This window comes from Bacillus sp. FJAT-29937 (assembly GCF_001509555.1).
In the GTDB taxonomy this organism is placed as follows: domain Bacteria; phylum Bacillota; class Bacilli; order Bacillales; family Cytobacillaceae; genus Cytobacillus.
In genome coordinates this window covers 90,642-148,312 of record NZ_LMAS01000001.1, presented here as the reverse complement: position 1 = coordinate 148,312, position 57,671 = coordinate 90,642, and the positions used below count along the sequence as shown (strand labels likewise).

The window sequence follows — 57,671 nt, the reverse complement described above, 5'->3', positions numbered from 1 at the left end:
TTTCATGTAGACTTGAAAGGATATTATATAATAAGTTTTGGTTTTCGTTCATAACATCTCTAATCATGCTTGCACCACCTCATTATGTATCACTCGCATATTAGTATATGGGTTCATCATTAAATGGTGTGATAAGATTTTTGAAATAAATAAAGCTGTCAACATGGGTTGACAGCTCCTTCGGATTTAAGCATTTTGAAAGTAGTCTTTATAATAACCACCGACATTGCCGGTATTATCAATGATAAAATAAAATTCATCTGTTTCATTTTTTACTTCATATTCTTTTCCAGCAGTTAATGCCCGATTGACAATATATTTTGCCGCATTTGTGTGGACACACTTTACTTTTTTTAATGTTGCCCGCTCATTCCAATTAAGATGAATCAATGTTGCCACTTCCTTTATTTTTAATCTTAGTATAATGAATATTAGCTGTTAGCTGCAACATGATTCTTGTTTTTTGTTGAACTTTGGGGATATCGGTAGAATTTTTTTCGTATGCTTTTAATTAAATGTTGTTCAAAAGTAAAGATCTCCGTTGTGATAACATTTTTCAACGTTATATAGCCAACCTCACAAATGTGATCTATTCTGATAAATTCAAGATGCTCATATAATGTATCTTCGTAAATCAATTCAAGTAAACGATAATCTGAGTAAGATTTCATTTGATGACCTTCTTTCTAAGAAGATGGCATTAGTTATTTACCACTTTCTTAGCCTGTTTAAAACATTACAGAAGGTCCTAATTATTAATAAAAATATTTCTACTGATATTATGTGCATTGGCAATGTGGGAGCTGATTAATGACCGGAAGTCTGCACAGCTTTTTCTTCATTCTGCTTTTTCTTTTTTCATATACATAATACGGAACTTTCTTATATTCCTCGGCTTTATATTGTTCCAGCTTTTCAATCACATAAATTTGCTCATACATATAAATTCCCCTCTCTGTTCTTCTTTCATTTTCATGATATCTAATTATTGGTAAATCCTCATTGACCATGAGAATGAATACTTATACAGCTTTAGACTGAGAGAGATAAATATAGAAAAACGCGTTGACATATGACAACGCGCACGAATTATTATTGATATTGTGAACCAAACAATGAAGTCGGCTGATTCAAAATTCTAGGCTCTAGCTTAATTAAAAATGGGCGTTCCCCCCGTGATTTTAACGTTTCATAGACAATTCCTTTTTCATCTAATGGTTCACAGAAGATAATTTCGGTTGGTCCGCAGTGAATCGTTGTTTTTTTCGTAAAGGAATCTGCATCGGATTCTATGTGTGTAATAGGAAAATCAAAAAGTTGTGACCATTCCTTAGCAGACTGCTCCCCATTATTACAGGCAATACTAATGGACTGAATGCGATGTTTTTCTAATTTCTGATCTATCATCCCAAGTTTTTTAAGTTCATTGAAACGATCCTCATCCTGCTGTTCCCATTCAATGAAAAAAGGCAATGGCAAGGTTGACTCTTGATTTATGAAGAGCATTTTCCATTTGATTGTCGTTCCATCCTTCCTTTTTCTGCTACCTGGAAAAATCGGAAACGTTTTGCACCCTTTATTTTCAAGCTCGTTCTTCACCGATAAAATATCTGTTGTACGGAAACAGATTTGACCAATCCCTTCTTCTCTTTGTAAATCTGTTACTAATTGTCCAATGAGAGGGTTGTCTGAGTTTTGTGCGATTTCTTCGTTTTCAATGGCAAGGAATTCGATATAGGAGGTGCTATTATAAATCAAGCTATTAAATGTTCCCCACTTTTCATGACTTCCACCCATGACTGCTTGAAAGCCAAGCTTTTCCCATTCCTCAATAGCCTTATTAGGATTTCCGTTAATAAAATGAACAATATGGTCAAGTTGCAGTTCCATATTAAACCACCTTCTCTATAATTAATTTGTTATTTAATCATACAAGCTCTAAATGGTTTATTTCAAATAATACTACTTACATACTCTTTTCATTTTTTTTGAAAATAGGGTTTTCAAATCGGACGGAAACGTTTAAAATGGAGTGAATAGAAAGAATATTCAATCCACTTACTTAGGAGGTAATGCTAATGAAGATTATGAGCAATGAACAGTTGGTCGTCTCTTATCGTGATGCATTAAAGTCTGGTTCAGAGAAAGAATGGGTTTGGATATTGAAAAAGGAAATTATTAAGCGTGGATTAAAGCCAATTAAGAAGTAGATTTTGATTTAGACCTGGGGCGGGAATTATTCTCGCCTCTTTTTATATGCAAAAAAGCAGAGTGGGTCTTCCACTCTGCCAAACATATTTTACGCTTCAAAAAGAAGTGATTCAGGGTCTTCAATTAATTCTTTCACACGTTTTAAGAACGTAACGGCTTCTTTTCCATCAACGATTCGATGATCATATGATAAAGCAATATACATCATCGGACGGTTTTCCATTCTCTCAGCATCAATAGCAACTGGACGAAGGTTGATCGCATGCATTCCTAAAATACCGACTTGTGGCCCATTTAGAATCGGAGTAGAAAGCAGGGAACCGAAAGTACCGCCGTTTGTAATTGTAAATGTACCGCCTTGAAGATCTTGTAAACCGAGCTTGTTATTTCTTGCTTTCGTTGCAAGATCCATAATGTCTTTTTCGATTTCAGCGAAGTTCTTACGGTCTGCATCACGGACAACAGGAACGACTAAACCTTCTTCCGTAGACACAGCAACACCGATGTCATAAAACTTCTTCAAGACAATTTCATCACCTTGAATTTCAGCATTTAAGAATGGGTTTTTCTTAAGTGCCGCAACTACAGCCTTTGTAAAGAAAGACATAAATCCAAGTTTTACATCATGTTCTTCAAAGAATTTATCTTTACGTTTTTTACGAAGGTTCATCACATTTGTCATATCTACTTCATTAAAGGTCGTAAGCATAGCTGCTGTTTGCTGTACTTCAACAAGTCGATTCGCAATCGTTTGGCGGCGGCGTGTCATTCGGATGCGCTCAACTCTTTTTTCTCCATCTTGCTTAATCGGTGCAGGTGCAGCCGCTTTTGGTGCTTGTGCCGGAACGCTGCTTGCCTGAGCTTGAGGGTTAAAGGTTGAAACATCTTGAGCGCGAACTCTTCCTAATGGATCAGCTGTAGGAACCTGACTTAAATCAATGCCCTTTTCACGTGCCATTTTTCTAGCCGCTGGTGAAGCAATTGGACGCTGTTGGTTTTCGTTAGCAGGAGCTTCCGCAGGAGCACTTGGCGCTGCAGGTTCGGCAGCCGCTTGTTCTTCTTGAACAGGTGCAGCAGGCTGTGCTGCTTCAGCTCCAGCTTGACCGCTTTCATCAATAATCGCAATGGTTTCACCAACATTTACATTATCGCCTTCCTGGGCTTTTAATTCTTTTAAGACTCCAGTAAAGTCAGAAATAATTTCCACATTTACTTTATCTGTTTCTAACTCAACTACGTAATCCCCTTTATTAACGAAATCGCCTGGCTTCTTTAGCCATCCCGCAATCGTTCCCTCTGTAATTGATTCAGCTAGTTCTGGTACTCTGATTTCGGCCACCTTAATTTCCTCCTTCATGCTTTTGCGTTAATGCTTCTTCAATAATGCGTGCCTGTTCAAGCTTGTGAATAATAGGGTCCCCTTCTGATGGGCTAGAACGGCGGCGTCTGCCAACATATACTACCTCTTCACCAAGGTCTGCAAGCATTTTCAATCGAGGCTCAACAAAAGTCCATGCCCCCATATTCTTCGGCTCCTCTTGAACCCAGAGAATTTCTTTAAGGTTTGGATAACGATTCATAATTTCCTTTATCCCTTCCTTAGGGAACGGATAGATCTCTTCCACACGTACAATATGGAACCAGTCTTGGCTCGCTATATTTTTAAGACTTTCAGCTAAATCAATGGCCATTTTGCCTGAAGCTAGTACTAAACGAGTCACTTTATCTGTTTCCTTGCCAAGTCCAGTCTGTTCAAGAACAGGCTTGAATTCACCTTCACTTAAGTCTTTCGCACTTGATGTGACAAGCTGGTGACGGAGCAGACTTTTTGGAGACATAATCACAAGCGGACGAACTTCTTCGCGATTTAAAATAGCTGCTTGTCTCCGCAAAATATGGAAATATTGAGCCGATGATGATAAATTTGCCACAGTCCAGTTATTTTCAGCAGCTAAAGTAAGAAATCTTTCCAGACGAGCACTAGAGTGCTCCGGCCCTTGGCCCTCATAGCCATGAGGAAGAAGCATTACAAGACCCGATTTCTGTCCCCATTTAGCACGGCCAGCTGCAATAAATTGATCAAACATCACTTGAGCAGAGTTAGCGAAATCACCAAATTGCGCTTCCCATAATACGAGTGTTTCAGGTGCAAACACGTTGTAACCATATTCAAATCCTAGTACCGCCATTTCAGATAACGGGCTATTATGAACAGCAAACGATGCTTTGGCTTTTGACATTAAATGTAGCGGAGAATACGATTTTCCGGTTTCGCTATCATATAAAACGATATTACGGTGAGCAAACGTTCCACGCTCAGAATCCTGACCTGTCAGCCGGATTGGAGTACCATCATTGATGATTGAGGCAAATGCTAATGTTTCCGCATGCCCCCAATCGACTTTTGCTTCGCCTTCTAATGCATCCAATCTTCTCTTTAAAATCTTGTCGAGTTTATTAAAAACAAGGAAGTTTTCTGGAAAGCCTAAAAGTTCCTTATTCATTTGCTTTAATGCTTCGATTGGGACAGCCGTATCAATTTTTGGCAAGCCCTTTTCAACCATTTCAGGCGGTTCCATATCTTCTATTTCAATCTTCTTATTTGGAACCTTTTCATAGGCGGATTTTAATTTATCGATGATGGCTTCTTCCATTTTCGAAGCTTCATCCCTCGTAATAGCTGCTTGGCTAATAAGCTTTTCCGCATATAAATCCTTTACCGTTAGTTCCTGATGGATGATTTTATACATTAATGGATTCGTTGTCATTGGTTCGTCCATTTCATTATGGCCAAACCTGCGATAACCAATTAAATCAATTAAGAAGTCTTTTTGGAATTTCTCTCTGTATTCACATGCTAATCTTGCTGCAGCCACACATGCTTCCGGGTCATTAGCATTCACATGAAGAATTGGAATTTCATAGCCCTTTGCTAAATCACTGGAATACCTTGTTGAACGGGAATCAGCAGATTCAGTTGTAAATCCAATCGTATTGTTCGCAATAATATGTATAGATCCACCAGTGTCATAGCCTTTCAGCTGTCCAAGGTTTAATGTTTCTGCAACAATTCCCTGACCTGGGAAGGCTGCATCACCATGAATAATAATGGAGAGCGCTGAACGGAAATCTACTTCAGGATATCCTTTTGCAGTGCGATCATCCTGTGCTGCGCGCGTATATCCTTCCACAACTGCCCCGACAAATTCTAAATGGCTTGGGTTATTAGCCAGTGTCAACCTCGCAATGGTTGTATTTTCATCTTTAATTTGCTTATCCAGACCAAGGTGATATTTTACATCCCCTGTCCATCCATAGCTAATGCCAATGGAGCCTTCAGATGGAACAAGTTCTTTATTAGGAGCGTGCTGGAATTCCGCAAAAATCATTTCATATGGCTTTCCTAGAACATGCGCAAGAACATTAAGGCGTCCACGGTGTGCCATCCCAATATTTATCGTTTTCGTTCCATTTGAAACGGATTCAGAAACGATTTCATCAAGTAAAGGAACCATTGAGTCAAGCCCTTCAATGGAAAACCTTTTTTGTCCTACAAAAGTTCGATGCAAATACTTTTCAAATTCCTCTACTTCAGTAAGTCTTCTGAGGATTTTCGTTTTTTCTTCAGCCTTTAAGTTCAAGTTTAATTTATTCGATTCTACCTTTTTTCTTAACCATTCTTTCTCATTCTCATCATCTACGTGATGAAATTCGAAAGCAATTGTGCCCATATAAACCGATTTCAAATATTCAATAGCATCGAGCCCGTTTCTAAGTGGAATCTTTGCTTCTGTACAAATAAGATTAGCAGGGATTGCATTTAAGTCTTCTTCCGTTAATCCATATCGAGAAAGTTCGAAAAGGTTCTTCTCTCGTTCTTGATTTTTTAATGGATAAATATCAGCTGCACGGTGGCCGTAGAATCTAATATTATCCGCAAGACGAATAGCCGCTAATGTTTTCTCTAACTGATTAGATGATGTGACTGCTGGCATTGTCTCTGATTTTGGGAAATGACTATTCTCAGCAACAGGTGAACCTGCTTCATCGAAATAAGCTCTCATTTCCGGATCAATGGAGTTAGGATCTTGTAAATAGTTTTCGTACAACTCAATGACATAGCCAAGGTTAGGACCATAAAACCCTTGATTAATTGGCCGCTCACCATTCAATGGCTTTTTCATGAAAAAAACCTCCACCACTATATTTGAAAAGTTTTATATCCATTATTCTTTCCCTAAAAAATGTTTCAATGAGAAAAACCGGATAAATGTATATTTAAATTAACATTTAAAAGAATAATAATATTTTTAGGGTTTAAATAATTTCCAAAGTCATTTTAACACGTTAAAGTTAGATATTCAAAGGTTTTACACATGGATATAGTAGAAAATAATCTCAATTAAAAATCTTATTTCACTAAAACAATTCCCAGTATTTTCTGAAACAGCTAGATTGCTTGATCTAATAGGAAAGACAGCGTTTTCATTATTTCTTGGCTTTCTGGCAAATGAAGCAAATCAAAAATTATTAATAAAAGAGGATTGACTTTTCTGAAAGTTAAAGTGTAAACTTATAGAAAATTAAAAATGATTTCTTATCAAGAGAGGTCGAGGGTAAGGCCCAACGACGCCTCAGCAACCATCAATCGCGAATTTGATTGAAAAGGTGCTAATTCCTGCAAGTTTTTTGTTATTAAAAACTTGAAAGATAAGAAGAGTGACTATGTAAACAATGAAAAGTCTTCTTCTTAAGAAGGCTTTTTTATTTGTTTTAAGACAAAAGGAGTGCTGACAATGTATAAAACGGACACGATTCTTGCGCAAATTGGTAATCGCAGTGAAACAGTCACTGGAACTGTAAATCCCCCTGTTTATTTCTCGACAGCTTATCGACACGAAGGGATTGGACAGTCCACTGGCTTTGATTATATCCGAACAGGAAATCCAACAAGATCCATATTGGAAAAGACAATTGCCGAGCTTGAAGAAGGAGATCAAGGTTATGCGTGCAGTTCAGGAATGGCTGCGATTATGACGGTCCTCTCCATTTTCCAATCAGGCGATGAATTAATAGTTTCAAAGGATCTATATGGCGGGACATATCGTTTATTCGAACAAGGATATAAAAAATGGGGATTAAGTTGTAGATACATCAAGGACTTTTCAGCAGAGAATCTGGAAAAGGAAATGACAGAAAAGACAAAGGCTATTTTCATTGAAACTCCTACAAACCCTTTAATGGAGGAAACAGATATTACAGAAGTGGCTGAATTTGCTAAAAAGCATCAGCTGTTGCTAATAGTCGATAACACATTCTATACCCCTATTTTACAGCAGCCAATTAAGCTCGGGGCAGACATTGTCATCCATAGTGCAACGAAGTATTTAGGCGGACATAATGATGTGCTAGCTGGATTAATTGTTGCAAAAGGAAAAGAGTTATGCGAGTCATTAGCTATGCACCATAATGCTGCAGGCGGGGTATTAAGCCCATTTGATTCATGGCTGCTTATTCGCGGAATGAAAACTCTCTCACTTCGGATGGAACGACATGAAAAGAATGCTCAAAAACTAGTTCAGTACTTATCCGACCATGAAGCTGTAATTGATGTCCTCTATCCTGGCCGCGGAGGAATGATTTCATTTCGCATTAAGGACGAATCGTTTGTGAATCCGTTTTTACAAAGTCTTTCCCTCATTTCATTTGCGGAAAGCCTTGGGGGTGCAGAAAGCTTTATCACCTACCCTGCTACCCAAACACATGCCGATATTCCTGAACATATTCGAATTGAAACCGGAGTTTGTAATCGATTATTGCGTTTTTCTGTAGGCATCGAGGATGCTGACGATATCATTCAAGATTTAGAATTGGCTTTCGCTAAAGTTTTGGAGGGGGTTACACTATGAGTAATGAAGTGAGCTATCAGTTTGAAACGAAGCTATTGCATAATAATCATAAGTACGATCCAGTCACTGGTGCTGTAAGTGTGCCGATTAACCATGCCTCCACCTTTCATCAAACAGATTTTGATTCATTTGGGAAATATGATTACGGCAGAAGTCTGAATCCGACACGTGAAGCTCTTGAAACAGTTATTGCTGAGCTGGAGGAAGGGACACATGGTTTTGCATTTGCTTCGGGAATGGCAGCGATCTCAACCGCCTTTCTTCTATTATCAAAAGATGATCACGTTTTAATAACAGAGGATGTTTATGGCGGCACCTACCGATTTGTCACCCAAGTATTAACCCGTTTTGGAATTGCACATTCGTTTGTTGATATGACGGACCTAGATGCCGTTCAAAAGGCGATATTGCCTAATACAAAGTTGTTTTACGTGGAAACCCCATCGAATCCGCTCTTAAAAGTGACCGATATTAAAGCAATTGCTGACTTGGCAAAAAAGCATGGGGCCTTAACATTCGTTGATAATACATTTTTAACACCGGCCTTACAAAAACCGCTTTCTTTAGGTGCGGATGTTGTTTTACATAGTGCCACGAAATTTTTATCCGGACATAGCGATGTCGTTGCTGGCCTTGCTGTCGTAAAGGATGCTGAGCTGGCTAAAAAACTAGGATTCTTGCAAAATTCTTTTGGTGCTGTCTTAGGTGTTCAAGATGCTTGGCTTGTTATAAGAGGGATTAAAACCTTACATGTCAGACTCGAACACTCAACGAATTCGGCTAGAAAAATTGCTTCATTTTTAAAGGAGCATCCTGCCATAAAAAATGTATATTACCCAGGATTTGAAGACCATCCGCAATATCAAATCCAATCTAAGCAGGCAAATGGGCCAGGAGCTGTTCTGTCATTTGAACTTGAAAATGAACAGGCAGTTAGAGAGTTTGTTTCTAAAGTGAAAATCCCTGTTTTTGCGGTTAGTTTAGGAGCTGTTGAGTCAATCCTCTCCTACCCTGCTAAAATGTCCCATGCTGCCATGCCTGAGGCTGAACGTGAATTTAGAGGAATTAAAAGCGGTCTTCTAAGGCTTTCAGTAGGATTAGAAAATCCAGATGATCTTATAAAAGATATCACTTTAGCTTTAGCTGAATCCGGTAAACTTGTAGAAATCAATTAGCACTAAGGAGGATGACAATGAGCTTCCTAGAGAAATTGAAAAATGAGATCGTGATTGCTGATGGCGCGATGGGAACGCTTCTTTATTCGTATGGAACGGATAGCTGCTTTGAGAATTTAAATCTTACTCATGCTGAGCAGATCCAGCAGATACATGAAGCATATATCCATGCAGGAGCAGATCTGATTCAAACGAATTCATATGCTGCCAATTATTTGAAGCTGCAAAGGTATGGGCTTGAGGATAGTGTAAAAGAACTTAATACGTTTGCAGTCAGAAATGCGCGGAAAGCAGCGAAAAAGGATACTTATGTAGCTGGAACAATTGGCGGGATTAGAGGAATTAAGCCCAATATGGTCGCTCTGGATGAAATAAAAAGGAGTTTTAGAGAACAGCTCTATTGCCTCCTGATTGAAGGCGTAGATAGTATATTACTAGAAACCTATTATGACCTTGAGGAGCTTGAAAATGTGCTGGCCATTGCTCGAAAAGAAACTGATTTACCGATCATAGCCCAAGTTTCGCATCATGAGGCTGGTATTTTGCAAGACCAAACACCTGTTTCTGAAGCCCTTTCAAGATTAGAATATTTAGGTGCAGATGTCGTCGGGTTAAATTGCCGGGTAGGCCCTTATCATATGCTTCAGACATTGGAAAATGTTCCACTGCCAAAGCATGCATTTCTATCTGCCTATCCAAATGCCAGCATTCCTGCTTATACAGATGGAAAATTTCATTATGAAGGGGATTCAGAATACTTTAGACAATCAGCACGTAATTTTCGAGACCAAGGTATTAGACTATTGGGAGGCTGCTGCGGCACGACTCCTGATCATATTCGCGCATTTGCATCAGAACTAAAAGGATTGCCGCCTATTAAGGAAAAAACCATTAAAAAACGCAGTGAAATAAAAATAACAAATTCTCCTACTGCTATTCGAGAAAACCCTCCTTTACATGATATAGTCAAGGAGAGGTCTTCTATTATCGTGGAGCTTGACCCGCCTAAAAAATTAAATACAAACAAATTTTTCGAAGGTGCACAAGCTTTGAAGGATGTTGGCATTGATGCGATTACGTTAGCGGATAATTCACTTGCTTCTCCAAGGGTATGTAATTCTGCCCTCGGCTATCGTGTTAAAAAGGAAATTGGAGTAAGACCATTGGTGCATATTACATGCAGAGACCGAAATATCATTGGCCTGCAGTCCCACTTAATGGGGCTTCATACACTTGGTTTGCATGATGTATTAGCTGTAACAGGTGATCCGGCGAGAGTTGGAGATTTCCCAGGGGCATCCTCCGTTTATGATTTATCATCATTTGAATTAATTCAGATGATTAAGCAGATGAATGAAGGCTTATCGAGTTTAGGAAAGGATTTAGGTGAAAAATCTGCCTTTTCCATTGGTGCCGCCTTTAATCCTAATGTCAGAGCAGTCGATAAGGCGGTACAGCGACTTGAGAAGAAAATTGAATTTGGGGCTGATTACTTTATAAGCCAGCCTGTTTTTTCAGAGGAAAAATTAATTGAGGTCCATCAAGAAGTAAAACATTTAAAAAACCCGATATATATTGGCCTAATGCCATTAATCAGCCATAAAAATGCAGAGTTCCTGCATAATGAGGTTCCGGGAATCAAAATATCCGATTCCATTCGGAAAATTATGGCTGATTACAAGGATGATCCAGTTCGCGCGGCACTTGAAGGGATTGCAATAACTAAATCTCTCATTGATGCTGCTGCTGAATTATTTAACGGAATTTATTTAATTACTCCGTTTATGCGATATGAATTAACTGTTGAATTATCAGCATATGCCCACGAAGCAAGTGCCAAGATTGCAAGGAGGAAACAGCATGCAGAAGTCACAATTAATTGAACAGCTAAAGAGTAAAATTCTCATTATGGATGGCGCTATGGGAACAATGCTACAGAACGCCAATTTAACTGCCGATGATTTCGGAGGCGAGGAATATGATGGCTGTAATGAAAATTTAAATATTACTGCCCCTTCTGTCATTGAAAAAATCCATCTGGAATATTTGCAAGCAGGAGCAGATATTGTTGAAACAAATACGTTTGGTGCAACAAGTATTGTCCTTGATGAATACAATTTAGGGCATAAAGCCTATGAAATTAATAAAAAAGCTGCCCTTCTTGCACGTAAGGCTGTCGATCAGATTTCAACCGCAAAATGGCCGCGATTTGTAGCAGGTGCTATGGGACCAACAACTAAGACACTTAGTGTAACCGGCGGAACTACTTTTGAGGCGTTGACACAATCATATGAAGAACAGGCTATCGGATTAATTGATGGTCAAGCTGATCTGCTTCTTCTTGAAACGAGTCAGGATATGCTGAATGTGAAAGCTGGTTTTATCGGCATTCAAAACGCATTCAAGAAAACAGGCAAAAAGCTGCCTTTAATCGTCTCAGGAACGATTGAACCGATGGGAACCACATTGGCCGGACAGTCAATCGAAGCATTCTATATTTCATTAGAACATATGAAACCGTTAGCGGTTGGTCTAAACTGTGCAACTGGGCCAGAGTTTATGCAGGACCATATCCGCTCCCTTTCAGGTCTTGCTTCATCAGCAGTCAGCTGCTATCCAAACGCTGGGCTTCCTGATGAAGAAGGAAATTATCATGAAACACCAGAATCACTTGCTTTGAAATTAGGCGGATTTGCGTCTGAAGGCTGGCTGAATATTGTTGGGGGCTGCTGTGGAACAACTCCTGCCCATATTAAAGCCATTGCTGATGAAATGGAGAAATATCAGCCAAGAAGCTATGAAAAAAGCACAACCCATAAAGTATCCGGAATCGAACCATTTATCTATGATGATCCAACTCTTCGACCTATCATGGTTGGCGAAAGGACGAATGTCATTGGGTCACGAAAGTTTAAGCGATTAATTAAGGAAGGAAAATTTGAAGAGGCTGCTGAAGTTGCCAGAGCACAAATTAAAGGCGGAGCTCACGTCATCGATGTTTGTCTTGCTGATCCAGACCGTGAAGAAATTCAAGATATGGAAAATTTCATCAAAGAATTGGTCAAGAAAGTAAAGGCCCCCCTTGTGATTGATTCAACAGATGACGCTGTTATCGAAAAGGCTCTTACGTATTCACAAGGAAAAGCGATTATTAATTCTATTAATCTTGAAGATGGCGAGGAAAGATTTGCAGCTATCGCTCCTCTTATTCATAAATATGGATCAGCTGTTGTCGTCGGGACAATTGATGAAAAAGGCATGGGTGTGACAGCTGAGAAAAAGCTGGAAATCGCCAAGCGTTCCTATGACTTACTCGTCGGCAAATACGGCATCCAGCCAGAAGATATTATTTTTGATCCGCTTGTCTTCCCTGTCGGTACAGGTGATGAACAATATATTGGAAGTGCAAAAGCAACGGTTGAAGGCATTCGTTTAATTAAAGAAGCAATGCCAGAAGTCCAAACTGTACTAGGTATAAGCAATGTTTCCTTTGGCCTCCCTCCTGTCGGGCGTGAAATTCTAAATTCTGTATTTCTTTATCATTGCACACAGGCGGGTCTCGATTATGCCATTGTGAATACAGAAAAACTTGAGAGATTCGCTTCTATTCCGAAAGAAGAGGTTAAATTAGCTGAGAAACTATTATTTGAAACAATGGACGAAACGCTAGCCGCTTTTACAGAGTTTTACCGAGATAAGAAAAAAGAACAAAAAAGCATTATGCCGGATATGACTTTAGAAGAACGCCTCGCCTATTATATCGTGGAAGGAACAAAGGAAGGCCTACTTCCAGATCTGGAAGTTGCTCTACGCACCTACCCTGCCCCACTTGATATCATTAATGGGCCATTAATGGATGGGATGAAGGAAGTTGGCCGTCTATTTAATGATAACCAGCTGATCGTTGCTGAAGTTCTGCAAAGTGCGGAGGTCATGAAGGCATCTGTTTCTTTCCTTGAGCCTCATATGGAAAAGGATGATACGAGTGCGAATAAAGGAAAAATTGTTTTGGCAACGGTTAAGGGAGATGTCCATGATATCGGAAAGAACTTAGTCGACATCATCCTAAGTAATAATGGATTTGAAGTCGTAGATCTTGGAATTAAAGTCCCTCCTTCTGAACTTGTAGAAACAATCAAGAAGGAAAAGCCAGATATGGTTGGCCTATCAGGGTTGCTTGTGAAATCTGCACAGCAAATGGTCCTTACTGCGCATGATTTAAAACAGGCTGGCATTGATATTCCCATACTTGTTGGCGGGGCTGCTCTGTCTCGTAAATTCACAGATACGAAAATCGCTAAGGAATATGATGGTCTTGTTCTCTATGCGAAGGATGCGATGAATGGCCTCTCGATTGCCAATCAGCTGCAAGATCCGGTTGAATTTGAGAAATTAAAAAGCGAACAATTAGAAAAGCAGGAAGCGGCTCAAAACGCGGTTCCGTTTGATAGAAGTTCGATTGCTGTCGCTACTGCAGTGAAAGTTAGACCAGCATTAAATACAAATGTACCTGTTTTTACACCACAGGATCTAAAAAGAAAAATATTAAATTCCATTACGATTTCACATATCGAGCCTTATATAAATAAGCAAATGTTAATTGGTCATCATCTTGGCTTAAAGGGTAAATTGGAAAAGCTTTTAGCAGAAGGTGATGAAAAGGCAGTTAAAATGAACGAAATGGTAAACGGGTTAATTGAGGATTCAAAGACGAATGGCTGGATTACGCCTGCTGCTGTCTATCAATTTTTCCCTGCACAATCAGATGGAGATAAGGTTCTCATATACAATGAAGAACAAACTGAAATCATTGAAACCTTTGAATTCCCAAGACAAGAGGCTGAGCCTTATTTATGCTTGGCTGATTTCTTAAAACCAAAGATAAGCGGACAGATGGATTATGTTGCCTTCTTTACCGTTACGGCGGGAAGAGGGATCAGGCAAGTGGCCGATCAATTAAAAGAGCAAGGACGGTTCCTTGAATGTCATGCCCTGCAATCATTAGCTTTAGAATCAGCTGAAGGGTTTGCAGAGCTCGTTCACAGGCAAATTCGAGATCGCTGGGGCTTCCCTGATCCAGTTGATATGACAATGAAAGACCGCTTTGCCGCTAAATACCAAGGTCAAAGGTTCTCATTTGGGTACCCAGCTTGTCCGAATTTAGAGGATCAGCAAAAGCTTTTTAAATTAATCACTCCAGAGGACATTGGAGTAAATCTGACAGAAGGTTTTATGATGGAGCCTGAAGCATCAGTATCAGCCATTGTTTTTGCTCATCCTGAGGCTAGGTATTTTAATGTTGCGAAGGCCTAACCCTTTTTCATGACAAAAAGCCAAAAACGTTGAAACTTTATTCAACCGTTTTTGGCTTTTTTTATTCTGTCATTCTTTAATGCTTCCAAAAGCAGTGATGAATGTAAATTATTTAGTTGGATAAAATAGGTTAGAAATGGGCTAAATTGGTAAATGAGGTTTTTATTCAATTTAAGTTTATTTTCTTATTCATAACATTCAAAAACTAACAATTGTCCCGGAGGTTTTTATAGATGATGAACGATAATATTTGGACTTCCATCGGTAAACCTGAGGAAAGATTCGATAGTGTAGAAAAAGCGGCTGGCAGCGTTAAATATATCGGTGATTTTGTAACACCTAATCTTTTACATGCGAAACTATCAACAAGTACATATTCACATGCCAGGATAATCTCGGTTGATACGACTGAAGCGTGGAAGGTTCCTGGCGTTCGCGCGATTGTGACAGGTGATATGTTCCCCTATCACATTGGGCCGATTTTGGCTGACCGTCCTCCTTTAGCTTTTGAAAAAGTGCGTTATTATGGTGAACCGATTGCTATTGTTGTGGCGGATGAAGAATATCGGGCGAAAGAAGCCGCTAATAAAATTATCGTGGAGTATGAGCCGCTGCCAGTCGTTAATTCGGTTCAGCAGGCTTTTCAAACGAATGCCCCATTAGTTCATGAAAACTCCGGACAGTATATGAAAATTATAAGTAACGTATATCCTAAGCAAGGAACGAATATTGGCAGCCATATAAAAATTCGCAAGGGAGATTTTATCTCTGCCTGGGAGAATTGCGCTGAACAAATTACAGCAAAATATTCCTTTAATTTATCAGACCATGTTGCATTGGAAACAAGAAGTGCAAGGGTTGAAATTAATCCTGCAGGTCAGGTCATTGTTCATTCCTGCAGTCAATCTCCTTTTACAATCAAAAAAGTTCTGAATCAATTTTTCAATCTTGAATTGGGGAAAATTGTCGTCCATGTACCTATGATTGGAGGTGCATTTGGCGGAAAAGGAACGGTCCAATTAGAACCCCTCGCCTACCTCGCTTCAAAAGCTGTGGGTGGAAAAATGGTTGTGTTGGATTATGAGCGCGAGGAAGATTTGATTACAGCCCCTGGCCATATTGGATTTGATGCTACGATAAAGCTTGGGGTAAGTAAAGATGGTAAAATCATCGCGGGTCAATATACATTTTTAATTGATTCCGGCGCCTATACGGATCAAGCAGCAGGTATTACAAGAGCCGCAGCACTTGATTGTACAGGTCCATACAATATTCCAAATGTTTGGTGTGATTCTTACTGTATGTATACGAATCATCCATACGCAACCTCCTTTAGAGGGTACGCCCATCCGGAGCTCACATTTGCTGTTGAAAGAACAATGGATATGCTGGCAAAGAAATTAAATATGGACCCAATTGAATTTCGCCTGTTAAATACAATCAAGCCTGGTGATACCTCCCCTACCCAGACGGTACTCAATGCAAGCAATATCGGAGATGCAGATAAGTGCATTCGGCGTGCTAAAGAACTTATTCAATGGGACGATGGCCAAGTGGTCGATATGGGCGGCAACAAGGTAAGGTCGAAAGGAATTAGCTTGTTTTGGAAGACATCTACGACCACAACGAACGCACAATCTGGCGTTATTATAACCTTTGAGGCCGACGGAAGTGTCAATTTAAATTGTGCAGCCATTGAGCTTGGCCAAGGAACAAAAACAATTCTGGCACAAATTTTGGCCGAAAAGCTGAAAATGGATATCAATAAAATTCACGTAAAGATGGAAGTAAATACACAATTCGATCCGCATCAATGGCGGACGGTAGCGAGCAGTACAACCTTTTTGGCTGGAAGAGCAGTGCTTGCCGCTGCTGAAGATGCGATTAATCAATTAAAAAGAACCGCATCCATCGTATTACAATGCTCCACCGAGGATTTAGAAGTAGGCGGAGGCCGTGTCTTTTTGAAGCCAAGCCCAGAATATGGCGTGCAAATTAAAGATATTGCCATTGGGTATAAATTCCCAAATGGGCACGCGATTGAAGGACAGGTTGTTGGCCACGGAAAATATATTCAAAGGCATTTAACACCGATGGATAAAGAGACTGGATTCGGAAAGCCAGGTCCATGGTGGTCCCTTGGTGCACAAGCAGTCGAAGTGGAATGGAATCAAAGAGATTTCACCTATAAAATTTTAAAAGCCGTAACTGTCTTAGACGGCGGTACGATTATAAATCCAGCTACCGCCATTCAGCAAATGCGAGGCGGCATGTACTTGGGGCTCAGCTTTTCCAGTCATGAATCGTTTATTTTTGACGAAAATGGGATTGTGCAAAATCCTCAATTGAGGTCCTATCAAATTATGAGATTTGGCGAACAGCCAGAATACTATGTTGATTTTATCGAATCGCCGACTATAGATGGACCATATGGTGCACGCGGAATAGGAGAATATGGTGTGATTGGAATGCCTGCCGCGCTTGCGAACGGATTATCAGCTGCGGCAAAAACAGATTTAAACCATCTTCCGCTTATTCCTGAACTCATTTGGAAGGCTAAAAAGGAGAACAACCAATGATACCTTTCAACTTTGAATATTATCGGCCCTCGACGATTGAAGAGGCTGTTCAAACTTTTCAAACACTTGCTGATCAAGAAAAAAACGTGATCTATTTTTCAGGTGGAACTGAATTTATTACGATGGCTAGAGTGAATCAGATGAAAGCTGACGCTGTCATTGATATTAAAGAGATCCCGGATTGCCAGGAGCTCGGCATTGATGGTAATCAAGTTGTACTTGGCGCCGCTGTTTCTTTAAATAAAATTTCCGAGACAAATATATTTCCTTTATTAGGAGAGAAAGCAAAGCAAATAGCGGATCATACGTCAAGAAACAAAATTACACTCGGTGGGAATCTTCACAGCAAGCTCATTTATCGGGAAAGCGTTTTACCGCTTTTACTTACAGACGCAAAAGTAAAAATAGCCGGTAAAGAAGGTGTGGAAACACTCCCTCTTGCCGATGTATTTGATAAGCAAATGAATATGAAGCATGGTTATTTTCTAACACAGGTTTTGGTAGATCGTCCCTATATAGAGCTGCCGTTTTTTAGCGTAAAAAAAACAAAGATGTCAAAGGTCGGCTATCCAATTGTATCACTGGCAGCATTCGTAAACGATCGTAAAATTCATGCTGCATTCAGCGGGGTCTGTGAATTCCCTTTTCGGTCAAAGGACATGGAGAGCATATTAAATGACACTTCGATTTCTCAAATGGAAAGAATTGATGAAGCAACCAAACTGCTCCCCGCCTCCATAGTCGATGATATTTGGGCAACAGCCGAATATCGTGAATTCGTTTTTAAAAACGCATTGCAGGAAACACTTGAAAGATTGGAAGTGGAAATATCATGATCTCAAACAGTACGTCAAAAACTGTCATCAATCTCCATATAAATGGCGATACGCGGGAGATACTAATTCGGTCGGCTGATACCCTTCTCCATTCATTGCGAAATGAGCTGGGACTAACCGGAGCGAAACGGGCTTGTGAAAACGGTGATTGTGGAGCATGTACAGTGCTAGTGAATGATGAGCCTATGCATTCCTGCCTCTGTTTAACAATCGAAATGAAAGATCAGCTTATTACAACGATTGAAGGTCTGGCAGATTCCCCGATTCAAAAAACATTTGTAGATAAATGGGCTGTTCAGTGCGGGTACTGTACTCCTGGATTCATACTAAATTGCCATGCTTTAAAATCGAATCACCCGAAGGCTGACGATGATGTGATTGAAGAGTGGATGCAATCGAATCTATGCAGATGCACAGGATATCAAGAAATCAAAGAGGCGATCAAAGCCGTATTACAGGAAGCGAACGAATCAGAAAATACCCCAAGCTAGGGGTATTTTTTCATATTAACTGCTATTTAGCCTTTTTTAAAACTTTTATTCCCGCTTTCTAAAGATTGAATAAGCTGAAGGGTTTGGGCTGCTTGCTCGATTTGCTGCTGTACTTGTTCTAATTGTTGCTGTTCTGCTGTCGTGGACTGCGTAACGGCAAGCCCTTGCATATGCGTTAGTTGCCCGGTTGCTTGCTGGAGCTGCTGCTGTGCTTGCTGAAGCGCTTGTAAATCCATTGAAGAGGCATGTTGTTGAATCGTTTGTTCCGCCTTGTGCATAGCATTTAATGCCTGTTGCTTCTGCATGTGAAATTGCTGTTCTAATTGTCCTTGATTTAACTGTGCCTCTTGTTGTTTTTGTTGCATTTGCTGTTCTTGAAAGCTTTGTTCTTGTTGTTTGTTTTGGTTCAACATTATTCCCTCTTTTCCGTTATGTGGATGATTTTTTTACACTAATACGAATTACCTTATCGTTTTTTGGATTAAATTCAATTTCAATAAACAAGCCGAATTCCTTGCCGCCTTCCCGCAGCCAAAGCTTAAATTTTTCAATTGAAGAATGGTCCTTGTTCTCCCTGCCGATATGCAAATAGTCGACAATATCTGCTTGCGGATATTTTTCCTTTGCTGTTTTTACAGCTAATTGCCCCCACTTTGCATATGGCGGTGCATCTGGCTGAGCATAGGAGAGTTGACTTGAGGATAACAACAAGACCGTAACAATGATGAACATTCTTCTTAATTTAATGTTCATAAAGTTTCTTTCCTTATATCTCGCATTTCTTCTCGTATCCGTTCTTCCTCCTCTTGGACAGAAATAAAGGCGCTTTGTACGGCGAAATAATGATGGAGCAGATCTTTTTCATCCGTGCATTTTATACTTTCATCCTTTAACATTTCGCTTCCCTCCCCTTTGTCATGCTTTCCTATAGAATTTGACATTAAGGTCTTGCTTATACAAGGCTGATGAACAAGACATACTTGAATATTATTTTTTTTTCATTGCAAGCTATTATTAGGAGGTGTGTTGGAATGAATCACGAAAAAGGGGTTCCAGATTTTACGGAAATGGATCACCAATTGAATGAGGCTGCATATACAACAGAAATGATTGTTACGAATTCAAATTTGGATTTAAACATTTCAACAGAAGAACAGAATACAGTAGAAGTAGTAAGCAAACATTTATAGAATAAAAAAGCATTGCCGTTTATTTGGCAATGCTTTCGTGATTTAAATCACAATAACTCGTTTGTTTTATGATTATAATCATACATAATAATAATAAATGAAATTTGAAAAAGGTGATGAAAATGGATTACAAAATTAATACCCTTTTTACTCAAATAGGCGGAGCGGAGACGATTGAGAACCTTGTCCAAGCATTTTATCCACGTGTATATGCGGATCCCAATCTCAGTCCATTGTTTGAAGGCGATATGGATGAAATCATGAGAAAACAGCGAATGTTTCTATCACAATTTACCGGAGGACCCGCACTTTATAGTCAGGAATTCGGGCCGCCTGCTATGCAGCACCGCCACCTTCCCTTCGAAGTGACACCGCTGCGTGCTAAGTGCTGGCTTCGCTGCATGAAAGAAGCTTTTGAGGAAATCGGACTCAATGAAAATCCTGCAGGTGAGGCGTTTTATGATCGACTAACACAAGTAGCAGGGATTATGGTAAACACTTCAGATTATGAATAAAATTTCATTGCCTAGGTTTGCTTAATTTTTCTTAATAAATTTTCCGAATGTGCAAAAATCAGAATGATAATTATTGCTGCTATAATCCATAAAAGCTCAATGGAATGATAAAGATAGGAAATAGAAAACGGAATTAGGCAAATGGCTGCAAGTCCTGCAATCGTAAAGCTTTTAGTTAAAGGATAAAATAGTAAAAATCCAATAATAATGACAAGTGCCACCAATGGCTCGAATGTAATGATTCCGCCGATAAAAGTTGAAACCCCTTTTCCGCCTTTAAATTGAAAAAGGATTGGTTTAATATGTCCGACTACAGCTAGGGTAAGGCCAGCCAGCACTTCTAGTTCCGTAAATTGCAAATGTTTTCCAATCAGGATGACAATACTTCCTTTACATGCATCACCGAGAAAGGTTATGACAAAAGCCTTTTTTCCATATAATCGTCCGATATTTCTTGCTCCTGGGTTTCCGGAACCTTGATTATGTACATTGCCTTTCCCAAGAAGCTTTAAAAAAATATAGGCAGTCAAAATATTGCCGATAAAGTAAGCGCCAATAAAATAATAAATATGGTTCATATCGATCTCCAGTCTTTTTTAGTGTTGGACTAGGAATCTAGGTGTCTAGTTCATCATTTTTGAAGATATATACTATATTATGGACAAGTATCATTGAATATTCAATTAAAATAACACCCAAAAAATGGGTGTTATTTTTTCAAGTTTAATTCCCCTTGTTGTACATACGAATTTAAGTCGTAGGACGATATTTTTGTTGGTGACAAGGCATATAGCGAGTCTCCAATATAAATAATCCGATTAATTTGATTTTCCCATTCCTCATATGGAGCTTGAGGATGTTGATGTGTTAATTTCGATTGTAAGTGAAAGCCCGTTCTTAAATCAATGTTGTAAACATATGCTCCTTGGAACTCAAATGTAGATTCATATTCACTATTTGGTTTATTTTGATGAACGGTAATTGGAAAGGCAAAAAGATTTTTCTTTTTATCGAACAACAGTGCTTTATGATCATGATTTAATGGCGAGTACGTACCTCTGCCTCCGATAATTTCTGTGAATTTCTCTTTGGGATTCGCCAAATCACTTACATCAAAAAGGGAAATTTTCACCCCATCCGTTAAAATAATTGGCTGGTTACCGGCACCTTTCCCGCCTAACTTTGTGTCATAACCAAAACCAATGAGATGATTTTCGTCATATGGGTGCAGATAATTGCTGAAACCAGGTATTTTCAATTCACCTAAAACCTTTGGATTCTTCGGGTCCTTTCCATCTATGACAAATAACGGGTCCGTTTCTCTAAAGGTCACGATGTAAATGCGATCATTCATAAACCTAGCCGAATAAATTCGCTCTCCCCTTGCGAGATCCTCTAGTTCACCTACCTGCTTTAGGTTTCCATCCAATATATAAAGATTATTCGCTGAAGGACGCTTGTCATCCCAAACTTGCCCTTTTGTTGTGGCAATGCGAAAATACCCATCATATTCATCCATGGAAAACTGATTTAATACCGTTCCCGGAACTTCACCCGAGCTATGGAAATCAACATTCATGCCATCCACTGAAAATTTATAAACAGTTGTATCAGGCTGATGAGATTTTCCGTCTATATTCGGAAACCAATAGTAGTTGCTGACGGCTAAATAGAGATTATTTTTTGACATATAAAGATTATTGCCGCTGCCTAAATAGGTCGATACGGAAATTTTTTCTGTCGGTATATCAAGATCGATTACAGCAATATTTGTAAAATTGGTTTCGCTCGATTCAGGAAAATACTGAATATGACCGAAATCAACTGGCTGCATGTCTGGTTTCACTAATGAATCAGAATACTTAGGACGTATATCCATTTCCGGATTGTCTCTCAAAATCCAAACATCCGGATATTTATTGGCAATAAGATAGACTTTTCCATTCATAAGCCTAGATGAAAGCAGTGACCCTTCGATTTCAAATTCTCTTATTTTTTTTGGTCTCTGTTTATTTTCGATATTATATATTATTGCTTTCGTTGTTTCATGTACAGGAGCAAGGGCGATCTCAGCTATTTTTTTCTGTGTCGGGTGCGGCATTTTCCCGTAACTATTACCCAAAATAATTAACTGATCCCCGTATATAAAAAGCTCGTAAGGAGAAAAGGAATGGTCAAATGAGAGCACAGACTCTAAAGTCATCTTATCGGCCGGAGCCGCTTTAATAATTTGAACCTTTCCGTCCACGACCTGATAAATATAAGAACCATCTGTTTTAACCGTATCAGCTTCATCGATTCCCTGAACCTGAACATTCGTTTCAGAATAATTAGATCCGCTTTTATCTGCTGCGGCATTTTCCTGAGCAGACTCCTTCATACTGAAAGAAATGCCCGTTTTGTATTTCTTCTCTTCATCCTTTACACGATTTAATAATAATTCATTTAAAGCAGTCTTCGATTTAATTGAAGGCAGAGTGTCTTTTACTTCGAAGGATTGACTCTTTCCAGAAAGCAGCTTTTTTCCGAAAGCAGATTTTATATCTGAACTTAGATGTAAAGTATAATATTTTGCCTCTAATGAATATCCGCCATAAGGGGGTTCTACTATAACGGAGGATCCCTCCTTGCCGACATTCACTTTCACTTTTTGATTTTGTCCCTTTTCATCCGTTACATAGACCGTTTTTTCATTTACACTTTTAGGATCCAGTTTAGAGGAAAAGTTAATTTTCCAAATTTTATTTTGCAGGACTGTGGTCTTATCATTTTTTGTATCCATGCCACTGACAACCTTTAACTGTGTTATGAGGAAAAATGAAAGTATGACTGTTATGACTGTAAAAATTCCGCCTATCGTTAACCATTTTCTCTTCATTGCTGACCCTCCTTTATAGCTTTTGACGGAATAGGACTCCCTTTAGTTACAGTCACTTCCTTTTCATCCATAGATTGACTTTAATAAAAAATATCCACTCGATTTGAGCGGATATTTGATGTTCGCATTATTCACCAGTCTTGTGTCTTTTCTAGTAATTTATCAATTTCAATTCGTCTGATTATATAGCTAAAATCACTTTCATTTGCCATTTCTTCGGTAGCGTCTAACAGTTTATCAATATCGGCATTAATTAAAATCATAATCAGAACTCCTCTAAGTGGTTTTTAATAAGTATTGGAATGTTTATTTTATTAGAGCATTCGATCTCATGAAGGATATTATGGGGGTAATCTTGAGAATTTTTTTAATAATGTACCCGAAAAAGGACTGGATGAAACCTCATTGTTTTAAAATTAAACTTTTTACAAGTCACAATTAAAATTAATCTTTAATATACTGTAAAGTGTATTCCCTGCTGAGTTCTTCATCAAATGATCATTAGAAGGTGTTCACATATGAGGCCGGAAGTAAATTCGTATGAGTTTGCAAAGGTTTTACAGTCAGCCCTAAAAAAAGGTCAAAATGAAAATCACCTGACGGTACATGAATTACTAAGTGAAATCGCTAGACAACTAGAACCCATAATAAAAAAATAAAAAAATAAAAACAAAAGAAATCGGTCTTTGCTGACGATTTCTTTTGTTTTTGCATGTAATTATTTCCGCTTGTTTATAAAATATAAAAACCAAACGGCATGATTTTGTTCATCTGATGCGGCTCGTTTGAAAGCATTTTTAATATTCACATCTGTTATCTCATCTGACACGCCAAGATAGAAATCTACAGTTTCCTGTTCATCTATAAAGGCAAAATCGATCCCTGCTTTGTATGTGTTAGGGCATTCTTCAATGATTTGGGGCTGTGGCTGCCTGCCCGTCAGATTCACATAAATTTGTGTAAATGTCTGTAAATGTTTTATTTCATCTTCTCGAATTTCAAGTATTTGCTTCCTTTCTTTTTCGCTTGGCGCCATATTAGCTATTTTCTGATAACATTGAACAGCACTATATTCTCCATTAATGGCTTTCGTTAAATCCCTAAGTAATTTATCTGTTTGTCTGTACATATTTCTGTAATCATAATAAGGATACAAACGAATCCCTCCTAAAGTTTTTCCTTATATACTATGAGATTCATATTTGGAAGTGATTATTAATCATGCCGATGTCAATTCCTCAATAGCAGATGCAAAAAAAATACGCCTCTGATTTTGCCAGAAGCGTAGTTAAGAAAATATTTAAGATACCTTTTTATCTGTAATGAGCAGTGTATTCTCTTTTCTAATAATCAATTGCGGTGCAGTAGATATTAATAGGACAACTGCGATTGAGCATAATATCCACGCTCCTAGCATAGTAGCTCCATTTGCAGCAAACGAGAAGAGGAACGGCGACATGCCCTCTGGCGCATATTCTCCAAAGAAAATCACGCCTGCAATGAAGTGCCAGAAATATCGTGCCAGGCTGCCAGCAAAAACAGCAGCGATCATCCAGCCCATTGCTTTCTTTTTCGAACCGAATCGGATTTCTTTTTGTATAAAATTATAGAATAGGCCAGCAAATCCGATACAGGCAAAGGCAATAAAATATTCTATAAAGGCTTGTGTTGGAGTGGCGATCCATGCGTCTCCCATTGCAATTTGCAGAACTCCCCAAAGCAACCCGGCTAATAGGCTGACCTTAAAACCCCAGCGAAAGGCAAGAATGAAAATTGGGACCATGGCGATTGAAATAGAAACGGATGGCATTGGTTTAATAGATGGCAGCAAATCTAGAACAATGGCAAAAGCTGCAAAAAATGAGGCTTCGATTAATGCAAGCAAACCTAATTTCTTCATAAAAAAATCTCCCCTTTAGTGTATTCCGTTACCTCAAGGGGAGAATAGAAAACAACAGAAAAAAACATTCTATTCATGCCACATTCCTGCGCTAGAATTAACTAACAGGTTCGAAGGGTCAGAACAGTCTCCTGTTCACTCTCAGCGAAAAGCTCCCCTTGTGGTTACGTTTATTTAATTATCATTCCAACATCAGTATAGTATAGTTTCCAACATTTGTGAAGGGATAACTTATGCAAAATTGGATCTATTCTTAAATGGCTGCATTTATATTTAAATTTCCACCTTTTTCATCCTTTTACATTAAAATGGCACTAGTCCTTCCTTCCTATGATCCTTATAATAATAAGGTAACAGTAAGGAGGGAAAAAGTTGAAATTACATTTTAAAAAAGCTTCAACGATTGTACCGATTATTGTTGGTTTCTTGATGATTGTGGCAGCTATTATATGGGCTGTTCAGGCTGGGAATAAAGCAGTAGCCATTCCCTTTTCCTCTGTTGAGAAGTTAATAGCCTCACAAAATGGAGAGTTGGTTACTATTAACGAGCATAAAGATGGAAAGCTTATGATTGTGACGAGTGATGGTGAATTTGAGTCCCATGTACCTCCGAATAGTCAGATGATTGATAAATTAGTAGAAAACTATCATGTTCAATATACATTTTCTTCGAGCAGTCCTTATACACCATGGATTCTTGGCGGTTTAGTGATTATTCTTGCGTCTCTTGGTATTTACTTATATAAATCTGGTAAAGGCGGACTTGGTGCCGCTAACACCATGAAGGAAAGCGTATCTAAAGCAAGGCCCCTCCCTTCTATTTCTCTTGCTGATGTCGGCGGTATTCAAGGTGAAATGAAAGAGGAGATTATGCAAACACTTTCGACTCTTAAAGATCCAGATCGTTCTTTAAAAATGGGTGTAAAACCGCCGAAAGGGATTTTATTATATGGACCTCCTGGCACAGGTAAAACCTTGCTGGCACAAGCGATTGCGAAGGAAATTGGCGCTGCCTTCTTTTCCACAAGCGGCTCAGCCTTTAATGAAATGTTTGTAGGTGTTGGTGCATCACGTGTACGTACTTTGTTTCAAAATGCGAGAAAACAGAAGCCAGCTGTCATTTTTGTCGATGAAGTTGATGCACTCGCTGGAAAAAGAAAGCAGCATGGCGGCGAGGAAAGTGAAAAAACATTAACTGAGCTTCTCGTTCAATTAGATGGCGGTCATTCGAATGATGGAATTCTTTTCATCGCCGCAACAAACCGTAAGGATATGCTCGATGATGCATTCCTGCGTCCTGGACGAATTGATTTCTCTTTTCATGTTCCACTTCCAGATACTAATGGAAGAAAAGAGATTATTGACATTCATACGAAAAATCGTGTATTAGCTGCAGATGTATTAAACTCACTTGATGAACTTGCAGAAAGCACGTCAGGATTTTCAGGTGCTGACCTCCATTCTCTTTTTGAAACTGCGAGCAGGAGAGCAGTGAGAAATGGTCAGAATGTTATAGCTAAAGAAGATTTAGATTTTGCTATAGACCGAACCATTCTTGGAAGTTCAACGAGGTCTCTGCAAGATCAGGATACAAAAAAGCGTGTGGCGATTCATGAAGCAGGCCACGCCCTTGTTGCTGCTATTACGAAACCAGGTTCTGTTCGTAAAGCAACGATTATTCCACGCGGGCAAGCGCTTGGTTATGTAGCACCGATTCCGAAAGAAATGCATTTATCAACAACAACAGACATGCTAGATCAAGTGGCTATGATCCTCGCAGGCGGTGTTGCGGAACGAACTTACCTTGGCGAACACAGCATTGGTGTAAGTGGTGACGTTCAGCAAGCGAAGCAGGTTATCGAACAAATGGTTGACACTGGCTTGCTTGAAAATGGGTTTACCCTTACTTTTAATAAGGTCGAAAAAGAAGTAAAAATGCAGGAGCTTTTCCAAAAAGCATTAGAAAAATCTGAACAGCTCATAAAAAATAATGGTCCACAATTTGAAATTTTAGTACAAGCCCTTATGAAAAAAGAAACTTTAGAAGGTACTGAAGTTCAGGAAATTGTTAATGGCGAGCAATTAAAGGATAGGGCGATTGTCTAAATTTGCCGACTCAAAACGAGTCGGTTTTTTATATTATTTACAATTTCCTGCGAAGATAAAAATAAAAAAAGAGGATACTTTGTCGAATCCTGATACTTTATGAAGAAAAATTATTATCGGAAAAACGCTGATAATTAAAGGATTAACTATGCCATTCGTTTAATTTAAAGATATACACAAAATAAGGCTAGAGGAATGGTTCTTTTGAAGGAATTTATTGCAGAATTGCTTTTTCACTTTTTTATCATGATGATCATCCCACTTGTGAATATCATTTTATCTCGTCAAAGCAGGAATAATAAAATTAATTTTATCTTTTTTCTTACTATTTGTCTTACACTTTTAATATCAGCTCTTTTTCCGGTGCGAATTACGGATGGACTAGAATTTGATTTAAAATTCATCCCAATTTTTATAGCCTTCTTTTATATCGGCCCGAGAACTGGTTTAATGGCACTTGGCATCCTTTTTGGGTTGACACTAGTTTTCGATGTGACAAAACTCCTAACTAACGTAATCAATTATTTCTTTATGACCATCTTATTTTTTATTGTTTATAAACCTTACATAAGAAAGAAATTAGTATTCAAGCTTTTAACCGGAGTCATATTTTATTTATTCATTTTTGTTACACGTGCGATCTATTTAATGCAAACTGGTGCAATGGAAGATTTTCTACACCTCATTTCATTTTCTATCGTTTCCATTATTACACTTTCCACTACCATTTATTTAATCGAGATGAATAAGCTCCAGCTTATCATGATGGAGCAGTTGAAAAAGGCAGATAAGTTAAATGCTATTAGCCAGCTTGCGGCATCCATTGCACATGAAATCAGAAATCCTATGACAACGATTCGCGGTTTTCTGCAGCTAATGAAAAATGAAAAAAATATTACTGCTAATCAAGGTATGTTTATTTCCCTATCCTTAGAGGAACTGGATCGAACGAATCAAATTATTAATGATTTTCTGTCCCTCGCACGTCCGATAAGTGAATTCACCGAAACGATTCCTTTATCAAATATAATGTTAGATATTTCTGACTTTATGAAACCATATGCTGTCATGTCCAACGTAAAAATGAACATTCAGTTGGAAGAAAATTTGTTTTTGGCGGGAAATGTGAATGAATGCAAGCAATTATTCATTAATCTTATTAAAAACGGAATAGAAGCTATGTCCGATGGAGGAAATCTAGATATAAACGTTTATCAGCAGAATGACAATGCTTTCATTGAAATAAAGGATAATGGCGTTGGTTTTTCATCCAATCAATTAGCTCAGCTCGGACAGCCTTATTATTCTACTAAAACAAAGGGTACCGGACTTGGATTAATGATTTCCTTTGACATTATTAAACGGTTAAAAGGCGATTATGAAATAGATAGTATTGAAAACAAAGGGACCATCTTTAAAATCACTTTTCCTTTGAAAAAATAAAAGTCACGACAACTTTCGCTGAAATCGGCAAATTGCGCGATATTCTGACGGCACAACTCAGGAAATGTCTGAATTTGCGCTTTCCCAAGAAATAACTTATAAAGTCAGTTGAATTATCATAATATTCTACATTTGCTGTTAGGAAATAAAAAAACAAGCCAGTTTTTTTACTAATCTGGACTTGTTTTGCATCATTTTATTTTTACATCATATACTATTGTCAAGGCCGTCCACCTCTTCTCATTTCGCTTCGTTGCGGGACTAACCAGATCGGAATGTGGGCGGTCTTTTTTTATTTGTCAGACTCTAGTACCGCTAATATTGAAAATAATCCGATTTGGAGCCTTTATCGGACACCAAAAAAATCCACAAAATATTTGGCGAAAAAATGAATCTAAAATAAAAAAACTGACCAGCCATTGAGCTAGTCAGTTTTCTATTATTTTCGATGCATTTTAAATTCTAAAAATAGATCATTATAATAGGCCAGCATTCTTTTCCCAAGGTTTTCGTATACTTCGAGCTTGGCTGTCATTTCTTCATCTGGATAAAAACGCTCATCACTGATGACTTCTTCATCCATAAATTCAAGTGCTCCTTTATTTGGTGTAGAATAACCAACATATTCTGTATTTTGGGCGGCAACCTCTGGATCAAGAATAAAGTTAATAAACTGATGTGCGGCTTCCGGATTTTTTGACGTCTTTGGAATGACCATATTATCAAACCAGAGATTGGAGCCTTCTTCTGGCACGACATATTCCACATCTTCATTTTCCCACATAATTTCTTGTGCCACACCAGACCAGACAAGGCCAATGCCAGCTTCGCCATTTTCTAACAGCATCCGAATTTCGTCCCCCACGATCGCTTTAATATTCGGCGTTAACAAATCAAGCTTTTCTTTCGCTTCGATCAGGTGCTTTTCATCTGTATCATTTAAAGAATAGCCTAAACTATTTAAGCCCATTCCCATTACCTCTCTGGCACCGTCAATAATCAATATTTGATTTTTGAACTTTGGATCCCATAAATCATCCCAGCTAGTTATTTCTAAATCACCAAGCATCTCTTTATTATACGCGATTCCGACTGTTCCCCAGAAGTAAGGGATTGAATATTCATTTCCTGGATCGAAAGGCAAATCCATAAACCGTGAATCGATATATTGAAGGTTCGGCACTTTTGAATGATCAATCGGGATGAGTAAATTTTCTTGCCTCATTTTATCAATAGCATATTCAGACGGAACGGCTATGTCATAAGAAGTTCCGCCCTGCTCAATTTTCGTCAGCATCGCTTCATTTGAATCAAATGTTTCGTAGATGACCTTAATTCCGGTTTCTTTTTCAAATCGTTTAACAAGTTCCTGGTCGATATAATCTCCCCAGTTAAAAATGGTCAGTGTATTTCCACTGGAATATCCTTGAGCAGAATTTAGTTTATTGACAAAAAGAATTAAACCAATCGAAACAATAAGTACAACTGCTAAGGCACGGACAAGCTGTTTCATTTCTTACCCCCCATTCCGGCCGGACGATTATTACGCTTCGTAATAAAGTAATAACCGACTACTAGCAGCATCGTGAAAATAAACAATAAGGTAGATAGGGCATTAATGTTTAATGAAACTCCACGTCTTGCAAGTGAGTAGATTTCTACAGATAATGTTGTGAACCCGTTCCCTGTTACAAAAAACGTAACGGCAAAATCATCTAGTGAATACGTTAAAGCCATGAAAAAACCTGCGAATATTCCAGGCGTGATAAATGGCAGAATGACCTTAGTTAGAACATCCCATCTGCTTGCTCCTAGGTCAAGAGCTGCATAGATCATGGATATATTCATTTCTTCTATTTTTGGCAATACCATGATAACGACAATTGGAACACTAAAGGCAATGTGGGCAAATAAAACTGAAACAAACCCTAATTTAATTCCAATAATTGTAAATAATATTAAGAACGACGCTCCGATGATGACATCAGGACTGACAATTAGAACATTATTAAGTGAAAGAAGGGTATTTTTTACTCTTCTTTTTCTGGCAAAATAAATCGCTAATGCACCTGCAATACCAAGGATGGTAGAGATCGCCGCTGATAAAAGGGCAATAATCGCTGTATTTAACACAATAATTAAAAGTCTAGTATCCCCGAACAGCTCGCGATACCAATCAAGGGTGAATCCTTCGAACTGATACATCGTTCCGCCGCTATTAAATGAGTAAAACATTAAGTAAAAAATAGGGGCATACAAAATTAGAAATACAATAATCAAATAGATTGCCGAAAGCTTTGTTTTCTTCCTCATAGGATCCCCCTCTTTCTTCTGCCAGTGAGTACCATAATGAGTACCATGGCAATAATTAGGAAGACAGCGATCGTTGAACCCATTCCCCAGTCTTGAGTGACGAGGAAATGCTGCTCAATGGCTGTTCCGAGGGTGATAACACGGTTACCGGCAATAAGTCTTGTCAGCATGAACAATGATAGGGCAGGAATGAACACGACTTGGCATCCTGACTTAACTCCATCCAATGTTAATGGGAAAATAACACGGGTAAATGTTGTCCATGGTGAAGCACCCAAATCATTAGATGCATCAATGAGTGATGGGTTTAATTCATCTAACGCATTAAAAATTGGCAAGATCATAAATGGCAGAAAGATATATACAGAAACAAAGATAAAGCTGAAATCTGTAAATAGCAGCTGTTTGCTGCCAACACCCATTACTTCAAGGAAGCTGTTCGCAGCACCATATGTGCCAAAAATACCAATAAACGCATAAGCTTTTAACAATAAATTAATCCATGAAGGCAGAATAATTAATAATAGCCATAGCTGCTTATGCTTCGTTTTTGTCAGTAAATAGGCTGTTGGATATGCAATAATAAAGGAAAAAAATGTAATTAAAAACGCATACCAAAATGAACTAAATGTCATCTTTAGATAGACTGGCGTAAAGAACTTTTTGTAATTATCAAAAGTAAATTGCCCTTCAATATCGAAAAACGAATAGTATACGACGAGAAGAATGGGTGTAACGACAAACAGCAGAATCCAAATCACATAAGGGATTAAATATAGATTACGGGAGTTAGTTCTCATAGCTTCCCTCTTCATATGCTTCTAGACGTTTGTCGAATTCTTCCTCGGTTTCTCCATGCCTCATGACATGTATGGCTTCAGGATCAAAGTGCAGCCCTATTTCTTCCCCTACATTTGCCTTTTTCGTCGAATGAACTAGCCATTCATTTCCATCCTGGTCGTAGCAGCTAATTTCATAATGAACGCCGCGGAAAAGCTGAGTATCCACTTTAACCCGTAGTTTTCCTGATTCTGGCTTAGTAATTTCCAAATCCTCAGGACGGATTACAATATCTACAACTTCATTTGGGTTTAAGCCACCATCCACGCAATCAAAGATTTTTCCAGTAAACTGGACAGAAAAGTCTTTAATCATCGTTCCTGGTACAATATTCGATTCCCCAATGAAATCAGCAACGAAGCGATTAATCGGTTCATCATAAATATCAGTTGGCGTTCCGCTCTGTTCGATTTTTCCGTTATTCAGAACAAAAATTTCGTCAGACATCGCAAGGGCCTCCTCTTGATCATGGGTTACAAAGATAAACGTAATACCCAATCTTCGCTGGAGCTCACGAAGTTCATACTGCATTTCTGTACGAAGTTTTAAATCTAGAGCTGATAAAGGCTCGTCAAGCAGGATAACTTCCGGTTCGTTGACAATCGCTCTTGCAATGGCCACACGCTGACGCTGACCGCCTGACATTTCTCTTATTTCGCGATTTTCATAGCCTTCAAGATTCACAAATCGAAGGGCTTCCTTTACTCTTCGATCTACTTCATTATTTTTTATTTTTTTAATTCTAAGTCCAAATGCTACATTTTCAAATACATTTAAATGCGGAAATAATGCATAGTCCTGAAATACTGTGTTGACTTGGCGTTTATTAGCGGGCACTTCATTGACTATTTTTTCATTTATAAATACCTTTCCTGCTGAAGGCTCAATAAATCCTGCAATCAGCCGTAAAATGGTTGTTTTTCCGCAGCCGGATGGACCGAGAAGCGTATAGAACTTCCCTCTCTCAATTTCAAAACTAACTTCTTTCAAAACGGGCGGATCATCATCAAATTGTTTTGTTACATGCTCAAAACGGATAATAGTGTTATTTGTCATTTTATCTCCTTCTATCAATAAAAATTTCAAATTATGAAACTCAGTTTTTATCGAAAATAATCGAATAATAGAATTTTGACATTCAAACGTTATAATACCATATTCCTACACATTGATGGGAGATGTTTTTTGAAAATATTGTCTAGTAAATACCTATTGTAAAGGAGAAAGGCTTCCTGAACATAGGTGAACTATGTGCAAGGGATGTGTTATCTATTGACTATTTTGGATAAACCATTGTATTTCAAGATGTGTATGCTTCATCTCTCTTACAATCAGTTCATCCTCTTCAACTAATGGAATGATCTGTCCATTAATGATCTTGAACACTGGTTTTACCATTGAATGACTGCCCATAACAAGCCATTTTCCATTGATCTTGATTAATTCGAGGTCAATGATGCCAAGATGATTTCCCCAATAGCCTGCTTGTACAGCTGGGACCCCATTAATCGTTCCAGTTTCTTCATTTATCCCGGTTCCATTGTATTCTTCCGTCGCTGGGAAAATTAAATGGCTATGACCATATAGAATGGCATTGATCCCTTTTACTTTACTTAAATCGAATACGGAATTTCCCTCTTTCTCCTTTAATCCTTTGTCAGGATCAAATCCAACATGCGCAAGAGCAATGATGATGTCTGCACCCATCTTTTTCATGATCGGCACAAAATGCTCAGCCGTTTCCTGGATATTTTTTATCTTTAATTTACCTTGAAAATACACCTTGTCCCATTCGGCTGCAATAGGGGTAAGGAAACCAATAACACCAATCTTTAATTTTTGCTTTTTTCCGTTAGTATCAATAAAGTTTCTATCTAAAATCAAAAACGGATTGAAATAATTAAGATCATCGCCATCGTATTGATTTTGATCATCTATATAAATATTGGCATTGACGTATGGGAAGTTGGCTCCTCGCAAGCTTTTATGCAAAAAGTCTAATCCGTGGTTGAATTCGTGATTTCCTAGTGTTGCCGCATCAAATTGGAGTCCATTCATCGCTTTAAATACAGGATGAAAGTAATGATAGTCCAAATAGTTGCTTCTATATACATATTCACCTAATGCACTTCCCACAAGTACATCACCTACATCAAATAGCAGTGAATTCATTTGCTCTTCCCGAGCTTGTTTGATGAGTGTTGAAGTTCTTGCTAACCCATATTCTAGATTTGGTCGATTTTTTTTATAATTAAAACCTAACATATGTGCATGCAAATCAGTTGTTTCTAAAATTCGAAGCCGCAAGTTAGATTCTATGATCCCATTGGCGTCTGTCCGATTTAAGGCAATGAGCAAAATACTGATGATCAGTATGAATTGAATGATCACTTTGATTCGTTTCATCCAAACACCCCTTACATATATTTTCTTATTTTCTCTAAATTAGGGAATATTAACCGGATTTCAGCAAAATGGTTAGTATTTCCTAGATTGTTAACAAAAGGTGCAGATCATTTCACGCATTAAAAAAGATGATAGAACATGCTCTATCATCTTGAAACGGTTATTTATTTAAGATTTTCAGAAAGGCTTTTTCCCAAAATGTCCATTTGAGCATATTTTTCAGAAATACGCTCCATTTTACTCCTTTGCCAATGGGATATCTTAGCTGAGGATTATGTTCCATAGCAATATTAGCAATCTTCATAGCTACCTCTCTGGGTTCACCGAATGATTCTGACCCATTGTAAATATATTGTTGAATCTGATTCATATATTGATAATAAGGAGAGCCTGCATGCAATGACCTTTCCGTCACATGCTTCCCGCTTGACCAAATATTTGTCTTATATGATCCAGCTTCGACCAGAACAACTTTGACGCCAAAAGGCATCATTTCAAGCCTGAGACATTCGCTCCATCCTTCTAGTGCATGTTTAGAAGAGACATAGGGAGACATCCCGGGGAATCCCATTCTCCCGCTGATGCTGCTCATATTGATAATTGTACCCTTTCCCTGGCTGCGCATTAGTGGTAAAAAGCTTTGAGTTACAGCAATTGCTCCGAAGAAATTTGTCTCAAATTGCTTTCTGAATTCCTCAATAGGAATTTCTTCTACAAAGCCTGCACTTGCATAGCCGGCATTATTGAACAGCAAATCAATACGGCCAATTTCTTCAACATATTCCTTCAATTTTTCAATGGATGGTTGAGAGGTAACGTCCAGTTCAGCTACTGTAATATTTTCTTCAACTCTATTTAACCTTGCCTCCGATAAAAGCGATTCGCTTTTCTTCGTATCTCTCATGGTCGCGATGACATCGAAATTATTTCTAGCGAGCTCGATAGCAGTTAGGAGTCCAAAGCCGCTTGATGCCCCTGTAATAACGGCGATTTTTCTATTCAAATGTTGACTCCTCTCCAAATCATTTAATTGTCATATATTTAGTCGATCCGATAAATACCTTTTTTTAACCCTGCAAGCATGAAGGCGATTGCCTGGGCAAAAAAGAATAATCCCCATAATTGAGTTGGGATAAACATAGTTGTTTTTGCTAAACCTGTAGCGTCCCCTGCTGCATGAGGCTGAATAAAGCTCAGCATGAGGATCGTAAAGGAAGAGGTCAGTGATTCTACTAAAAGGATACTAGCTATCATCAATAAACAATTTTGTACAAATGATGCGGAACCTTTGAATAATAACAGAAAAAATAATGAACCAAAGGAAATAAGCCAAAATATACCGTAAAAATTTCTAACCCATAGAAGCAGGTTTAAGCCAACAAATAGAAGCAAAATAATTATGAGCGGCTTATATTTTTTTCTGCTAATAAACCAAAAGGATAAAAAGGCGATAAATGAAGAAAAAACATATCCTCCTATCCCTGTAAAAAAGCTGCCAAACCAGTTCGAATGACTTGTATAAGTTACCCCTTCAGTGTTCATAAATAAAGATATAGTATGAACCTTCCCTCCAAATAGGGCTATTAATGCGTGTCCCGATTCGTGAACTAAAGTATTAATCATGCGTATATAGCTGCCTAGGAACGGAATATTTGTTAGAATAATAGCTATCACGATAAACAAACAGAATTTCCAAGTGATTTTTTGCTTGAGTACTCTCAAAATGGATTCTCCTTAATTTAGACGTAAAGGTCTCAACGTATTATTTTATATACGTTGTGCTCTCATATTAAGTTTCATTTTCGGCAAATTAACAGTTTGTCCTTTAAAATAAATAAAATCATTATGAATCTATAAAAAAGTATTATAAAATAAAAATAGTAAGAAATTCATATGGAGTTTTTACATCCATGCAAGGGAGGAATTTTTCATATAATGGAATCGATCCGGTCGTTTATAAATAATAATGCATTTAAAAGGCTGATTATTTTTTCAATTTTAGTATTTCTTCTCTATATGCTAAGAAGTATGATCAACCTAATCCTAATCACCTTTATTTTCTCTTTTTTACTGGATCGGCTTGTGAATATTGTATCAAATAAATTCAATTTGCACCGTAAGCTAACGGTCCTCATTTCCTATTTGTTAATTATTGGACTATTATCAATTGGGATCATTAAATACTTGCCAATCATTATTGTTGAAATTTCGCAGTTAGTCACACAGCTTCAGCTGTTTTTAACACAGCCGCATGATCATGTTCTAGTTAATTATGTATTAGGCATGATTGAAACAAAACAAATTTCTAATTACTTGGAACAGGGATTTACTTTCCTGCTTAAATATTTTAGCGGAATGAGTAAAGTCGGGATTCAAATTATGATGTCCCTTGTACTAAGTTTATTTTTCCTTTTGGAAAAACCGAAGCTTATTGAATTTACTTCTAAATTTAAATATAGTAAAATCGCTCCATTTTATAATGAAATTGAATTTTTTGCGAAAAAGTTTGTATTAACCTTTGGAAAAGTACTTGAAGCTCAATTTATTATTGCATTAGTCAACTGTGGCCTAACAACGCTGGCATTATGGATCATGAACTTCCCGCAGTTAATGGGGCTTTCCATTTTAATCTTTTTCCTTGGTCTCATCCCTGTTGCTGGAGTCATTATTTCACTAATTCCTTTATGTGCCATTGCATATACAATTGGCGGGATCATGCAGGTTATCTACATACTGATTGTGATCATGATCATCCATGCAATTGAAGCTTATATCTTAAATCCAAAGCTGATGTCTTCAAAAACAGACTTGCCTGTATTCTACACTTTTGTCGTATTGATTTTTTCCGAGCATTTCTTTGGTGTTTGGGGGCTAATTGTTGGGATACCAGTATTCGTTTTCTTTTTAGATGTACTAGATGTGAGGGATAAAAAGAATGTAAGCTAATCTAGATGTCAAAAAGCAGTGAGCTCTGACGAGTTCACTGCTTTTTTAATTTGATTTGTATTGACTTAAATTAGCTTTAAACCGCTGTATCGAACTGACTTTTGTACAAATTTGCGTAAAATCCACTCTGAGCAAGCAACTCGTCATGTGTACCTTGTTCGACAATATCCCCTTCATGCATAACTACTATCAAGTCAGCATTTCGAATGGTCGACAGTCTATGGGCAATAACGAAGCTCGTACGGCCTTTCATAAGGTTATCCATCGCTCTTTGGATAAGAATTTCTGTTCGTGTATCGACTTTGCTTGTCGCCTCGTCTAGAATAAGGATTTTTGGATCTGCTAATATTGCCCTTGCAATCGTTAGCAGTTGCTTTTGACCCTGTGAAATATTATCCGCTTCTTCATTAAGCACCAAATCATAGCCATCCGGCAATGCCCTTACAAAGTGGTCCACCTGTGCAGCGACGGCAGATTCCCTAACCTCATCATCAGTTGCATCAAGCTTGCCGTACCGTATATTGTCCGCTACCGTACCGTTAAACAGCCATGTATCTTGCAGCACAATACCAAATAAGCTACGAAGTTCATTTCGATGAAATGATTGGATATTATGTCCATCGATCTTAATCGATCCGCTATCAACATCGTAAAAGCGCATGAGCAGTTTCATGATGGTTGATTTACCTGCACCTGTCGGTCCGACAATGGCCACTTTCTGACCTGGTTTAATAGTTGCTGTAAAGTTACGAATGACAGGTTTTTCAGGATCATAACTAAAGGAAACATCGTCAAATTCTACATTCCCCTCAATCAACACATCACTTATTACCCTATTCTGCTCCGGTTTTTCTTCGTTTTCATCTAGAAACTCAAATACACGTTCTGCTGCTGCTGCAGTTTGTTGAAGCACATTGGAAATAGTCGCGATTTGAGAAACTGGCTGCATGAAACTCCGCACGTATTGAATGAAAGCTTGAATGCCACCGACCGTCATTGAACCTGTAACGGTTAAATATCCTCCAAGTATACAGATGACAACATAGATGATATTTCCGATGAACATCGCAATCGGCATCATAAGACCAGACAGGAAATTTGCTTTCCATGCAGATTTATACAAAGCTTCATTGTGCTCGTCAAATGTTTTTTCCGAATCCTTCTCACCATTAAAGGCCTTCACTATTTCATGGCTGCTAAACATTTCCTCTACATGACCATTCACATGCCCCAAATATTTCTGCTGATTTTTAAAATGAACTTGCGATTTTTTAATGATCCCGACAACCGAAATCATTGTCAGCGGGAGAATACAGATGGCAGCTAATGTCATTTGCCAGCTGATTGTGAGCATCATAATTGTAATGCCAATAAGTGAAGTGATTGATGTGATGATTTGCGTTAAACTTTGATTCAATGTTTGGCTGATTGTATCAACGTCATTTGTAATTCTCGAAAGAACTTCTCCATGGGTTATTTTATCGAAATAATTGAATGGCAATTTATGAATTTTTTCATTAATATCCGTTCGAAGCTGCTTTGTCACTTTCATACTAACACCTGTCATAACAAAGCCTTGTAAATAGGAAAACAACGCACTAAGTAAGTATAATCCGATGAGCCATAAAAGGATTTCACCAATTTTGCCGAAGTCAATCGACCCAGTTCCAGCGATTTGGTTCATCACACCTGAAAAAAGCTCATCAGTCGCTTGACCTAAAATCTTTGGTGATACAATCGTAAAAATCGTCGACAAAATGGCTAATATCCATACAAATATAATTGTCCATTTGTAAGCGCCTAAATATTGAACGAGCTGTTTCATCGTCCCTTTAAAATCTTTTGCTTTTTTACCTTCCATCATATTTGGCCCACCTCGCATACCGAATGGCGAATGAGCACTTTGCCTATTTTTCCCTTCGCTCATGCTAATTCCTCCTTCGACAGCTGTGATGAGGCAATTTCATAGTATTCGGGACATGTTTCCAATAGCTCGCGATGTGTTCCGCGCCCGACAATTCTGCCCTTATCTAACACGAGAATTTGTTCTGCATTCATGATTGTACTCACTCTTTGGGCGACTAGAATGATCGTCGCATTTGATGTATGTTCCTTTAAGTCTTTGCGTAACATGGAGTCTGTTTTAAAGTCCAATGCGGAGAAGCTATCATCAAATATTAAGATTTCTGGTTTTTTCATTAAAGCACGTGCAATCGTGAGACGCTGTTTTTGACCGCCTGAAACATTTGCACCTCCTTGTGATATATTCGACGCAAAATTCTCTGGTTTTTCATTAATGAAATCCATCGCCTGGGCAACTTTTGCTATTTCCTGCATCTCTTCATCCGTAGCGTCTTTTTTTCCGTATTTTAGGTTGGACTCAATGGTGCCAGTTAACAATACGCTCTTTTGCGGGACATATCCAATTTTCGACCGCAACTCCGACTGGTTCACATCTCTTATGTCAACACCGCCAATTAATATCTCGCCCTCATTCACGTCATAAAACCGTAAAGCAAGACTTGCAATCGTTGTTTTACCGGAACCTGTCGGACCAATTAAAGCCGTCGTTTGGCCAGGCTTAGCTGTAAAGGAAATATTATATAATGCATCTTCATTGGCCCCTTCATAACGGAAGCTTACTTTTTTAAATTCGAGAAGGCCATTGCACTTTTCGTTAAATGTTTTTGGCTTTTCTGGATCGGTGATGGACACTTCCGTTTCTAGTACTTCCGCAATACGACCGGCGGATACTGCTGCCCGAGGAATCATAATAAACATCATCGATAGCATCATAAAGGACATCAAAATTTGCATGACATACTGCATAAACGCCATCATATCCCCGACTTGCATGGAAGAAACGGCAATTTGATGGGCACCAACCCAAACGACTAGCAAAGTGACACCGTTCATAATGAGCATCATCATTGGCATCATAAACACCATTGCGCGAGTGACAAAAAGATTCGTCTTCGTCAAATCACTATTCGCAACTTCAAACCGTTCTTTTTCATATTCCTGCGTGCCGAAAGAACGTACAACCATCAGACCGCTTAAATTTTCCCTTGAAATCAAATTCAATTTATCGACTAGCTTCTGTATCATTTTAAACTTCGGCAGTGCAATCGCCATAAGGATTAGAATTAACCCAAGAAGGATGACGACAGCAAGCGCAATAATCCAGCTCATCGATGCTGACTTATTGACAGCCATAATGATTCCGCCAATCCCAAGTATCGGGGCATAGCAAATCATCCGGACACCCATCATGACTAGCTGCTGAACTTGCTGAATATCATTCGTACAACGTGTGATTAAAGATGCAGTAGAAAAGGTATCCAATTCTTTTTTCGAAAAGCTCTCTACCTTCGTAAACACTTGCTTCCGTATATTTCGTGCTACGCCAGTCGCAATTCGGGAAGAAAGAAAACCAACTAAAACAGTAGCGATCCCTCCTACGAGTGCAATGACTAACATATAGAAGCCAACTTTCATAATGTAAGCCGTTTGTTTCGCCCCTAAATCGACGCCAAGCTCATCATAGAAGCCTTTAGATAGCATAATCCCGCTTTGTTTTTGCATGACATCATTTTTCACCGCATCGTCATGTGCTGATTGAATTGCAGCATTTGGCAACGAATCCAAGACAGCTTGCATTTCGTAAATCTCTTTCAAATTAATAGATTTAGAGGAACTTTCTGTTGTGTTCTTATCAGAAGACTGTGAAAGTTCACGTAAAACATTAATGAATGTAGACGTTGCTGTCCCAAATGCGGCATCTAATTTTTCGCTATCGTTTTTTCCTAACTCCCCTTTTACATAAAATTGTTGATCCGCTTTAGGGTAAAGTTTGCTGTAAGGCTCCTCATTCGAATTTTGATCTGAAGGGGAAACCAACGAATAACTTTCTTCTATTATATTTGTTTCATGCTCTGTCGTGAAAGTAGTGATTAGCTTCATACCGTCCTCACTAATCGCATCTGGTGCAGCATGCTCAATGCCACCTTGCTGAATCCCAACATTGACGATTTCAGACATATAATTTGGCAAATTCAAATCACTAATCGCTTGCACAAACAAGAGTACGACCGCTAAAAAAATACCGGTTAAAAATGGCTTTAAATGTTTTGCCAACTTTCTCAAGTTATTAGTCTCCCTTCCGACTCTTCACAATGGATAATCTCTTTTTTCAATCCTTTTAGGATACCTATTAGTTTTCTTTCTTATATAATCCTCTTTTTAGCAATTCCATTTGCTGAACATAACTTTTTAAAGCTTCTTCATCCTTTAAGTCCTTTACGAATACTTGAATTAAGTTTTGAAAAGTGACAGCGATCATTATTTTTAAAATATCATGAAGTTCTTGTTCATTATTTAAATTTAGGCTTTTAGTATTTATTAAGCTAATCATAGTTAAATACTGGCTTTTCCGATTTTCTTGATAAATATTATTAGCTAAAATATTTTCCATTTTATAATTCATATTTAAAAAGGCATTTTTAAGAAAGTTTTTGTGTTCTTGATTTTTGTGGATTTGAATCATAAACTTAAATGAATCAGTAAAGGTTGCAAAAATATCTCCGTTATTCTCCTTTAAGAACGCAATAAAGCGATTATTATTTTTCTCTGAAATCTGATTTAACAGATAATAATATAGGTCCTCTTTCCCTTCAAAGTATTGGTAAAAGCTCCCTCTTGGGATTTCCGCTTCCTTAATAATATTGGCAATGGATGCTTCGTGTAAGGGAACCCGAGAAAATTCCTTTTTAGCAGCTTGAATTAAAGTGTCTTGTTTATCTTTAGGCAAGTGAAAATATGTTTGTTTTGGCATATTATTATTCCTCCTGTCAGACAGGTGACAACGTGTCACAATTACTGATGAGCTGATTATATATGACACGATGTCATGAGTCAACAAAAAAACGAAGGACAGAAAATGGATCCGTCCTTCATCTTTTTGAAAATCATAATATTTTTGGTTTGTTATTGAATTCTTCAAGCTGCATTTGCTCAAGTTCTAGTCTCATCTTTTGTGTCTCAATTAAATAATTTTCTTGCTTTAATTTTTCAAGCTCAATTTGATCCTGTATCATTTTATGCTGAATCTTAGATTGTTTTTGAAAATGAGATGTTACTATTGCAATGATTGGGATTGAAAAGACCATTACTACTGCAACCGTTCCCGTAAACATCATTCCACCTCTTGCTTACAAATGGGGTCCAACCATTTGTATTTATTTCCCTTTATCATATCATAAATTATGGAAAAGTCTGAGTGTTTTCTTATTTACAAACAAAAAAGAGCTGCCGAAGCAACTCTTTCGTTTAAACCATTACTTTACAAATATCATTCGTAAATTCGACAGGGTCCTGGATTGGCAGCCCTTCGATTAAAAGTGCCTGATTATAAAGAAGGTTTGTGTATAAAGTTAATTTCTCTTTATCACTTTCAAATGCCGACTGTAATGATTGGAATACCTCATGATTCATATTAATTTCCAAAACCTTATCTGCTTTAACATTTTGATTATCTGGCATCGAATTAAGGATTTTTTCCATTTCAATGGTTACTTCCCCATCGGATGATAAACAAACAGGGTGAGTTCTTAATCTTTTTGAAACTCTAACATCCTTTACTTTTCCTGCTAAAATCTCTTTCATAAAGTCAAAGAGGTCTTTATTTTCGTTTACTTCCTTATCTGCATCTTGATTATTTTCATTCTCTTCAATGCCTAAATCTGCGCTCGACACAGACTTAAATTCTTTTTCTTTATAGGTCATGAGCATCTTGATAGCAAACTCATCAATATCATCAGTGAAGTATAGGATTTCGTAACCTTTTTCTGCCACTAACTCCGCTTGTGGGAGCTTGGCAATTCTCTCATTCGATTCTCCAGATGCATAATAGATATATTTTTGGTCTTCAGGCATTCTGGATACATATTCATCTAATGTAACTAGCTTCTTTTCTTTTGAAGAATAAAACATTAATAAATCTTGTAAAACCTCTTTATGCGTTCCAAAATCACTATATACGCCAAACTTTAATTGTTTGCCAAAAGATTGATAAAACGTTTCGTATTTTTCTCTTTCATTTTTAAGCAAGCTTTGAAGATCGCTTTTTATCTTTTTATTTATGTTTTTCGCAATAAGCTTTAACTGACGATCATGCTGCAAGATCTCTCTCGAAATATTCAGTGATAAATCCTCAGAGTCCACCATTCCTTTAACAAAGCCAAAATAGTCTGGAAGTAAATCCGCGCATTTATTCATGATTAATACGCCATTGGAATATAATTCTAACCCCTTTTCATACTCTTTAGAGTAATAATCAAAAGGTGTTTTCTCTGGGATGTACAGAATCGCATTATATCTGATGGCACCGTCAGCACTGATGTGAATATGCTTAAGCGGCTTGTCAAATCCATAATGTTTTTCGTGATAGAAAGAGGTGTAATCCTCTTCGGTTAATTCATTTTTGTTCTTTCTCCAAATCGGAACCATGCTATTAATTATTTGTTCTTCTGTATAATCTTCTAATTCATTGTCACTGCCTTCTTTTGCCCTTTTACCTGAAATATCCATTTTGATCGGGTAGCGAATAAAATCCGAGTATTTTTTAATAATTGCTTTTAAGCGATATTCATCCAGATACTCATCATACGTATCTTCTTCATGATTTTCTTTTATTTTTAAAATAATTTCAGTGCCTACTTGTTCTTTTTCACATGGGACGATTGTATATCCATCCGCACCTTCGGATTCCCACTTGTACGCTTGGTCACTGCCTAAAGCTTTACTGATAACAGTTACAACATCTGCGACCATAAAGGCAGCATAAAATCCAACTCCGAATTGACCGATAATGTCATGGCCATCCTTTAGTTCATTTTCTTTTTTAAACGCTAAAGAACCGCTTTTGGCAATAATTCCAAGATTGGTTTCTAAATCTTCCTTCGTCATTCCGATCCCGGCATCAATAATTGTTAAAGTTCGATTCTCTTTATTTGGAACAACTTTTATGTAGTAATCTTCTTTGTTAAAGGTTAAATTTTCATCTGTAAGTGCTTTGTAATATATTTTATCAATGGCATCACTTGCATTTGAAATCAACTCTCGCAAGAATACTTCCTTTTGAGAATAAATGGAGTTGATCATCATTTCTAATAGCCTTTTCGATTCTGCTTGAAATTGTATTTTTTCCATTATTTCCTCTCCTTCCAACACTTTTCATCTAATAAGAATAGCTAGATTAGCACTCTTCCTATCAGAGTGCTAAACCACTAACAATTAAATACCATATCTATTTTTTCTTGTCAATTGAACGATCTTCAAATAATGGTAAAATGAATAATAAGCGCTTAGAAAATTTTTCTAACTATAAAGGAGAGATTGCAAAAGATGAAACAATGGATACATGAGGTGGAAATAGACGCCCCTATCGAAAGAATATGGAATCTCCTTAATGGCTCATTGGAGAATATGCAAAAAATAATGCCAAATGTAGTTGAAAACACACCAATAAAGATTACGGATGAAGGGATCGGTAGTGTCTACCGCCAAAAATATAAAGAAGGTAATCGAATCGAAGAATATGATGTTGAAACAATAGAGTATCTAGACTCGCCTACGCATAAAAAGCTAAAAGTAAGATTCACATTGGCCAACATGTTCGATATAACGGCTTTTTATGAATTAATACATATTAGCGATAGAAAGACATTATTCAAATATACAGTTACAAATCGACCATTAAAATGGTTTGTCAAATTACTTTTGCTCCTATCAAACAAGAAGGTTGTTGTTAAATTTTCGGATAGAGTTAAGCAAATCGCAGAATCTGAAGCTTGAATCATTTTGAAGAGGCAGGAAGCCCCCCTGTAGTTTTCTGCAGGGGGCATATTCTAACCAATAAAAATGTATTATCCCAATGCGATTTCAAGGTCATTCCAAATATCTTCAACATCTTCAATCCCAATGGAAAAGCGAACAAGACCATCAGAAAGACCAGCTTTTTCCCTTTCCTCTTTAGGTATAATTGCATGAGTCATCGATGCTGGATGTTGAATAAGTGTGCCGACATCCCCGAGTGATACAGCTAAAGTGCAAAGTTTTACCGAATTCATTAGTTTCACGCCTTGCTCATAGCCCCCTTTCAAGACAAATGAAATCATGGCCCCGGGTCCTTTCATTTGTTTCTCCATAATATTTCTATCTTCAAAGCTTTCAAGTCCAGGATAAAAAACACGTTCAATCGCTTTATGTTTTTCCAGCCGGTCAGCTAAAATTTGCGCATTTTCTTGGGAACGGTCCATCCGAACGTGCAATGTCCGAATACCTTGGCAGAGAAGCCATGCATCCATTGGCGCTAATGTGGCTCCCATTGTTTTTTGCACTTCTTTTCTCATAGGATTAATAATATCCTTGCTAGCCACTACTAGTCCGCCAATCAGATAGCCATGACCTGACAAATATTTTGTTGCACTATGGACAACGATATCAATTCCACATGAAATCGGATTTTGCAAATATGGTGATAAAAACGTATTATCTACTATTGTTAAAACACCCTTTTGCTTTGCAACAGCCGCTACACTTTTCATATCGACTAATGACATTGTAGGATTCGAAGGAGTTTCAAAGTAAATTACCTTCGTTTTATCTGTCATATATGGTTCAATTTCATCGCCTGTCTTAAAGGGAACAAATGTTACATCAATTCCGAATTTCTTTACGGTAGTGCTTAGAAAAGCGTGCGTCGCCCCATATAAGGCTGTGTGAGCAATTACATGATCACCAGCCTTTAAAATTCCCATAAGGCATCCTGTTATAGCTGCCATACCCGATGAAAAAGCAAGGCAGGCCTCCCCAAATTCTAATGCAGCGACTTTTTCTTCTAGTTCACGTACATTTGGATTTCCAAGGCGTGAATACATGTATCCTTCATCTTCCCCAGCGAACCGTTTGGCTCCTACCTCTGCATTTTCAAATACAAAAGTGGATGTTAAATATACTGGGGAAATATGAGAGCCATGCCCGAGATCCTTTTTAGTTTTTACTAGTTTTGATGTGTAGTTCATTTTTGTAACTCCTCCTTTTATAAATGATTAAATTCGGCTTGTTTCCCATTCTTCCTGCCAGTCTATTAAGAATTTAATTATCATTAAATTTTCACTTTATTACGCCGCTAGCCATATTTGTTGCCTAAAATCTGGAGCTGTTTTACACAAAAATGCACATATTCAGTATTTTTGATACAAATGCAAAGAGGGACTCCAAAGGCTGCATAATCCTTAGAAATCCCCTTTATCTTACAAATTATTTAAACCAACCCATCCTCCATAATACTAATAATAAGGAAGAACCAACCAACAACATAACCCCAAGCACCCCGAAATAGCCCCATTTCCATGTGAGTTCTGGCATGTATTCGAAGTTCATCCCATAGATGCTGGCAATGAAGGTTAACGGAATAAAAATGGAAGACATAACAGTTAGGGTTTTCATGATATTATTCATTCGGTCTGAATTTAGTGATATATAACTGTCTCGAATATCGTTCGTCATTTCACGATTTGACTCAATCATTTCCGAAAGCTTGAGCAAATGATCATAAATATCCATGAAATACATTCTCTCATCCTTTGGAATGATAACCCTTTCTGAATTTAAAATTCGATATAATAATTCACGCATGGGAAAAATCGTTCTTCGTAGTTTTAACAATTGGCTTCGTATTTCAAATACATCATTCATTAAATCTTTCTTGGCATCTTTTAATTCAATCTCATTTAGCTCATCCTCGATTTTATAAACGGCCGGAAAATACTCATCAACGATTTTATCCATCAATTGATAAAATAAATGTAAAGCTCCTTTTTTATAGTGTAAATCATTTGCTAATAACTTTTGTCTCACCATCGTAATTTCAGACGAAGGAGTTAAATGAAAGGTGACGATAAAGTTTTTTCCTACAAACACATCCACTTCTTCTGGCAGAAGGGTATGCTGATTTAAAGTGTGGATCACATAAAAGTCATATCCCTCATAGTAATCCAGCTTCGGCCGCTGCAGTAAATGCAAACAATCATCTATTGCTAATGGATGGAAGTTAAATTGGGTTTTAAGAAGATCCGTTTCCTCTTCAGTTGGAGATTCAAAGTCGATCCAAAACCATTTAATATCGTCTTGAAATAATTGCTCGATTGGCAGGTTCTCTGCAAGCTGATAGTCACTAGTTATCGAAAAAGAACGAATCATATGGATAAAATCCTCCTAACACGAATAGTTTGCTCGGGATGTGAATGAAACATGCTTGTATTCATCGCATAATGATCCGGGAATAACTCGTACTTATTGAAACATTATTATGCTTGAGATATTAGTGGATGCTTTATGTTTTCCGGAAATTTATTGTGCGAGGCTTCTCTTACGAAAAGAATTTCACTTCCGTTATAAATTTCCCTATTAAAATGTATCCCATCATAATCTGGAGTATAGTGAAACACTACTTTATATGTACCCTTTGCTGTTATTTTTGAAAGTATTTCTTCAATCTTTATTTCTTTTTTGCTAATGATGTCAAATATATGTATCTCGCTATCTTCTAGTTGATAAATCAGAATAACATTTTCATTTTCCAGATAATAAATATCATTAGGAAAAACATTTAAACAATAAAACATCAGCAGTTCCGATGTGTTGCTTGTTCCAAAAATTTGAGAAACAGGAATACTGTCAGCCGAGAAATGATAGATAAATTGGAGGTCCTCTGGATTTTTTCCATCCAGCTTGCGTATTTTGGCCGGTTCAAAATGTTCATTTGTAAACTCCATTGAATATATAACCTCTTGGACAGGTCGAAACCCGAACTTAGGATAAAAATTTAAAACAGTATGATTAGCTAATAAATACATATAATCATATTCATTCTTGAATTCTTCTAAAATTCGATTCATTAAATTTGCCGAAAGCCCTCGATTGCGGTAATCGGGATGGGTCATGACCGTTCCGATTTGAAGAGCTCTTTTTCTTTCGCCATTAATAATCATGTCAATGCGATTAACCGATGCATTTGCAATGATTTGATCACTATCTGCGAATGAGTAAGGGATATACTTTTCCGTCCAAAATCCATTTTCATGCCAACTCACAAAGTTTATTCCGAACACATCAACAGCCAAATTGAAAAAGCTTTTTCTTAGCTGATCATTATCTTGATAATCTTTTACAAAAACTAAATCTATCAATGAATTTCCTCTTTCCTAAGTCATTATTCAAAAGAAAAAAGAATAGGAGAAGTTCCTAATTCTTATTTTCCATTTTATAGTATACTGTTTTCTCTTAAATGTCTTTCTTTTTTACTTCCTTCATCAAATAATCAACAAAGATATCATCTCTCACAAGCCAGGCTGCATAATTTCTTTTTAAGTAACTCTCAGCCTCTTCAAAGCTTGAATAATTCTGATTCATCTTTTTATCATTTTGTTCAATACTCCATGTTTGATCATCATTTGAATATAAGAGAAATAGATCCTCCGTTCGATTTTGATAAAGAGTTCCAAAAGCAGATTGTTTCACATTATAGCGATTCTGCTTTGAATCCTCTCTTAGTGGCTCTAAATGAAATGTCTCCGCTGCAAATTGTCGATAAGCTTTGTCAGTTAAAGTACAGCCCGATGCTTTCGCATGGCCGCCTCCTCCATAATGTCCTGCCACTTCGGAAACATCTATATGATCATGGATGGTTCGGAATCCAAGTCGTTTTCCGCCGATATTGATTATGGCGATATAATCAAGATGAGGATATTCTTTTCCTAATTCATTCCCCAGCTCAGAATGGTAAGATTCTGCATAAACAATGCCAGCAAAATATTTTCCAATTTTCGTTTGGACCAATTCTCGCCTTTTCCGGCGTATGTAGCGTTCGATCTTATTTTCTTCCATATCAAGAATCTTTTGTTCGAACTCATCAAAACGGAAATGATCACTTGTATTAAGCCGACTAATCATTTTTTCTTCAAATTCCTCCACGGAAACTAGAAAAAAAAGTGCATTCAGCCGTTGAGCCTGCTGATTATTATTCTTTTCCCATTCCCACGTATCATATTGCCTGACAAGCTCGACAAATTCAGTAATAGCATTAGATGGATTTAACAGCTGCTTAGAAACTAGATATTCATAAAGCAAGGATGTAGCAGAGGTTAATTTGCCTTCTTCATCCTCAACAATGACATTCCCCCAATCATAATCGTTGTAATGCAGAGACGTTTTATGATGATCCAGCAGCTGTAATTTCCCTCCCATTTGGTAAAACTCATCAAGTCTTGATTCATTTTCTTTACTAACAGATAAATCTGTAATAAATAGAAAGGTATCCTTGCTATCGTTTTCTAAAAACCATTCCACTTCACGGTCCAGACCCGATACGGAATTGTAGCGAACCTTCACTTGCTTATCAAAAGCAAGCTTCGCCAATATTCCACAGCCAACCCCGTCCAAGTCATTATGTGATAATAGTTTGTACATGATCCTCACCTCTGAACGTAGTATGGTTTGTATTTTGAAAAATTATAAATAATTAAGGCCGTAAATATTTATAAATTGATAATTTCACGTTAATTAATTAAATTCATGTATAACACCTTTATAGTGATTGTTTTGGTCATGGGTTCATCAAAATGCGTACTATAAACCATTCATAGTGATCGTTGGGATCTCTAGGTCATCAAAACGCGTATTATAAACCATTCATAGTGATCGTTGGGATCATAGGTTCTTCGAAACACGTACTATGAACCGTCTATAGTGACCGTTTGGATCATAGGTTCATCAAAACGCGTACTATGAACCATTCATAGTGACCGTTTGGATCGCGGGTTCATCAAAACGCGTACTATGAAGGCATATTTATTAAACAATTACTTCCCTAACTATGATAATATTGGAAAAAACACATTTTGAAAAATAAAACGAAAGGTGGATTTGCATGAATTATTCTATCCGGACTATGACGATCGATGATATTCCACAGATACAAAATGTAGCTAAAACAAGCTGGAATTATACATATGAGGGAATCATTCCAAAAGACATCCAAGATAATTTCTTAGTATCGGCTTATAACGATGAAATGATGAAAAGAAGATTAGAGCATTCCCATTTGTATGTTGCTGAAATAGAGGGCACAATTGTAGGATTTGCCAATTTTTCACCTGTTAAGGAACATGGAGAGATTGAGCTTGGCGCCATTTATCTTTTGCCTGAATATCAAGGAAAAGGCATTGGCACAGCATTACTCAGTGAAGGAATTCATCAAATTGAAGGAATTAACGAGGTTTATATAAATGTAGAAAAAGATAATCATATTGGCAGAAATTTTTACGATGCCAAAGGTTTTACATTAGTATCTGAATTTGATGACAATTTTGACGGACATATTTTGAAAACCGTTCGAATGGTTCTTAAAAAACTAGATTGAGATTAGATTTTTCCCAAAAAAGCTCGCCATTTAGCGAGCTTTTTCACGATACCAATTTCAATCCAATTGCAGCACCAAGCACCATGCTTATAAATAAAAGCCTTTTCCACCCCTTTTGCTCACCATATAACACAATACCCAAAATGGCTCCGCCAGAGGCCCCAATTCCTGTCCAGATGGCGTACGCTGTTCCCATCGGCAATTCCTCCATGGCAAGGGCTAGAAAAAGAAAGCTTGCTCCGAAACCGATAAGCAGCATAATAAGAGACTGCCAATTGCGATTTTTGTGGAGACTGTTGATCATCAGAACACCAATCATTTCAAATATCCCTGCTAAGACTAGATAAACCCAGCTCATGATACCGCTTCTCCTTTCGAATCAGCTTCTTCTTCATTCGTAACAAGTTTAAGTCCAATGACTCCTGCTAATAAAATCAAAACGAGAATAATTTTCGATAATTTTAAAGGCTCATCAAAGAAAATAATTTCTGATAATACGGTCCCAGCTGTACCCAACCCAACAAAGACGGCATAAACCGTACCAACCGGCAATTTCTTTCCTGCCATGATCAGGACATAAAAGCTGACAATTATCGAAATGACTGTCCCCGTCCAAGTCCAAAAATCATTAGCATACTTTAGACCTATCACCCAAAACACTTCAAAAAATGCGGCAATAAATACTTTTAACCAATTCATGCTGCTTCCCTCCAATGCAAATTTTCCAAACAAAAAGCCTAAGAGATTGCTGTTACATAAACAGTCATCTCCCAGGCTTTTATCCTTCCGTGGCACAGAATTATCTGTGAGTTTTCTCTCGGACCAGACCAGCAAGAGCTACGGAACCCTAGAAAACATTTTTTTATTCATTTCCTTTTATTATATAAGAATTGAAACGATGTGCAAGAGTTACTATTTCCTGTTATCCCCTTTAAATTCTAGCCAAATTCCTTCTATCTCCATCATTCTCTGCTTTTCTTATACTTTTAAAGTCCATAGTTAGTAAATAAGGTTCCAATTCCAAGCTAGAAATCCCATGAAAATTAAGCCCCCTATTCCAGATCCAATGGAAACAAGTATTTTTTTCCAATAAATCTCATTTTCCCTTTCCTCCCGATATTTTTCAATAATATTTGTCTTGATTTCTTCGTATTCATATAGACGCCACCATTTAATTAAGTTTATTTGATACGTCTTGAATTCCTTTTCTCCTCCCCAAGGACTGTACACCTTTATAATGGTTTGATCCTCTAGATGAAATTGATGCAAATCTGAAAAATCAAATCCTTCCTCTGTAAAAGAAATGGATAGACGATTTAATTCCGAGCGTACACGTTCAACTAGGATATTTTTAGAAGTATGTTTAATGACTATGACTTGCCCAGTCACAAAAAATCTATATAAAATAATGGCGAAAACGATAATTAAGCTAATAATAAGGGGATAAAAGAAATTCTCATTAAAGATATAATAGCCGGAGAGAACCGTTTGAATAATGAAAAATGAAAAGGTGTAAATAGCCTCCAGCTTTGACTTAGCTGAGATCCCCCGATATTTATATACTCTGTAAGCCTCATATAAGCTTAATAGTGATGCGAATAGGCCAGAAATAATAAGAAAAATCTGCATATAATTATTCATAATTAAACTCCCTGAAATATTTATAAACTATCATTCTTACTTTTCTAAATCATACCAATTTTACCACACATTTATATTTAATCCCCGCTATTACAATATTTAGGAGAAAAATATTTCTTTCAATCTAAAATTATGCGAAAATAGATTTTAGTCAGTTGGCATATGATATAGAAAGAGCTTGAACGAAGAGAGGTTTTCAAAATGTATTGGTGTAAAATAGCTCGCACAGAAAGAGAATTTGCAGAAATTGCAAAATTAAATTATGAAACCTTTGTTGAAGAGATCCCCCAGCATGAACCAGACGAAAATGGCATTCGTGTGGATCCCTTTCATCATGAAAATAAATATATTATTGTTTTAAAAGATCAAGAGCTTGCTGGAATGATTGCGATCCGTGATCAGCGGCCTTTCTCCTTGGACAAGAAAGTCGGGCCTGTAGAAAACTTGCTCTCGGAAGACGCCTTATCAGGTAAGCTTTGTGAAATTAGGCTGCTTGCCGTAAGAAAAGAGCATCGAAATGGAAGAGTATTTTTCATGCTTGTCAGTGCTTTATCCGAGTATGCTTATGAACAGGGGTATAGTGCTGCTGTTATTTCAGGTACAATTCGTGAACAAAAGCTGTATAAACAAATGGGCTTTGAAGCTTTTGCCGGTACGGTTGGAACGGATGATGCCCAGTTCGTCCCTATGGTGTTAACTAGAAAGCAATATGAGAGGTCAATTGCTTCTAGATTAAAGCAAAAAAGATACTCATTTTATCCGGGACCAGTCGTTTTAAAAGACAATATTCGTACTGCCCTAACTGAAGAGCCTGTCTCCCATCGCTCATACGATTTTTCGATGACGCTTGAAAAAGTAAAGCAAACGCTGTTATCCATGAGCAAGGCAGCATATGTTCATTTATTAAATGGCAGCGGAACTCTTGCAAATGAAGCGATGATTGCTCAATTGAAACGACTTCCCGGGAAAGGGTTAATTTTAACAAATGGAGCATTCGGGGATCGATTAGTGAATCAAGCAAACAGATGGGGATTAACCTTTGATTGTTTAAGCTATGAATGGGGAAAGCCCTTCGATGAACATCAAATTTCTCTAAAACTGGAACAATCGAATTTTGAATGGATTTTAATGGCGCATGGCGAAACTTCCACTGGAATGCTCAATCAATTAGAAAAGATCCAAGAGCTATGTAAAATCCATGATATTAAGCTTTGTCTTGATTGTGTCAGCTCCTTTGGTTCCCTCCCGTTCTCGCTTGCGGAGATTTATTTGGCCACTGGGGTAAGCGGGAAAGCAATTGGAACAATGAGCGGGCTTTCATTTGTTTTCTCAAACCATGAAATGGAAGAAGATTTAGCCCTCCCATCCTATCTTGATTTAGGACTATATGCGAATGGAAATATTCCATTTACGTATTCTTCTCAAGCTTTAAAAAGCTTAGAGAGTGCATTACAGTATTATATGGACGAGGATCGGTATACTCTATTGAAAAATCGCTATGAACAAATCCTTTCTGCAGAGAAAAATGAGGAAATGGCATTTTTAACTCCATATGGCTATCCGATGATTGTCACATTAAAAGGAGACGACAGCTGTACAAACATGGCTGAGGATGCCGCCCTGTCAGGATTTGATCTTCATTTTAAAAGTGCCTATTTATCGGAAAGAGGTTGGCTTCAACTCTCAATTATTCAGCCGGATTTTGAAGAGGCTTGGAAAAGGTTCCGGAAGTGGCATTTGAATTATAAGGAATATCAAAGGAGACAAGGGTAGTGGATTTTTACCCAACAACCGGGTCAAAAAAAGCCGGCTTCCTGTTCGTGTAACAGATGGAAGTCGGCTTAATTTTTTTATATTTCCATCTCCAGCATAACCGGACAATGGTCACTACCCATGACGTCACAGTGAATTTGTGCAGCTTTTATTGCATTTTTCATTCGTTCAGAAACGATAAAATAATCGATCCGCCAGCCAATATTCCGTTCTCTTACTTTAGCCATGTAAGACCACCATGTATAGGCACCCTCTGCATCGGGATAGATGTATCTAAAGGAATCAATGAAGCCCGAATCAAGCAAGCGCGTCATTTTATTCCTTTCTTCTGTTGTAAAGCCAGAGTTGCCATCATTCGATTTCGGATTTTTTAAATCAATCTCATTATGTGCGACGTTCAGGTCGCCACAGTAAATAACTGGTTTGATTTGATCGAGCTCACGAAGATATTGAAGAAGTTCATTTTCCCACTCCATACGATAGGAAAGCCTGGCCAAATCTCTTTGTGAATTCGGCGTATAAACATTGACCAAGTAAAAAGATTCAAACTCTAACGTAATGATTCTTCCCTCTGGCTCCGTTTCATTCTCTCCTACACCATATTTTACGGATAGAGGCTTCTTTTTCGTAAAAACCGCCGTCCCCGAATAGCCCTTTTTGAGCGCGTAATTCCAATATTGGTAATAGCCTTCAAGCTCAAGATTGATCTGCCCTTCCTGAAGCTTCGACTCTTGAATGCAGAATATATCCGCATCAACTTCATGAAAATAATCTAAAAAGCCTTTTTTCACACAGGCTCGTATTCCATTCACATTCCACGACACAAATTTCATGTTGTTATGGCTCCTTTTTTAAAAGCTCTAGATTAATAGAATATCATGGAACTAGGTTGTGTGCGATAGAAATGCTAGAGAGCGGACAAAGAATCCCTTATTACCTTAAAGTTGGTATATTTCGCGATTGATAGGACACAGAATCAGTTATTCATCAAAAACACGAAAAAATACCCTTCTTTTTATGCAAAAACGGAACCAGGGTCCGCAACCTAGTAAAAAACAGTCTTTTCAGATAAATAACGGAACTACAGTCCTCTAAAAGCCTCCCTTTTACACCAAATTACAACTTTTCATCAAACTATCGTAAAATAAATACAAAGAGTAAATTTCCAAGGAGGATTTTACAATGGCTGAACACCATTTTCATTTAAAAGCACATTGGCCGGGGCTTAGAAACGATGTGGGAGAAATCGAAGCTGGTCAATTGAGAACTAAGGTCTCCATTCCGCCAGAAATGGATGGTCCCGGAATTGGGACAAACCCGGATGAAATGCTGCTTGGAGCCGCTGCTACTTGCTATATCATTACTTTGGCCGCAATGATGGAACGCAGTAAGCTAGAAAAGGTTGATTTATCAATGGAATCTGTAGGGATTGTAGATGTGACAAAGGGTGTGATTACATACAAAAAAATTATTCACCGCCCTGTCATCACTTTAAAATCCGAAGCAACAGAAAGGGACGAAGCATTAGCTCTAAAATTAGCCCTAAAAGCAGAAACATCCTGCATGATCTCGCGAGCATTAAAAGGCAATGTAGAAATTGAATTGGAGACAACAATTAATAGACAGTAGTGGCGTCTGTCCTTTAAGTTAAGAAACAATTAGTTGACCAATATTTTCAACCTTTAAATCAAGTACAGAATTTGTCCCGTCATCGAGACAAATTCAGTACTTTTTTTCATCTATAGGATAAACATAAATTGCTAATACTATAAAAGAAAATGAAAAAGGTCTGTCACCAATTTTTGAAAGGAGAACATGATGCAAAGTAAAGGTTTTCAATTAACATTACAAACGGGAAGCTTAGTTGCAGGTTTTATGGTATGGGTAATCCTCTCTTCCTTAATGCCCTTTATTAAAGCCGATATTCATCTTTTAGAAAATGAGATCGCATGGGTTACCGCAGCGCCTGTTATTCTTGGTTCATTGCTTCGCATTCCGATTGGTTTTTGGACAAACCGTTACGGAGCAAGGGTAATCTTTACGATAAGTTTTCTCCTTCTTGTATTGCCAGTTTTCATTATTAGTACGGCCAATTCCTTCTTCACCTTGATTCTTGGCGGATTAATGTTAGGTATTGGCGGAGCGGTTTTCTCTGTTGGGGTCACTGCCCTTCCTAAGTATTACCCTAAGGAAAAACATGGTTTTGTCAACGGGATTTACGGGGCGGGGAATATTGGTACAGCCGTAACATCCTTTCTTGCGCCTGTATTGGCAAACTCATTTGGCTGGAGATTAACCATTCAATTTTATATTATCTTAATGATTGCAGTGGCTATCCTAAATTTAATGCTTGGCGATCGTAAAGAAAAAAAGGTCAAGGCTGTTTTCTCACAGCAATTTAAAAGTGTATACAAAAATCCAAAACTTTGGCTGCTGAGCTTATTTTATTTTATTACTTTTGGTTCCTTTGTCGCATTCACCATTTATTTGCCTAATTTTCTTGTCAATCATTTTGGGCTAGAAAAAGTGGATGCAGGTTTCAGAACAGCTGGATTTATTGCAATAGCTACCTTTTTGAGACCTTTTGGGGGATGGCTTGGGGATAAATTCAATTCATTTCTCATATTAGTTTTCGTGTTTTCCGGTCTCACCTTTTCCGGCTTTCTCCTTTCGTTTACCCCATCTCTGCCCATTTATACTGTCGGCTGCCTAGCAGTGGCGATTTGCGCCGGAATTGGAAATGGAACGATTTTTAAGCTTGTGCCTATGTATTTCTCGAAACAAGCTGGAATTGTGAACGGGATTGTTTCAGCGATGGGTGGTCTTGGCGGGTTTTTCCCTCCTCTCATTTTAACGATTTTGTTTAATTGGACTGGCCACTATGCCATTGGATTTATGGCCCTTTCTGAATTTGCATTAGCAAGCACCATTTTGGTTGTTTGGCTGTATTACCAGGATAAACTTTCTCTTGCCAGCCAGATTATAGAAAGTACAAGCGAGGGAATTATGGTTACCGAATTAAATGGAAAGATATTAAGTGTCAATCCTTCCTTTACAAGAGTAACCGGATATACCCCTCAAGAGGTGATAGGAAAGACGCCTAGGATTTTGCAATCTGGAAAACATGATGCAGCTTTCTATGAACATATGTGGAAGACAATTGATGAAGACGGGTATTGGCAAGGCGAGATCTGGAATAAGCGAAAAAATGGCGAGGTTTATAAAGAATGGCTAACGATTAGCATGTTGAAGGATGAAAATGGAGATCTCAAAAAATACATTGGGATGTTTAGCGATATTTCAAAATAAAAGCAAAAAATCACTTTCGATTTCAGAAAGTGATTTTTTGTTTGCGAATTTTTCTTATTGCCTGCTATTTTTATACTCATCCCGGGCCCGATATTGCTGCGGGGCTCTTGCTGGATAACGTCCTGGAAAACTGAACATATGAACTAATTGTGTAAATGGAATGGCCGCAAATAAAATGAATGAAGTGATCACATGAATTTGGAAAAGGCGCGGCACTCCTGTCATCAGCTGATAGTCAGGCTGAAAGGTAAATAAACTCCGAAACCAAGGACCAATCGTCATGCGATATTCATATGCAACAACAGTTGTGTTATAGACAAGCGTCATATAGGTGCCAATTCCTGCTACAATTAATAGCCAAATCACTGTAAAATAATCTGCAAAAGATGCATGGGCACTGACCCTTGGGTTGGA

At 37.8% G+C, this 57,671-nt stretch carries 54 protein-coding genes and 3 riboswitches (2 of these 57 cut by a window edge); of the genes, 18 read left to right on the top strand and 36 right to left on the bottom strand.

What is annotated here, in order from left to right; genetic code table 11:
* From AR328_RS00690 to AR328_RS00675, 5 genes are all read right to left on the bottom strand, one after another.
* Positions 1-67: the beginning of a pyruvate kinase gene (locus tag AR328_RS00690; RefSeq protein WP_066287912.1), read on the bottom strand. Its footprint begins 1,397 nt before the window's first position; the window shows 67 of its 1,464 coding nt (coding positions 1-67); its start codon is at positions 65-67; its stop codon lies beyond the left edge, outside the window.
* A gap of 119 nt (positions 68-186) precedes the next feature.
* On the bottom strand, positions 187-390 hold the full coding sequence (locus AR328_RS00685; protein ID WP_066287910.1) for a DUF6501 family protein: 204 nt from the start codon (positions 388-390) through the stop codon (positions 187-189).
* A gap of 41 nt (positions 391-431) precedes the next feature.
* Entirely contained in the window at positions 432-671 is a 240-nt protein-coding gene (locus AR328_RS00680) for a hypothetical protein (protein WP_066287908.1), read from the bottom strand.
* Between the two features lie 108 nt (positions 672-779).
* Positions 780-941, bottom strand: coding sequence for a hypothetical protein (locus AR328_RS22425; protein ID WP_156422625.1), 162 nt, complete (start codon positions 939-941; stop codon positions 780-782).
* 151 nt (positions 942-1,092) lie between these two features.
* A complete protein-coding gene (locus AR328_RS00675; protein WP_066287904.1) occupies positions 1,093-1,890 on the bottom strand; it encodes a VOC family protein in 798 nt (265 codons plus the stop codon).
* Between the two features lie 188 nt (positions 1,891-2,078).
* On the opposite strand from AR328_RS00675, the gene sda reads away from it, so the two are divergent.
* Positions 2,079-2,210, top strand: coding sequence for a sporulation histidine kinase inhibitor Sda (sda, locus tag AR328_RS00670; RefSeq protein ID WP_066287900.1), 132 nt, complete (start codon positions 2,079-2,081; stop codon positions 2,208-2,210).
* 89 nt (positions 2,211-2,299) lie between these two features.
* Here the strand turns inward: sda and odhB are convergent, their stop codons facing one another.
* Together odhB and AR328_RS00660 are read right to left on the bottom strand one after the other, a co-directional pair.
* Positions 2,300-3,550 carry a 2-oxoglutarate dehydrogenase complex dihydrolipoyllysine-residue succinyltransferase gene (gene odhB / locus AR328_RS00665; RefSeq protein ID WP_066287896.1) on the bottom strand — a complete coding sequence of 417 codons (1,251 nt, stop codon included), beginning with the start codon at positions 3,548-3,550 and terminating at the stop codon, positions 2,300-2,302.
* 1 nt (position 3,551) lies between these two features.
* Entirely contained in the window at positions 3,552-6,395 is a 2,844-nt protein-coding gene (locus AR328_RS00660; protein WP_066287893.1) for a 2-oxoglutarate dehydrogenase E1 component, read from the bottom strand.
* Positions 6,396-6,805: 410 nt separating this feature from the next.
* Positions 6,806-6,928, top strand: a riboswitch (SAM riboswitch).
* 79 nt (positions 6,929-7,007) lie between these two features.
* Between AR328_RS00660 and AR328_RS00655 the strand changes: the two genes are divergently transcribed.
* The 7 genes from AR328_RS00655 (at position 7,008) to AR328_RS00625 (ending at position 18,514) form a co-directional block, all read left to right on the top strand.
* Entirely contained in the window at positions 7,008-8,120 is a 1,113-nt protein-coding gene (locus tag AR328_RS00655; protein ID WP_066287891.1) for a methionine biosynthesis PLP-dependent protein, read from the top strand.
* The gene (metC, locus tag AR328_RS00650; protein WP_066287886.1) at positions 8,117-9,295 is read left to right on the top strand and encodes a cystathionine beta-lyase; all 1,179 of its coding nucleotides are present in this window, start codon (positions 8,117-8,119) and stop codon (positions 9,293-9,295) included. Before AR328_RS00655 ends, metC begins: the two co-directional genes overlap by 4 nt.
* A 17-nt stretch (positions 9,296-9,312) precedes the next feature.
* Positions 9,313-11,178, top strand: coding sequence for a bifunctional homocysteine S-methyltransferase/methylenetetrahydrofolate reductase (locus AR328_RS00645; protein WP_066287884.1), 1,866 nt, complete (start codon positions 9,313-9,315; stop codon positions 11,176-11,178).
* Positions 11,156-14,608: a methionine synthase gene (metH, locus tag AR328_RS00640; RefSeq protein ID WP_066287881.1), complete on the top strand. Its 3,453-nt coding sequence runs from the start codon at positions 11,156-11,158 to the stop codon at positions 14,606-14,608. Before AR328_RS00645 ends, metH begins: the two co-directional genes overlap by 23 nt.
* A 233-nt stretch (positions 14,609-14,841) precedes the next feature.
* A complete protein-coding gene (locus AR328_RS00635; RefSeq protein WP_066287879.1) occupies positions 14,842-17,187 on the top strand; it encodes a xanthine dehydrogenase family protein molybdopterin-binding subunit in 2,346 nt (781 codons plus the stop codon).
* Entirely contained in the window at positions 17,184-18,023 is an 840-nt protein-coding gene (locus AR328_RS00630) for an FAD binding domain-containing protein (protein ID WP_066287874.1), read from the top strand. The genes AR328_RS00635 and AR328_RS00630 overlap by 4 nt, the downstream gene beginning before the upstream one ends.
* Positions 18,020-18,514 (top strand): (2Fe-2S)-binding protein, encoded by a 495-nt coding sequence (locus tag AR328_RS00625; protein WP_066287872.1) that lies wholly within the window; start codon positions 18,020-18,022, stop codon positions 18,512-18,514. The genes AR328_RS00630 and AR328_RS00625 overlap by 4 nt, the downstream gene beginning before the upstream one ends.
* Positions 18,515-18,540: 26 nt before the next feature.
* On the opposite strand, the gene AR328_RS00620 is transcribed toward AR328_RS00625, so the two are convergent.
* From AR328_RS00620 to AR328_RS22740, 3 genes are read right to left on the bottom strand one after another with little or no spacing between them, the layout of a single operon-like run.
* The gene (locus tag AR328_RS00620; RefSeq protein ID WP_066287869.1) at positions 18,541-18,927 is read right to left on the bottom strand and encodes a hypothetical protein; all 387 of its coding nucleotides are present in this window, start codon (positions 18,925-18,927) and stop codon (positions 18,541-18,543) included.
* Positions 18,928-18,943: 16 nt separating this feature from the next.
* Positions 18,944-19,267: a YqzG/YhdC family protein gene (locus AR328_RS00615; RefSeq protein WP_066287866.1), complete on the bottom strand. Its 324-nt coding sequence runs from the start codon at positions 19,265-19,267 to the stop codon at positions 18,944-18,946.
* Positions 19,264-19,410 carry a hypothetical protein gene (locus tag AR328_RS22740; RefSeq protein WP_197414394.1) on the bottom strand — a complete coding sequence of 49 codons (147 nt, stop codon included), beginning with the start codon at positions 19,408-19,410 and terminating at the stop codon, positions 19,264-19,266. Before AR328_RS22740 ends, AR328_RS00615 begins: the two co-directional genes overlap by 4 nt.
* 135 nt (positions 19,411-19,545) lie before the next feature.
* Between AR328_RS22740 and AR328_RS22420 the strand changes: the two genes are divergently transcribed.
* Entirely contained in the window at positions 19,546-19,704 is a 159-nt protein-coding gene (locus tag AR328_RS22420) for a hypothetical protein (RefSeq protein WP_156422624.1), read from the top strand.
* Between the two features lie 122 nt (positions 19,705-19,826).
* Positions 19,827-20,219, top strand: a complete 393-nt coding sequence (locus AR328_RS00610; protein WP_066287863.1) for a globin domain-containing protein — start codon at positions 19,827-19,829, stop codon at positions 20,217-20,219.
* An 11-nt stretch (positions 20,220-20,230) separates the two neighbouring features.
* Here the strand turns inward: AR328_RS00610 and AR328_RS00605 are convergent, their stop codons facing one another.
* The 5 genes from AR328_RS00605 to thiT form a co-directional block, all read right to left on the bottom strand.
* Positions 20,231-20,797, bottom strand: coding sequence for a glycerol-3-phosphate acyltransferase (locus AR328_RS00605; protein ID WP_066287860.1), 567 nt, complete (start codon positions 20,795-20,797; stop codon positions 20,231-20,233).
* Between the two features lie 131 nt (positions 20,798-20,928).
* Positions 20,929-23,097, bottom strand: coding sequence for a beta-propeller domain-containing protein (locus tag AR328_RS00600; protein ID WP_066287857.1), 2,169 nt, complete (start codon positions 23,095-23,097; stop codon positions 20,929-20,931).
* Between the two features lie 131 nt (positions 23,098-23,228).
* Positions 23,229-23,360 (bottom strand): hypothetical protein, encoded by a 132-nt coding sequence (locus tag AR328_RS23220; RefSeq protein ID WP_269433486.1) that lies wholly within the window; start codon positions 23,358-23,360, stop codon positions 23,229-23,231.
* A 455-nt stretch (positions 23,361-23,815) separates the two neighbouring features.
* Positions 23,816-24,226 carry a ferritin-like domain-containing protein gene (locus AR328_RS00595; protein ID WP_156422637.1) on the bottom strand — a complete coding sequence of 137 codons (411 nt, stop codon included), beginning with the start codon at positions 24,224-24,226 and terminating at the stop codon, positions 23,816-23,818.
* Positions 24,227-24,397: 171 nt separating this feature from the next.
* Positions 24,398-24,997, bottom strand: coding sequence for an energy-coupled thiamine transporter ThiT (thiT, locus tag AR328_RS00590; RefSeq protein ID WP_066287852.1), 600 nt, complete (start codon positions 24,995-24,997; stop codon positions 24,398-24,400).
* Positions 24,998-25,063: 66 nt separating this feature from the next.
* Positions 25,064-25,166: riboswitch (TPP riboswitch) on the bottom strand.
* A 203-nt stretch (positions 25,167-25,369) separates the two neighbouring features.
* Between thiT and AR328_RS00585 the strand changes: the two genes are divergently transcribed.
* Together AR328_RS00585 and AR328_RS00580 are read left to right on the top strand one after the other, a co-directional pair.
* Entirely contained in the window at positions 25,370-27,103 is a 1,734-nt protein-coding gene (locus tag AR328_RS00585) for an AAA family ATPase (RefSeq protein WP_066287848.1), read from the top strand.
* A 204-nt stretch (positions 27,104-27,307) separates the two neighbouring features.
* Positions 27,308-28,546, top strand: coding sequence for a sensor histidine kinase (locus AR328_RS00580; RefSeq protein WP_197414393.1), 1,239 nt, complete (start codon positions 27,308-27,310; stop codon positions 28,544-28,546).
* Between the two features lie 439 nt (positions 28,547-28,985).
* On the opposite strand, the gene AR328_RS00575 is transcribed toward AR328_RS00580, so the two are convergent.
* The 7 genes from AR328_RS00575 to AR328_RS00545 form a co-directional block, all read right to left on the bottom strand.
* Positions 28,986-30,059 carry an ABC transporter substrate-binding protein gene (locus AR328_RS00575; RefSeq protein ID WP_066287840.1) on the bottom strand — a complete coding sequence of 358 codons (1,074 nt, stop codon included), beginning with the start codon at positions 30,057-30,059 and terminating at the stop codon, positions 28,986-28,988.
* Complete coding sequence (locus AR328_RS00570) at positions 30,056-30,859, bottom strand: ABC transporter permease (protein WP_066287838.1); 804 nt, start codon at positions 30,857-30,859, stop codon at positions 30,056-30,058. The genes AR328_RS00575 and AR328_RS00570 overlap by 4 nt, the downstream gene beginning before the upstream one ends.
* The gene (locus AR328_RS00565) at positions 30,856-31,659 is read right to left on the bottom strand and encodes an ABC transporter permease (RefSeq protein WP_066287831.1); all 804 of its coding nucleotides are present in this window, start codon (positions 31,657-31,659) and stop codon (positions 30,856-30,858) included. Before AR328_RS00565 ends, AR328_RS00570 begins: the two co-directional genes overlap by 4 nt.
* Positions 31,649-32,755 (bottom strand): ABC transporter ATP-binding protein, encoded by a 1,107-nt coding sequence (locus tag AR328_RS00560; protein WP_066287827.1) that lies wholly within the window; start codon positions 32,753-32,755, stop codon positions 31,649-31,651. Before AR328_RS00560 ends, AR328_RS00565 begins: the two co-directional genes overlap by 11 nt.
* 213 nt (positions 32,756-32,968) lie before the next feature.
* Positions 32,969-34,105, bottom strand: coding sequence for a metallophosphoesterase (locus AR328_RS00555; RefSeq protein ID WP_066287823.1), 1,137 nt, complete (start codon positions 34,103-34,105; stop codon positions 32,969-32,971).
* Between the two features lie 160 nt (positions 34,106-34,265).
* Positions 34,266-35,108, bottom strand: coding sequence for an oxidoreductase (locus tag AR328_RS00550; protein WP_066287817.1), 843 nt, complete (start codon positions 35,106-35,108; stop codon positions 34,266-34,268).
* 38 nt (positions 35,109-35,146) lie between these two features.
* Positions 35,147-35,827: a M50 family metallopeptidase gene (locus AR328_RS00545; RefSeq protein ID WP_066287812.1), complete on the bottom strand. Its 681-nt coding sequence runs from the start codon at positions 35,825-35,827 to the stop codon at positions 35,147-35,149.
* Positions 35,828-36,040: 213 nt separating this feature from the next.
* Between AR328_RS00545 and AR328_RS00540 the strand changes: the two genes are divergently transcribed.
* Positions 36,041-37,051, top strand: a complete 1,011-nt coding sequence (locus AR328_RS00540; protein WP_066287809.1) for an AI-2E family transporter — start codon at positions 36,041-36,043, stop codon at positions 37,049-37,051.
* 76 nt (positions 37,052-37,127) lie between these two features.
* Here AR328_RS00540 and AR328_RS00535 read toward each other — a convergent pair whose 3' ends face one another.
* The 5 genes from AR328_RS00535 to htpG all read right to left on the bottom strand — a co-directional run bounded on the left by AR328_RS00535 (position 37,128) and on the right by htpG (position 44,260).
* Entirely contained in the window at positions 37,128-38,978 is a 1,851-nt protein-coding gene (locus AR328_RS00535) for an ABC transporter ATP-binding protein (protein WP_066287806.1), read from the bottom strand.
* Positions 38,975-41,197 carry an ABC transporter ATP-binding protein gene (locus AR328_RS00530; protein WP_066287804.1) on the bottom strand — a complete coding sequence of 741 codons (2,223 nt, stop codon included), beginning with the start codon at positions 41,195-41,197 and terminating at the stop codon, positions 38,975-38,977. Before AR328_RS00530 ends, AR328_RS00535 begins: the two co-directional genes overlap by 4 nt.
* A gap of 67 nt (positions 41,198-41,264) precedes the next feature.
* Positions 41,265-41,885, bottom strand: a complete 621-nt coding sequence (locus tag AR328_RS00525; protein ID WP_066287803.1) for a TetR/AcrR family transcriptional regulator — start codon at positions 41,883-41,885, stop codon at positions 41,265-41,267.
* Positions 41,886-42,018: 133 nt separating this feature from the next.
* Positions 42,019-42,246, bottom strand: coding sequence for a hypothetical protein (locus AR328_RS00520; protein WP_066287800.1), 228 nt, complete (start codon positions 42,244-42,246; stop codon positions 42,019-42,021).
* 133 nt (positions 42,247-42,379) lie between these two features.
* Positions 42,380-44,260, bottom strand: a complete 1,881-nt coding sequence (gene htpG / locus AR328_RS00515; RefSeq protein WP_066287798.1) for a molecular chaperone HtpG — start codon at positions 44,258-44,260, stop codon at positions 42,380-42,382.
* 195 nt (positions 44,261-44,455) lie between these two features.
* Here htpG and AR328_RS00510 point away from each other — a divergent pair, with 195 nt between their 5' ends.
* Entirely contained in the window at positions 44,456-44,905 is a 450-nt protein-coding gene (locus AR328_RS00510; RefSeq protein WP_066287796.1) for an SRPBCC family protein, read from the top strand.
* Positions 44,906-44,976: 71 nt separating this feature from the next.
* On the opposite strand, the gene AR328_RS00505 is transcribed toward AR328_RS00510, so the two are convergent.
* The 4 genes from AR328_RS00505 to AR328_RS00490 form a co-directional block, all read right to left on the bottom strand.
* The gene (locus tag AR328_RS00505) at positions 44,977-46,134 is read right to left on the bottom strand and encodes a trans-sulfuration enzyme family protein (protein ID WP_066287793.1); all 1,158 of its coding nucleotides are present in this window, start codon (positions 46,132-46,134) and stop codon (positions 44,977-44,979) included.
* 238 nt (positions 46,135-46,372) lie between these two features.
* A complete protein-coding gene (corA, locus tag AR328_RS00500; protein WP_066287791.1) occupies positions 46,373-47,314 on the bottom strand; it encodes a magnesium/cobalt transporter CorA in 942 nt (313 codons plus the stop codon).
* Between the two features lie 107 nt (positions 47,315-47,421).
* A complete protein-coding gene (locus AR328_RS00495; RefSeq protein WP_066287789.1) occupies positions 47,422-48,303 on the bottom strand; it encodes a GNAT family N-acetyltransferase in 882 nt (293 codons plus the stop codon).
* Between the two features lie 94 nt (positions 48,304-48,397).
* Positions 48,398-49,582, bottom strand: coding sequence for a DHH family phosphoesterase (locus tag AR328_RS00490; protein ID WP_066287785.1), 1,185 nt, complete (start codon positions 49,580-49,582; stop codon positions 48,398-48,400).
* 460 nt (positions 49,583-50,042) lie between these two features.
* Between AR328_RS00490 and AR328_RS00485 the strand changes: the two genes are divergently transcribed.
* A complete protein-coding gene (locus AR328_RS00485) occupies positions 50,043-50,534 on the top strand; it encodes a GNAT family N-acetyltransferase (RefSeq protein WP_066287779.1) in 492 nt (163 codons plus the stop codon).
* A gap of 43 nt (positions 50,535-50,577) precedes the next feature.
* On the opposite strand, the gene AR328_RS00480 is transcribed toward AR328_RS00485, so the two are convergent.
* The 3 genes from AR328_RS00480 to AR328_RS00470 form a co-directional block, all read right to left on the bottom strand.
* Entirely contained in the window at positions 50,578-50,892 is a 315-nt protein-coding gene (locus tag AR328_RS00480; protein ID WP_066287774.1) for a DMT family transporter, read from the bottom strand.
* Positions 50,889-51,233: a DMT family transporter gene (locus AR328_RS00475; protein ID WP_066287771.1), complete on the bottom strand. Its 345-nt coding sequence runs from the start codon at positions 51,231-51,233 to the stop codon at positions 50,889-50,891. Before AR328_RS00475 ends, AR328_RS00480 begins: the two co-directional genes overlap by 4 nt.
* Before the next feature lie 66 nt (positions 51,234-51,299).
* A riboswitch (guanidine-I (ykkC/yxkD leader) is annotated at positions 51,300-51,396 on the bottom strand.
* Positions 51,397-51,533: 137 nt separating this feature from the next.
* Positions 51,534-52,175 carry a hypothetical protein gene (locus AR328_RS00470; protein ID WP_066287769.1) on the bottom strand — a complete coding sequence of 214 codons (642 nt, stop codon included), beginning with the start codon at positions 52,173-52,175 and terminating at the stop codon, positions 51,534-51,536.
* 201 nt (positions 52,176-52,376) lie between these two features.
* Here AR328_RS00470 and AR328_RS00465 point away from each other — a divergent pair, with 201 nt between their 5' ends.
* Positions 52,377-53,948 (top strand): GNAT family N-acetyltransferase, encoded by a 1,572-nt coding sequence (locus tag AR328_RS00465; RefSeq protein ID WP_066287766.1) that lies wholly within the window; start codon positions 52,377-52,379, stop codon positions 53,946-53,948.
* Between the two features lie 77 nt (positions 53,949-54,025).
* Here AR328_RS00465 and xth read toward each other — a convergent pair whose 3' ends face one another.
* The gene (xth, locus tag AR328_RS00460; protein WP_066287761.1) at positions 54,026-54,781 is read right to left on the bottom strand and encodes an exodeoxyribonuclease III; all 756 of its coding nucleotides are present in this window, start codon (positions 54,779-54,781) and stop codon (positions 54,026-54,028) included.
* 349 nt (positions 54,782-55,130) lie between these two features.
* Here xth and AR328_RS00455 point away from each other — a divergent pair, with 349 nt between their 5' ends.
* On the top strand, positions 55,131-55,577 hold the full coding sequence (locus AR328_RS00455) for an OsmC family protein (protein ID WP_066287759.1): 447 nt from the start codon (positions 55,131-55,133) through the stop codon (positions 55,575-55,577).
* Positions 55,578-55,766: 189 nt separating this feature from the next.
* Complete coding sequence (locus AR328_RS00450) at positions 55,767-57,257, top strand: nitrate/nitrite transporter (RefSeq protein WP_066287756.1); 1,491 nt, start codon at positions 55,767-55,769, stop codon at positions 57,255-57,257.
* 54 nt (positions 57,258-57,311) lie between these two features.
* On the opposite strand, the gene narI is transcribed toward AR328_RS00450, so the two are convergent.
* Positions 57,312-57,671, bottom strand: the 3' portion of a protein-coding gene (gene narI / locus AR328_RS00445) for a respiratory nitrate reductase subunit gamma (RefSeq protein WP_066287753.1). It continues 336 nt past the right edge of the window; only the last 360 of its 696 coding nucleotides appear in the window; its start codon lies off the right edge, out of view; its stop codon occupies positions 57,312-57,314.

Bases quoted from the DNA above. Each gene is read 5' to 3' on its own strand.
- AR328_RS00680 (WP_066287908.1), bottom strand. From the start codon at position 671: ATGAAATCTTACTCAGATTATCGTTTACTTGAATTGATTTACGAAGAT.
- AR328_RS22425 (WP_156422625.1), bottom strand. From the start codon at position 941: ATGTATGAGCAAATTTATGTGATTGAAAAGCTGGAACAATATAAAGCC.
- AR328_RS00675 (WP_066287904.1), bottom strand. From the start codon at position 1,890: ATGGAACTGCAACTTGACCATATTGTTCATTTTATTAACGGAAATCCT.
- sda (WP_066287900.1), top strand. From the start codon at position 2,079: ATGAAGATTATGAGCAATGAACAGTTGGTCGTCTCTTATCGTGATGCA.
- AR328_RS00660 (WP_066287893.1), bottom strand. From the start codon at position 6,395: ATGAAAAAGCCATTGAATGGTGAGCGGCCAATTAATCAAGGGTTTTAT.
- AR328_RS00655 (WP_066287891.1), top strand. From the start codon at position 7,008: ATGTATAAAACGGACACGATTCTTGCGCAAATTGGTAATCGCAGTGAA.
- metC (WP_066287886.1), top strand. From the start codon at position 8,117: ATGAGTAATGAAGTGAGCTATCAGTTTGAAACGAAGCTATTGCATAAT.
- AR328_RS00645 (WP_066287884.1), top strand. From the start codon at position 9,313: ATGAGCTTCCTAGAGAAATTGAAAAATGAGATCGTGATTGCTGATGGC.
- metH (WP_066287881.1), top strand. From the start codon at position 11,156: ATGCAGAAGTCACAATTAATTGAACAGCTAAAGAGTAAAATTCTCATT.
- AR328_RS00635 (WP_066287879.1), top strand. From the start codon at position 14,842: ATGATGAACGATAATATTTGGACTTCCATCGGTAAACCTGAGGAAAGA.
- AR328_RS00630 (WP_066287874.1), top strand. From the start codon at position 17,184: ATGATACCTTTCAACTTTGAATATTATCGGCCCTCGACGATTGAAGAG.
- AR328_RS00625 (WP_066287872.1), top strand. From the start codon at position 18,020: ATGATCTCAAACAGTACGTCAAAAACTGTCATCAATCTCCATATAAAT.
- AR328_RS00620 (WP_066287869.1), bottom strand. From the start codon at position 18,927: ATGTTGAACCAAAACAAACAACAAGAACAAAGCTTTCAAGAACAGCAA.
- AR328_RS00615 (WP_066287866.1), bottom strand. From the start codon at position 19,267: ATGAACATTAAATTAAGAAGAATGTTCATCATTGTTACGGTCTTGTTG.
- AR328_RS22740 (WP_197414394.1), bottom strand. From the start codon at position 19,410: ATGTTAAAGGATGAAAGTATAAAATGCACGGATGAAAAAGATCTGCTC.
- AR328_RS22420 (WP_156422624.1), top strand. From the start codon at position 19,546: ATGAATCACGAAAAAGGGGTTCCAGATTTTACGGAAATGGATCACCAA.
- AR328_RS00610 (WP_066287863.1), top strand. From the start codon at position 19,827: ATGGATTACAAAATTAATACCCTTTTTACTCAAATAGGCGGAGCGGAG.
- AR328_RS00605 (WP_066287860.1), bottom strand. From the start codon at position 20,797: ATGAACCATATTTATTATTTTATTGGCGCTTACTTTATCGGCAATATT.
- AR328_RS00600 (WP_066287857.1), bottom strand. From the start codon at position 23,097: ATGAAGAGAAAATGGTTAACGATAGGCGGAATTTTTACAGTCATAACA.
- AR328_RS23220 (WP_269433486.1), bottom strand. From the start codon at position 23,360: ATGATTTTAATTAATGCCGATATTGATAAACTGTTAGACGCTACCGAA.
- AR328_RS00595 (WP_156422637.1), bottom strand. From the start codon at position 24,226: ATGTACAGACAAACAGATAAATTACTTAGGGATTTAACGAAAGCCATT.
- thiT (WP_066287852.1), bottom strand. From the start codon at position 24,997: ATGAAGAAATTAGGTTTGCTTGCATTAATCGAAGCCTCATTTTTTGCA.
- AR328_RS00575 (WP_066287840.1), bottom strand. From the start codon at position 30,059: ATGAAACAGCTTGTCCGTGCCTTAGCAGTTGTACTTATTGTTTCGATT.
- AR328_RS00570 (WP_066287838.1), bottom strand. From the start codon at position 30,859: ATGAGGAAGAAAACAAAGCTTTCGGCAATCTATTTGATTATTGTATTT.
- AR328_RS00565 (WP_066287831.1), bottom strand. From the start codon at position 31,659: ATGAGAACTAACTCCCGTAATCTATATTTAATCCCTTATGTGATTTGG.
- AR328_RS00560 (WP_066287827.1), bottom strand. From the start codon at position 32,755: ATGACAAATAACACTATTATCCGTTTTGAGCATGTAACAAAACAATTT.
- AR328_RS00555 (WP_066287823.1), bottom strand. From the start codon at position 34,105: ATGAAACGAATCAAAGTGATCATTCAATTCATACTGATCATCAGTATT.
- AR328_RS00540 (WP_066287809.1), top strand. From the start codon at position 36,041: ATGGAATCGATCCGGTCGTTTATAAATAATAATGCATTTAAAAGGCTG.
- AR328_RS00535 (WP_066287806.1), bottom strand. From the start codon at position 38,978: ATGAGCGAAGGGAAAAATAGGCAAAGTGCTCATTCGCCATTCGGTATG.
- AR328_RS00525 (WP_066287803.1), bottom strand. From the start codon at position 41,885: ATGCCAAAACAAACATATTTTCACTTGCCTAAAGATAAACAAGACACT.
- AR328_RS00520 (WP_066287800.1), bottom strand. From the start codon at position 42,246: ATGTTTACGGGAACGGTTGCAGTAGTAATGGTCTTTTCAATCCCAATC.
- htpG (WP_066287798.1), bottom strand. From the start codon at position 44,260: ATGGAAAAAATACAATTTCAAGCAGAATCGAAAAGGCTATTAGAAATG.
- AR328_RS00510 (WP_066287796.1), top strand. From the start codon at position 44,456: ATGAAACAATGGATACATGAGGTGGAAATAGACGCCCCTATCGAAAGA.
- AR328_RS00505 (WP_066287793.1), bottom strand. From the start codon at position 46,134: ATGAACTACACATCAAAACTAGTAAAAACTAAAAAGGATCTCGGGCAT.
- corA (WP_066287791.1), bottom strand. From the start codon at position 47,314: ATGATTCGTTCTTTTTCGATAACTAGTGACTATCAGCTTGCAGAGAAC.
- AR328_RS00490 (WP_066287785.1), bottom strand. From the start codon at position 49,582: ATGTACAAACTATTATCACATAATGACTTGGACGGGGTTGGCTGTGGA.
- AR328_RS00485 (WP_066287779.1), top strand. From the start codon at position 50,043: ATGAATTATTCTATCCGGACTATGACGATCGATGATATTCCACAGATA.
- AR328_RS00480 (WP_066287774.1), bottom strand. From the start codon at position 50,892: ATGAGCTGGGTTTATCTAGTCTTAGCAGGGATATTTGAAATGATTGGT.
- AR328_RS00475 (WP_066287771.1), bottom strand. From the start codon at position 51,233: ATGAATTGGTTAAAAGTATTTATTGCCGCATTTTTTGAAGTGTTTTGG.
- AR328_RS00470 (WP_066287769.1), bottom strand. From the start codon at position 52,175: ATGAATAATTATATGCAGATTTTTCTTATTATTTCTGGCCTATTCGCA.
- AR328_RS00465 (WP_066287766.1), top strand. From the start codon at position 52,377: ATGTATTGGTGTAAAATAGCTCGCACAGAAAGAGAATTTGCAGAAATT.
- xth (WP_066287761.1), bottom strand. From the start codon at position 54,781: ATGAAATTTGTGTCGTGGAATGTGAATGGAATACGAGCCTGTGTGAAA.
- AR328_RS00455 (WP_066287759.1), top strand. From the start codon at position 55,131: ATGGCTGAACACCATTTTCATTTAAAAGCACATTGGCCGGGGCTTAGA.
- AR328_RS00450 (WP_066287756.1), top strand. From the start codon at position 55,767: ATGCAAAGTAAAGGTTTTCAATTAACATTACAAACGGGAAGCTTAGTT.